Annotated in this window: 56 protein-coding genes and 1 other RNA gene (1 of these 57 running past the window's edge); 33 read left to right on the top strand and 24 right to left on the bottom strand. The window is 39.6% G+C overall.

The window, feature by feature from the left end; translation table 11 throughout:
• The 7 genes from rplM to CWC11_RS04580 form a co-directional block, all read left to right on the top strand.
• Positions 1–320, top strand: partial view of a 50S ribosomal protein L13 gene (gene rplM, locus CWC11_RS04610; RefSeq protein WP_002957960.1) — the 3' portion only. The gene continues 109 nt to the left of window position 1, outside the view; 320 of the gene's 429 nt are visible here — the last part of the coding sequence; its start codon lies beyond the left edge, outside the window; the stop codon is at positions 318–320.
• An 8-nt stretch (positions 321–328) separates the two neighbouring features.
• Positions 329–721 (top strand): 30S ribosomal protein S9, encoded by a 393-nt coding sequence (gene rpsI, locus CWC11_RS04605; RefSeq protein WP_024600778.1) that lies wholly within the window; start codon positions 329–331, stop codon positions 719–721.
• 586 nt (positions 722–1,307) lie between these two features.
• The gene (petA, locus tag CWC11_RS04600; protein ID WP_058546991.1) at positions 1,308–1,898 is read left to right on the top strand and encodes a ubiquinol-cytochrome c reductase iron-sulfur subunit; all 591 of its coding nucleotides are present in this window, start codon (positions 1,308–1,310) and stop codon (positions 1,896–1,898) included.
• A complete protein-coding gene (locus tag CWC11_RS04595) occupies positions 1,898–3,163 on the top strand; it encodes a cytochrome b (RefSeq protein WP_058546992.1) in 1,266 nt (421 codons plus the stop codon). The genes petA and CWC11_RS04595 overlap by 1 nt, the downstream gene beginning before the upstream one ends.
• Positions 3,160–3,909 (top strand): cytochrome c1, encoded by a 750-nt coding sequence (locus tag CWC11_RS04590; protein WP_058546993.1) that lies wholly within the window; start codon positions 3,160–3,162, stop codon positions 3,907–3,909. The genes CWC11_RS04595 and CWC11_RS04590 overlap by 4 nt, the downstream gene beginning before the upstream one ends.
• 80 nt (positions 3,910–3,989) lie before the next feature.
• On the top strand, positions 3,990–4,616 hold the full coding sequence (gene sspA / locus CWC11_RS04585; RefSeq protein WP_058546994.1) for a stringent starvation protein SspA: 627 nt from the start codon (positions 3,990–3,992) through the stop codon (positions 4,614–4,616).
• Complete coding sequence (locus CWC11_RS04580) at positions 4,616–5,053, top strand: ClpXP protease specificity-enhancing factor (RefSeq protein WP_138681729.1); 438 nt, start codon at positions 4,616–4,618, stop codon at positions 5,051–5,053. Before sspA ends, CWC11_RS04580 begins: the two co-directional genes overlap by 1 nt.
• A gap of 217 nt (positions 5,054–5,270) precedes the next feature.
• Here the strand turns inward: CWC11_RS04580 and dolP are convergent, their stop codons facing one another.
• Genes dolP through CWC11_RS04560 form a run of 4 tightly spaced genes read right to left on the bottom strand, consistent with a single transcriptional unit; the run spans position 5,271 to position 8,751 of the window.
• On the bottom strand, positions 5,271–5,837 hold the full coding sequence (dolP, locus tag CWC11_RS04575; protein ID WP_058547505.1) for a division/outer membrane stress-associated lipid-binding lipoprotein: 567 nt from the start codon (positions 5,835–5,837) through the stop codon (positions 5,271–5,273).
• Positions 5,830–6,423, bottom strand: coding sequence for an SIS domain-containing protein (locus CWC11_RS04570; RefSeq protein WP_058546996.1), 594 nt, complete (start codon positions 6,421–6,423; stop codon positions 5,830–5,832). Before CWC11_RS04570 ends, dolP begins: the two co-directional genes overlap by 8 nt.
• Before the next feature lie 60 nt (positions 6,424–6,483).
• Entirely contained in the window at positions 6,484–6,855 is a 372-nt protein-coding gene (locus CWC11_RS04565; protein WP_104641995.1) for a YraN family protein, read from the bottom strand.
• 18 nt (positions 6,856–6,873) lie between these two features.
• Positions 6,874–8,751, bottom strand: a complete 1,878-nt coding sequence (locus tag CWC11_RS04560) for a penicillin-binding protein activator (RefSeq protein ID WP_138681728.1) — start codon at positions 8,749–8,751, stop codon at positions 6,874–6,876.
• Positions 8,752–8,813: 62 nt separating this feature from the next.
• Here CWC11_RS04560 and rsmI point away from each other — a divergent pair, with 62 nt between their 5' ends.
• Positions 8,814–9,671, top strand: a complete 858-nt coding sequence (rsmI, locus tag CWC11_RS04555; RefSeq protein WP_058546999.1) for a 16S rRNA (cytidine(1402)-2'-O)-methyltransferase — start codon at positions 8,814–8,816, stop codon at positions 9,669–9,671.
• Between the two features lie 41 nt (positions 9,672–9,712).
• An RNA gene (gene rnpB / locus CWC11_RS04550) (RNase P RNA component class A) lies at positions 9,713–10,076 on the top strand.
• Positions 10,077–10,299: 223 nt separating this feature from the next.
• Here rnpB and CWC11_RS04545 read toward each other — a convergent pair.
• The 6 genes from CWC11_RS04545 to CWC11_RS04525 form a co-directional block, all read right to left on the bottom strand.
• Positions 10,300–11,703 (bottom strand): sigma-54-dependent transcriptional regulator, encoded by a 1,404-nt coding sequence (locus tag CWC11_RS04545; protein WP_138681727.1) that lies wholly within the window; start codon positions 11,701–11,703, stop codon positions 10,300–10,302.
• Positions 11,700–13,421, bottom strand: a complete 1,722-nt coding sequence (locus CWC11_RS04540; protein WP_138681726.1) for a transporter substrate-binding domain-containing protein — start codon at positions 13,419–13,421, stop codon at positions 11,700–11,702. Before CWC11_RS04540 ends, CWC11_RS04545 begins: the two co-directional genes overlap by 4 nt.
• A 283-nt stretch (positions 13,422–13,704) precedes the next feature.
• The gene (locus tag CWC11_RS04535; protein ID WP_138681725.1) at positions 13,705–14,766 is read right to left on the bottom strand and encodes a putative porin; all 1,062 of its coding nucleotides are present in this window, start codon (positions 14,764–14,766) and stop codon (positions 13,705–13,707) included.
• Between the two features lie 35 nt (positions 14,767–14,801).
• On the bottom strand, positions 14,802–16,073 hold the full coding sequence (locus tag CWC11_RS04530; RefSeq protein WP_138681724.1) for a dicarboxylate/amino acid:cation symporter: 1,272 nt from the start codon (positions 16,071–16,073) through the stop codon (positions 14,802–14,804).
• 107 nt (positions 16,074–16,180) lie between these two features.
• Positions 16,181–16,327 carry a hypothetical protein gene (locus tag CWC11_RS22785; RefSeq protein WP_171038390.1) on the bottom strand — a complete coding sequence of 49 codons (147 nt, stop codon included), beginning with the start codon at positions 16,325–16,327 and terminating at the stop codon, positions 16,181–16,183.
• A gap of 495 nt (positions 16,328–16,822) precedes the next feature.
• Positions 16,823–17,905, bottom strand: coding sequence for a mechanosensitive ion channel family protein (locus CWC11_RS04525; protein WP_138681723.1), 1,083 nt, complete (start codon positions 17,903–17,905; stop codon positions 16,823–16,825).
• Positions 17,906–18,048: 143 nt separating this feature from the next.
• Here CWC11_RS04525 and CWC11_RS04520 point away from each other — a divergent pair, with 143 nt between their 5' ends.
• Entirely contained in the window at positions 18,049–19,002 is a 954-nt protein-coding gene (locus tag CWC11_RS04520) for a YihY/virulence factor BrkB family protein (protein ID WP_138681722.1), read from the top strand.
• Between the two features lie 33 nt (positions 19,003–19,035).
• Here the strand turns inward: CWC11_RS04520 and CWC11_RS04515 are convergent, their stop codons facing one another.
• The gene (locus CWC11_RS04515; protein ID WP_138681721.1) at positions 19,036–19,914 is read right to left on the bottom strand and encodes a LysR family transcriptional regulator; all 879 of its coding nucleotides are present in this window, start codon (positions 19,912–19,914) and stop codon (positions 19,036–19,038) included.
• 73 nt (positions 19,915–19,987) lie between these two features.
• Positions 19,988–23,026 carry a bifunctional diguanylate cyclase/phosphodiesterase gene (locus CWC11_RS04510; protein ID WP_138681720.1) on the bottom strand — a complete coding sequence of 1,013 codons (3,039 nt, stop codon included), beginning with the start codon at positions 23,024–23,026 and terminating at the stop codon, positions 19,988–19,990.
• A gap of 340 nt (positions 23,027–23,366) precedes the next feature.
• Here CWC11_RS04510 and CWC11_RS04505 point away from each other — a divergent pair, with 340 nt between their 5' ends.
• Both CWC11_RS04505 and CWC11_RS04500 read left to right on the top strand, forming a co-directional pair.
• Positions 23,367–24,209 carry a pirin family protein gene (locus CWC11_RS04505; protein WP_138681719.1) on the top strand — a complete coding sequence of 281 codons (843 nt, stop codon included), beginning with the start codon at positions 23,367–23,369 and terminating at the stop codon, positions 24,207–24,209.
• Between the two features lie 10 nt (positions 24,210–24,219).
• Positions 24,220–25,200, top strand: coding sequence for a glutathione S-transferase family protein (locus tag CWC11_RS04500; RefSeq protein WP_138681718.1), 981 nt, complete (start codon positions 24,220–24,222; stop codon positions 25,198–25,200).
• A gap of 5 nt (positions 25,201–25,205) precedes the next feature.
• Here the strand turns inward: CWC11_RS04500 and CWC11_RS04495 are convergent, their stop codons facing one another.
• The 3 genes from CWC11_RS04495 to CWC11_RS04485 are packed head-to-tail and all read right to left on the bottom strand — an operon-like array spanning position 25,206 to position 26,253.
• The gene (locus tag CWC11_RS04495; RefSeq protein ID WP_138681717.1) at positions 25,206–25,448 is read right to left on the bottom strand and encodes a glycosyltransferase family 4 protein; all 243 of its coding nucleotides are present in this window, start codon (positions 25,446–25,448) and stop codon (positions 25,206–25,208) included.
• A 10-nt stretch (positions 25,449–25,458) separates the two neighbouring features.
• On the bottom strand, positions 25,459–25,908 hold the full coding sequence (locus CWC11_RS04490; RefSeq protein WP_138681716.1) for a hypothetical protein: 450 nt from the start codon (positions 25,906–25,908) through the stop codon (positions 25,459–25,461).
• A gap of 6 nt (positions 25,909–25,914) precedes the next feature.
• Complete coding sequence (locus CWC11_RS04485; RefSeq protein ID WP_082660542.1) at positions 25,915–26,253, bottom strand: DUF883 C-terminal domain-containing protein; 339 nt, start codon at positions 26,251–26,253, stop codon at positions 25,915–25,917.
• A gap of 503 nt (positions 26,254–26,756) precedes the next feature.
• Between CWC11_RS04485 and mraZ the strand changes: the two genes are divergently transcribed.
• The 16 genes from mraZ (at position 26,757) to lpxC (ending at position 44,497) form a co-directional block, all read left to right on the top strand.
• The gene (gene mraZ / locus CWC11_RS04480; protein ID WP_138681715.1) at positions 26,757–27,215 is read left to right on the top strand and encodes a division/cell wall cluster transcriptional repressor MraZ; all 459 of its coding nucleotides are present in this window, start codon (positions 26,757–26,759) and stop codon (positions 27,213–27,215) included.
• A gap of 28 nt (positions 27,216–27,243) precedes the next feature.
• Entirely contained in the window at positions 27,244–28,182 is a 939-nt protein-coding gene (gene rsmH / locus CWC11_RS04475) for a 16S rRNA (cytosine(1402)-N(4))-methyltransferase RsmH (RefSeq protein ID WP_138681714.1), read from the top strand.
• The gene (ftsL, locus tag CWC11_RS04470) at positions 28,179–28,505 is read left to right on the top strand and encodes a cell division protein FtsL (RefSeq protein WP_058547014.1); all 327 of its coding nucleotides are present in this window, start codon (positions 28,179–28,181) and stop codon (positions 28,503–28,505) included. The genes rsmH and ftsL overlap by 4 nt, the downstream gene beginning before the upstream one ends.
• Positions 28,502–30,322: a penicillin-binding transpeptidase domain-containing protein gene (locus CWC11_RS04465; protein WP_138681713.1), complete on the top strand. Its 1,821-nt coding sequence runs from the start codon at positions 28,502–28,504 to the stop codon at positions 30,320–30,322. The genes ftsL and CWC11_RS04465 overlap by 4 nt, the downstream gene beginning before the upstream one ends.
• Positions 30,315–31,793 carry a UDP-N-acetylmuramoyl-L-alanyl-D-glutamate--2,6-diaminopimelate ligase gene (murE, locus tag CWC11_RS04460; RefSeq protein ID WP_138681712.1) on the top strand — a complete coding sequence of 493 codons (1,479 nt, stop codon included), beginning with the start codon at positions 30,315–30,317 and terminating at the stop codon, positions 31,791–31,793. Before CWC11_RS04465 ends, murE begins: the two co-directional genes overlap by 8 nt.
• Positions 31,790–33,178, top strand: coding sequence for a UDP-N-acetylmuramoyl-tripeptide--D-alanyl-D-alanine ligase (locus tag CWC11_RS04455; protein WP_138681711.1), 1,389 nt, complete (start codon positions 31,790–31,792; stop codon positions 33,176–33,178). The genes murE and CWC11_RS04455 overlap by 4 nt, the downstream gene beginning before the upstream one ends.
• Positions 33,172–34,254, top strand: coding sequence for a phospho-N-acetylmuramoyl-pentapeptide-transferase (gene mraY / locus CWC11_RS04450; RefSeq protein ID WP_058547018.1), 1,083 nt, complete (start codon positions 33,172–33,174; stop codon positions 34,252–34,254). Before CWC11_RS04455 ends, mraY begins: the two co-directional genes overlap by 7 nt.
• Positions 34,255–35,589: a UDP-N-acetylmuramoyl-L-alanine--D-glutamate ligase gene (gene murD / locus CWC11_RS04445; protein WP_138681710.1), complete on the top strand. Its 1,335-nt coding sequence runs from the start codon at positions 34,255–34,257 to the stop codon at positions 35,587–35,589.
• Positions 35,586–36,761, top strand: a complete 1,176-nt coding sequence (ftsW, locus tag CWC11_RS04440) for a cell division protein FtsW (RefSeq protein ID WP_138681709.1) — start codon at positions 35,586–35,588, stop codon at positions 36,759–36,761. Before murD ends, ftsW begins: the two co-directional genes overlap by 4 nt.
• On the top strand, positions 36,758–37,834 hold the full coding sequence (murG, locus tag CWC11_RS04435) for an undecaprenyldiphospho-muramoylpentapeptide beta-N-acetylglucosaminyltransferase (protein ID WP_138681708.1): 1,077 nt from the start codon (positions 36,758–36,760) through the stop codon (positions 37,832–37,834). Before ftsW ends, murG begins: the two co-directional genes overlap by 4 nt.
• Positions 37,835–39,286 carry a UDP-N-acetylmuramate--L-alanine ligase gene (gene murC / locus CWC11_RS04430; RefSeq protein WP_138681707.1) on the top strand — a complete coding sequence of 484 codons (1,452 nt, stop codon included), beginning with the start codon at positions 37,835–37,837 and terminating at the stop codon, positions 39,284–39,286.
• Entirely contained in the window at positions 39,283–40,203 is a 921-nt protein-coding gene (locus CWC11_RS04425) for a D-alanine--D-alanine ligase (RefSeq protein WP_138681706.1), read from the top strand. Before murC ends, CWC11_RS04425 begins: the two co-directional genes overlap by 4 nt.
• A gap of 1 nt (position 40,204) precedes the next feature.
• Positions 40,205–40,981: a cell division protein FtsQ/DivIB gene (locus CWC11_RS04420; RefSeq protein WP_058547024.1), complete on the top strand. Its 777-nt coding sequence runs from the start codon at positions 40,205–40,207 to the stop codon at positions 40,979–40,981.
• Positions 40,978–42,210 (top strand): cell division protein FtsA, encoded by a 1,233-nt coding sequence (gene ftsA, locus CWC11_RS04415; RefSeq protein ID WP_058547025.1) that lies wholly within the window; start codon positions 40,978–40,980, stop codon positions 42,208–42,210. Before CWC11_RS04420 ends, ftsA begins: the two co-directional genes overlap by 4 nt.
• Before the next feature lie 21 nt (positions 42,211–42,231).
• On the top strand, positions 42,232–43,479 hold the full coding sequence (ftsZ, locus tag CWC11_RS04410) for a cell division protein FtsZ (protein ID WP_138681705.1): 1,248 nt from the start codon (positions 42,232–42,234) through the stop codon (positions 43,477–43,479).
• A 106-nt stretch (positions 43,480–43,585) separates the two neighbouring features.
• Complete coding sequence (gene lpxC / locus CWC11_RS04405; RefSeq protein WP_058547027.1) at positions 43,586–44,497, top strand: UDP-3-O-acyl-N-acetylglucosamine deacetylase; 912 nt, start codon at positions 43,586–43,588, stop codon at positions 44,495–44,497.
• A gap of 81 nt (positions 44,498–44,578) precedes the next feature.
• On the opposite strand, the gene yjjG is transcribed toward lpxC, so the two are convergent.
• The 3 genes from yjjG to CWC11_RS04390 all read right to left on the bottom strand — a co-directional run bounded on the left by yjjG (position 44,579) and on the right by CWC11_RS04390 (position 46,775).
• Positions 44,579–45,253, bottom strand: coding sequence for a pyrimidine 5'-nucleotidase (gene yjjG / locus CWC11_RS04400; RefSeq protein WP_138681704.1), 675 nt, complete (start codon positions 45,251–45,253; stop codon positions 44,579–44,581).
• An 18-nt stretch (positions 45,254–45,271) separates the two neighbouring features.
• Complete coding sequence (yjjX, locus tag CWC11_RS04395) at positions 45,272–45,811, bottom strand: inosine/xanthosine triphosphatase (RefSeq protein WP_138681703.1); 540 nt, start codon at positions 45,809–45,811, stop codon at positions 45,272–45,274.
• Between the two features lie 64 nt (positions 45,812–45,875).
• Positions 45,876–46,775, bottom strand: coding sequence for a phosphoribulokinase (locus tag CWC11_RS04390; protein WP_058547029.1), 900 nt, complete (start codon positions 46,773–46,775; stop codon positions 45,876–45,878).
• Between the two features lie 117 nt (positions 46,776–46,892).
• On the opposite strand from CWC11_RS04390, the gene CWC11_RS04385 reads away from it, so the two are divergent.
• Complete coding sequence (locus CWC11_RS04385; protein ID WP_138681702.1) at positions 46,893–47,765, top strand: TolB family protein; 873 nt, start codon at positions 46,893–46,895, stop codon at positions 47,763–47,765.
• 64 nt (positions 47,766–47,829) lie between these two features.
• Positions 47,830–48,195, top strand: a complete 366-nt coding sequence (locus CWC11_RS04380; RefSeq protein ID WP_138681701.1) for a hypothetical protein — start codon at positions 47,830–47,832, stop codon at positions 48,193–48,195.
• Positions 48,196–48,299: 104 nt separating this feature from the next.
• On the opposite strand, the gene CWC11_RS04375 is transcribed toward CWC11_RS04380, so the two are convergent.
• From CWC11_RS04375 to CWC11_RS04350, 6 genes are all read right to left on the bottom strand, one after another.
• On the bottom strand, positions 48,300–50,873 hold the full coding sequence (locus tag CWC11_RS04375; protein WP_138681700.1) for a M1 family metallopeptidase: 2,574 nt from the start codon (positions 50,871–50,873) through the stop codon (positions 48,300–48,302).
• Between the two features lie 159 nt (positions 50,874–51,032).
• Complete coding sequence (locus tag CWC11_RS04370; protein WP_138681699.1) at positions 51,033–51,713, bottom strand: site-specific integrase; 681 nt, start codon at positions 51,711–51,713, stop codon at positions 51,033–51,035.
• A gap of 158 nt (positions 51,714–51,871) precedes the next feature.
• A complete protein-coding gene (locus CWC11_RS04365) occupies positions 51,872–52,222 on the bottom strand; it encodes a DUF2750 domain-containing protein (protein WP_058547034.1) in 351 nt (116 codons plus the stop codon).
• Positions 52,223–52,239: 17 nt separating this feature from the next.
• Entirely contained in the window at positions 52,240–52,818 is a 579-nt protein-coding gene (locus CWC11_RS04360; protein ID WP_058547035.1) for a glutathione S-transferase family protein, read from the bottom strand.
• Between the two features lie 57 nt (positions 52,819–52,875).
• Entirely contained in the window at positions 52,876–53,157 is a 282-nt protein-coding gene (locus CWC11_RS04355) for a peptidylprolyl isomerase (RefSeq protein ID WP_058547036.1), read from the bottom strand.
• Positions 53,158–53,236: 79 nt separating this feature from the next.
• The gene (locus CWC11_RS04350; protein WP_104642020.1) at positions 53,237–53,803 is read right to left on the bottom strand and encodes a glutathione peroxidase; all 567 of its coding nucleotides are present in this window, start codon (positions 53,801–53,803) and stop codon (positions 53,237–53,239) included.
• An 81-nt stretch (positions 53,804–53,884) separates the two neighbouring features.
• Here CWC11_RS04350 and CWC11_RS04345 point away from each other — a divergent pair, with 81 nt between their 5' ends.
• The 3 genes from CWC11_RS04345 to CWC11_RS04335 form a co-directional block, all read left to right on the top strand.
• Positions 53,885–54,370 carry a GNAT family N-acetyltransferase gene (locus CWC11_RS04345; protein ID WP_138681698.1) on the top strand — a complete coding sequence of 162 codons (486 nt, stop codon included), beginning with the start codon at positions 53,885–53,887 and terminating at the stop codon, positions 54,368–54,370.
• 123 nt (positions 54,371–54,493) lie between these two features.
• Positions 54,494–56,488 carry an ATP-binding protein gene (locus tag CWC11_RS04340; protein ID WP_138681697.1) on the top strand — a complete coding sequence of 665 codons (1,995 nt, stop codon included), beginning with the start codon at positions 54,494–54,496 and terminating at the stop codon, positions 56,486–56,488.
• 53 nt (positions 56,489–56,541) lie between these two features.
• The coding region (locus tag CWC11_RS04335; RefSeq protein ID WP_138681696.1) for a response regulator at positions 56,542–57,671 on the top strand (1,130 nt) is incomplete at its 3' end.

The following is a 57,671-nucleotide window of genomic DNA, read 5'->3' as shown; positions in this document are numbered from 1 at the left end:
GCGGTAAGCATAAAGCTGAATACACTCCTCACGTAGATACTGGTGATTACATCATCGTTATCAACGCTGAAAAAGTTACTGTAACTGGTAACAAATTCAAAGATAAAGTGTACTACGCTCACTCTGGTTTCCCAGGTGGTCTTAAGTCTACTACTTTTGATAAACTTCAAGCTGCAAAGCCTGAAATGATCATCGAGAAAGCTGTAAAAGGCATGTTGCCACGTGGTCCTTTAGGCCGCGCTATGTACCGTAAACTTAAAGTTTACGCAGGTACTGAGCACAATCATGCTGCACAACAGCCTCAGGTTCTAGACATTTAAGGAGCACTATCATGGCAAATCAATACTACGGTACAGGTCGTCGTAAAAGTTCAAGTGCTCGCGTATTCTTACGCCCAGGCACTGGTAACATCGTAATCAACAAGCGCTCTTTAGAAGAGTACTTTGGTCGCGAAACAGCACGCATGGTTGTTCGTCAAGCTCTTGAGCTTGTAGACATGACTGAAAAATTTGACCTTCACATCACCGTTGCCGGTGGTGGTACAACTGGTCAAGCTGGTGCTATCCGTCACGGTATCACTCGTGCACTTATGGAGTTTGACGAGTCATTACGTCCACAACTTCGTAAAGCAGGTTTTGTTACACGTGATGCACGTAAAGTTGAACGTAAGAAAGTGGGTCTTAAGAAAGCGCGTAAGCGTCCACAGTTCTCAAAACGTTAATCTATACGTTATCAAGAATTCAAAAACCCAGCTTATGCTGGGTTTTTTGTTATCAAAAATTAGTGATTACTACTTACAAATTAACAACTAAATTTTAAATACTTACCTCTCAAACCCCGCTTCTTCGCGACCTAAGCACTGATCATATTTATATAAACACGCGTATTAAATGTACGAAAGTTAAAAAATACCCAGATAGCTGCAAAAAAGTTAAATAATTATCGTAATTAGTTTAAATCCATCAGTTAATTGGTGGAATTTTTTGCTACAATTGGCTGGCAAGTAAAATGAGTGAGTTTAACCACACTATGTGCAGTTTTTACTGTTTCCTCTTAGTGGTGTTGATCTTGGTCAGTATATTGTTTTTACAGAAGCGCTATTATAGTCGTTCGGCTTTATTCTCGAGCTAACTTAATCAAATGTTTGATCAAGTCAGGTTTATTCGAGCATGGGGCTGTGAATAACCTTGTTTTAATCAAGGGTTTTAATTATGATCGCTTCTATTTTAAAAATTTCGAATAATTAACCTGCTGTAACTGATGTTCTCAATATAGCAAGTGTTGAGAATCATAGTGGAGATAAGTGGATGAGCAATGCGCCTGTAGACAATGGCCGACGTCGCTTTTTAACCATAGCTACCTCTGTTGTAGGTGGTGTTGGTGCGGCTGGGGCTGCTGTTCCTTTTATTGCGTCTTGGAATCCAAGTGAGCGAGCTAAATCTGCGGGTGCGCCTGTAGAAGTAGATATCAGCAAACTTGAGCCTGGACAATTAATACGTGTCGAGTGGCGTGGTAAACCTGTATGGGTTGTATCACGGACCCCTAAAATGCTTGAGCAGATGAAAGAACATGAAGGTCAACTTCGTGATCCGCAATCGCAAGAGCCACAACAATTAGAATCATCAACAAATGATTACCGTTCATTACGCCCAGAGATTTTTGTCGCTGTTGGTATTTGTACGCATTTAGGTTGTTCTCCAGGCTTTTTCAAAGGTAACTTTGGTGAAAAAGTTGAAGGGACTGATGATGGTTTTTACTGTCCATGTCACGGTTCTAAATTTGATATGGCTGGCCGAGTATTTCAATCGGTTCCTGCACCATTGAACTTAGAAATACCACCTTATACTTTTCTTGATGAGACCACTATTTTAGTGGGCGAAGAAAAAGGGGTAGCCTAATGTTTGGTAAAATTGTTAGTTGGATCGACGATCGTATCCCAATGACACGTGTTTGGAACATGCATATTGCACAGTATCCAGCACCTAAAAACTTTAACTTCTGGTACTTTTTTGGCTCTTTAGCCATGTTAGTACTAGTAAACCAAATCCTAACGGGTATTTGGTTAACGATGAACTTTGTTCCGTCTTCTGAAGGCGCATTCGCTTCAGTAGAGTACATCATGCGTGATGTAGAATACGGCTGGTTATTACGTTACTTGCACTCAACAGGTGCCTCAGCGTTCTTCATCGTTGTATATATGCATATGTTCCGTGGCATGATCTACGGTTCTTATCAAAAACCACGTGAGTTATTGTGGTTGTTTGGTATGTTTATTTTCTTAGCGCTAATGGCTGAAGCATTCATGGGTTACTTATTACCATGGGGTCAAATGTCATTTTGGGGTGCACAGGTAATCATTTCATTATTCGGGGCTATTCCGGTTATTGGTGATGACTTAACACTTTGGATCCGTGGTGACTACGTAATATCGGGTGCAACGCTTAACCGCTTCTTTGCATTACACGTTATTGCACTACCATTGGTTATTGTAATCTTAGTATTTTTACACATTGTTGCTCTGCACGAAGTGGGTTCAAACAACCCTGAAGGCATTGAAATTAAACGTAAGAAAGGCTCTGTTGCAGAAGAAGATAAGCCTAAATTTAAATTCCATGAGTATTACACTGACAAAAAAGACATTGTTGATGCGATACCTTTCCACCCGTACTACACAGTAAAAGATATTGTGGGTGTGGTTGGTTTCTTAATCTTGTTCTGTTGGGTTGTATTCTTTATGCCTGCGATGAATGGTTTCTTCCTAGAAGCGCCAAACTTCGAAGCGGCGAATCCACTTAAAACACCAGAGCATATTTTCCCGGTTTGGTACTTTACGCCATTCTATGCAATCTTACGTGCAATCCCTGATAAGCTTATCGGTGTTGCAGCAATGGGTGCATCAATTGTGGTATTAGCATTATTACCATGGATTGACCGTGGTCGTGTTAAATCGGTTCGTTACCGTTGTGGTTTCCACAAATGGAACATTGCAGGTTTTGTTGTAACTTTCGTTCTTTTAGGCTGGGTGGGTGCAACTCCACAAACTGATATGAAAACGATAATTTCTCAAATCTGTACTGTGACTTACTTTATGTTCTTCGTACTGTTATTTGTATACAGTAAGAATGAAAAAACTAAGCCATTGCCTGAGAGGTTAACGAAATGATGAAAAAGCTAATTATCGGTTTATTTGCTTTATCAGTTAACTTGTTGCCTAACATGGTTATGGCGGCAAGTGGGTCGGTTCCTTTAATGGAAGCGAATAACGATATATCTGATCAGCCTTCTTTGCAGCGCGGCGCAAAGTTGTTCATGAACTACTGTCTTGGTTGTCACCAAATGCAGTACCAACGTTATGAACGTACTTTCCGTGATATTGGTATTCCAACTGAAGTTGGTCAAGAGCAATTGATTTTTGATGGTTCTAAAGTAGGTAGCCATATCAAAAACGCGATTGGCAAAGAAGATGCTGCGAAATGGTTTGGTGCGGCTCCGCCGGATCTAACAAATGTTGCGCGTGTGCGTGGCAGTGATTGGATTTACACCTATTTAAAATCATTTTACAAAGATGAATCCCGCCCATTTGGCGTAAATAATACGTTATTTCCATCAGTAGGTATGCCACATGTTCTACAAGAACTTCAAGGTTTACCTACAGCTATCACTGAAGAAGTAACTGTAGATGGTGTAACAACTGTTCACATCACAGGTACTGAAACAGACGGTACGGGTGAAATGAGTGAAGGCGAATATGATGATGCAGTTCGTGATTTAACGAACTTCCTTGAGTATGTAGGTGAGCCTACACGCCTTGAATCAGAAGCGTTAGGTATTAAGGTAATTGGATTTTTAATTATCCTATTTATCTTGGCATTTATGCTTAAGAAAGAATACTGGAGAGATGTTCATTAATTTGAGCATTTTACAAGGTAATTTTGCAATAGGGGCTTAAGCCCCTATTGCTGTTTTAGTTATTTAATGGAGGTATAGGCATGGCCGTAGCTGCCAATAAGCGCCCTGTAATGACCCTTTTTTCTGGTGCTAACTGTATGTATAGCCACCAAGTACGTATCGTACTTGCGGAAAAGGGTGTAAGTGTAGATATTCATTTGGCTGAAAAGGATAACCTGCCAGAGGCACTTCACGAAATTAACCCTTACGGTACAGTGCCAACACTGATTGACCGTGAGCTTGGTTTATACCAGGCAAACATCATCATGGAATACCTTGATGAACGTTTTCCTCATCCTCCACTAATGCCTGTTTACCCGGTAATGCGTGGTCGTAGCCGTTTAATGATGCACCGTATTGATACTGATTGGTACAGCCTAGCGGACAAAATCAGCAATAATGCATCAGATGCTGCGCAAGCTCGTAAAGAGTTAACAGAAGCATTGCTTGCAATAGCACCTATTTTTAGCGAAGCACCTTACTTTATGAGTGAAGAGTTTAGCTTAGTAGATTGTTACTTAGCACCACTATTATGGCGTTTACCTGAGTTTGGTATTGAACTTAATGGTGCTGGTTCTAAAGAGCTTAAAGAATATATGATCCGTTTATTTGAACGTGAGTCATTCCAAGCCTCTTTAACTGAAGCTGAGCGTGAGATCCGTTTATAATGACGCCTAATCGTCCTTATTTATTACGTGCTTTTTTTGATTGGATTGTCGATAACGACTGTACGCCACATTTAGTGGTAGACGCTGATTACCCTGCCGTACAAGTGCCAACGCAATTTGTACAAGATGGACAAATTGTTTTAAACATAAGTCCTTCTGCAGTTACTCAGTTTTCGTTAGACAAAAACCAACTTAGCTTCGATGCGCGCTTTGGTGGCCAACCAATGCAAGTTTACGTACCAATAGGTGCTGTGCTTGCAATATATGCGCGTGAAAATGGCGAAGGAACAGTCTTTACTACAGATGAGTTTTTAGAGGACGAAGACGAATTTGTACCAGAGCTTGAAAGTGTTGATTCATCAGATGAAGTAATCGATGAAACTCCGCCAGAAAAGCCTCAGAAGAAAAAAGGCTCACATTTACGTGTTATAAAATAATACGTAAATACAAAAAACCGCTTTTAAGCGGTTTTTTTATATATTCATTTTGTGTTTATACCAATCTGCTTATATATGGGGTCTATTTAACGTTAAGAAAATTACGCTAGAACTAGGCAAAAATTTTTATATTTAGTTGTTCTAAATAAAAAATTTTTAACGACGTTATAGTGCAATTTAATTCGTTAAATTGAGCAAAGATTTATGCAGGTTGGTATCATAGATATTCAAACACTTTAATTACACGCTCTACACCTGATACATTACGGGCAATATTTACAGCCTGGGTAGATTCAGAGTCAGACACTAAGCCCATTAAAAATACTTCAGCGTTTTCAGTTACTACTTTAATGTTATTGCTGCTGATGTCTTTTGCTGTTAGTAACTGGGCTTTTACTTTAGAAGTAAGCCAAGAGTCATGTGTTTGCGTAGTAATGCCAATATTTGAACCAATACGAATTTGATTGTGTATTTTACGAATGCCTGCAACGCTCTCTATGGTGCGCTGAGCTTCGTTTTTCATTTCTTCGTTTGCTACTTGGCCTACAAGTAAAACAATTCCATTGACGCTTACAGCGTCTACATTCGCAAATTTTTCGATTCTTTCTACTTCGCTAAGTGCAATGCTGGCTTTTATTTCAATATTATTGTCATCAATTTGAGAGCCTATAGTACGGCGATCATTCGCTGCAGTTACTGCACTGGCTGTACCTGCAACAACAGCGGCTGCGCAACCTTGCAGTAATACCACAGTACCTAAGACAATAAGAGAGCGTTTAAACATAATTTTCATCCTGAGGGAAAAGCGTTAAATCAACCAGTTCGCTTAAACAGTGTAAGTTAACTAGGTGAGATTCAATAATGCGACTTGGGCGCTTAGAAGGTGTTCTAATTTCTACGTCGTTAGGGCCAAGTAAACCCACGAGTTCGCCGCCATCATCGCCAACCATAACTATGACCTTCATATCTTTAGTTAGTGCGGCTTCAACAGCAGAAATAACATGTTTTTCGTTGCCGTTAATAGCCAAAGCGAGTAGTAAATCACCTTGCTGAGCAAAAGCGCGTACTTGACGTGCAAACGTATCATGGTCGTCTACTTGCGTACTTTGCCCTAAGTTAATGTTCTCTTGCGATAAGGCAATAGCGGGTAGGCAAGGGCGCTCTGTTTCATAATGATTTACTAATACGCCTGCCATGTGTTGGGCAAGCATGTGGCAATTTGCAGTGCCACAACAAATGAGTTTATTACCGTTGATCAGGCTTTGTGCAATTGTGAATGCAGCTGATTCGAGTGCGCTAGGTAAAACTTCACCTGCGGCTATTTGTACTTGGATACTTTCTGTAAAAATTTCTTTAATTGTATCTTGCATAGAATACCAACAATTTATACCTAATCTTTATATTCAATCTAAGCTTGCTTTGAGCCAGCTTTAAAATACGTTTTTAAGCCAATTTATATTCGGGGATGACTCACCGGTTATGGCTACATAATCAATTCTTAGCGCTTGATTAGTTAAATTTTTAGCGGCTAAGTAATGATAAATACTGCGTTTTAATCGTGCTTGTTTTTGAGGGCTTAGTGCGTAATTAGCACCACCGCGAGCATTATTTTTCCTAAATTTAACTTCAACAAATACAAGCGTATCACCTTCTTTCATAATGACATCTAGTTCACCAAAGGGGCAGTAATAATTACGCTCAATAGGGGTTAACCCCTGAGTAACTAAATATTTTTGCGCTTGCAGCTCGTAATACTGGCCTTTTTCGCGACTATTTTGCCACAGCTCTTTAAACCACGACATGCCGCCCCCTTAATAACGTTAATTGATAGTTTGTATTCCACTTGCCGATTGCATAAATAAGGGCACAGGACGCTGCGTTTTTAACTGCACAGTTTTGATACGTCGATTAATGTACTGCGCCCAGTCAAGAGTGCGTTCAATATGGCCGCTGGTATTTACCGATAACTTACCGCTTAAGCCGCTATATTGATTACCAGGCATAACACTTAGTTGTCTAATGTCGTGCAATATAGATACTGCATCGTAAGCCATTGCAAACAAGCGTTGGCTGATATCTACTTGCTCAGGCCAAAGAGCATTGTATTGCTCGCGAAGGTTATGCTGCTTAATTTGTGAGTCGAGCATCCACGGTAACTCCGTAAAGTATAGGCCATCTAAATCGCCTTTATCTGTACGGTCAATTTGTTTACTGTGGCTTTTTGAGCTGGCGTATAATGGAATACGCTCTGCAAAGGTGCTTACATTCACATCTAGATAAGGCTTAATTAGGCGTGTTTCTATTGCATCGCCTAAAATGTAAATAACGTCAATGTCACTACGAGAGCGCGTTTCGTTTTCTACTTCTTGCTTAAATAATGCTTTAACCGCTGTAATACGCTGTTTAGATTTATCTACTTCAAGCAAGCTGGTAATCGTATTTGGCATATCTTTTTTGTCGTTATAAAAGCCAATTTGCGGCTTTGTCTCACTATAGCGTTGCCACTGCAAGTTAAAGTAGTCGACTAAACGTTGGCCATTTGCATTATTTGGCGCAAGTAGCATTGGTTTTTGATAACCCTTAGTTAAAAAGTGCTCTAAAGCTTGCTGCACTTCATGCTCTGGATTTAAAGCAAAGTAATAATGTTGTAGCGAAATTCGCTCACCATCAAACGTATTTAAATGCAATGTTGGCGTATCAATCAGCGTTTTTGCATTGGCAAGCTTATCTATATTGGCTTTTAACAGCGGGCCAATTACAAAGTTTGGTTTTATTTGCTCAAGCTGTGCGGCAATTTCTTGTGTACTTAAGTTTTCATCAATAAAAATAGTTTCATTAATATTTTGTGTATCTAATGCCGCTAAGGCGCCTGCTTTTAATGCATCACCTAATCTTTCATTTGGGCCTGACTGCGGAAATAAAACGACTAAGCGCTCAATATTAATAGGCGCAAGCTGCGTAAGAGATTCATCTTGCTCTGGCAAAATGGTAAACGCCGGGTGTCCAACATAGCGTCTGCGCCAATTATTAATTGCCCGATCAAGCTCTACAGTGCTGTTTGCATAAACCTGATGATATAAAGCTAAGTTAATCCAGCCTTGTTGAATAACAGAGCCACGATTAAAGCGCTCAAGCGCATAAGAAGAAAGCTTTGTTAAGTTATCCCATAGGTCTTGATTGAGCTGAGGGATTTCGATGTTATTTTTTGTTGCCGTTTCAGAGGCTCTAAAAAAGTAAGGTGCAGCTCGTTTTGGAAAGTTTTGTGAAGTATAAATACTGGCAGTTAAAAACTGATGCCACGCAAAATGCTCAGGCTGCGTAAGTTGCCCATCTAACGATTGCAAAATAACGAGTGCTTTATCATTTTTATTTTGTTGTTTTTGTGCAAAAGCAATATAAAGGCGATTTTGAATTTGATCAACGCTTGCTGTTAATTCAAGGTCACTACCAATTTGCTCTAATAAAGGCCAATTTTGTTCACTAATAGCCGCATCACGGGCACTGTAAAGTAATTGTATTTTATCGGCACCTTGGCGGTTTTGTGCTAATTGATAGATAGATTGCGCACTGGTTGCTTGATTTTGCAGTGCATTAGCGCGGTTACTTACGTTATCGCTGTTTTTAGTTGGTTTTTCGGTTGTGCTACACGCCGATAACCCTGACAATATAATTAATAGACTAACTAGTTTAAGTCGCACAAATGATTTCCCAATACGTTAACGCGATTTGCTTATATTACTGACTGACGCAGGAGACCTCAATGTTAAATGAGGAGAATTCACAGAAAATTGGCACTCTTTACATTGTTGCCACCCCAATTGGCAATTATGACGACTTAAGTCACCGTGCCATCGCGACATTATCGCAGGTTGACTTAATAGCTGCTGAAGACACTCGCCACACAGGCAAGCTACTTAGCCACTTTGGTATTAAGGCTAAAACGTTCGCATTACACGACCACAACGAAAAGCAAAAAGCACAGCAAATTATTGATCAGCTTAATCAAGGTTTAAATATTGCGCTAGTATCCGACGCCGGTACACCGCTTATTAGTGACCCAGGTTATGCGGTTGTAAATTTATGTCGTGAACAAGGGGCTCATGTAACACCAGTACCTGGTGCATGTGCAGCAATTACTGCGGTATGTTGCTCTGGATTACCCACAGATCGCTTTCAATTTATTGGCTTTACACCTGCTAAAAGTAAAGCAAGGCAAGACTTTTTCATTGAAGCGGTCAATTCGGGCATAACCAGCATAATGTACGAAAGTACGCACCGTATTATGGCAAGCCTAGATGATTTGGCACAAGCACTAGGCGATGAGCAACAAGTGGTGTTTGCTAAAGAGCTTACTAAAACCTTTGAAACCTTTTTTAATGGTAGCGTAAGCGAATTAAAGCAGTTTTTAACAGATGATCCCACTAAACAACGCGGCGAAATTGTATTAATGTTGCCGGGCAAACCAAAGTTAGTAGACGATATACCGCCTGAAGCGCGCAAAATGCTGGCACTTCTTGAGAGCGAAATGCCAATGAAAAAAGCCTGTGGTGTAGTGGCTGAGTTCTTTGGGATGAAAAAAAATGCACTATACAAAACAATTATTGAAGAAAAAGAGTAAATATTACTGCGCTTGGCTTTAGCGTCATGTATACTGCGCGCCGAGTCAGCCAAGATGATCGCTGCCTGTGACGAAAATGATCAGGGGGAGGAAAGTCCGGGCTCCACAGGGCAGAGTGCCAGCTAACGGCTGGGGGGCGTGAGCCCACGACAAGTGCAGCAGAGAGAAGACCGCCAACCTCGGTTGGTAAGGGTGAAAGGGTGCGGTAAGAGCGCACCGGGCCGCTAGTAATAGTCGGTTGCAAGGTAAACTCCACTCGGAGCAAGACCAAATAGGGTTCCTTATGGCGTGGCCCACGTTGGAACCGGGTAGGTTGCTTGAGCCATAGAGCGATTTATGGCCTAGACGAATGATTATCACTTTCTTCGGAAAGGACAAAACCCGGCTTATAGGCTGACTCACTCATTCAATAAAAAGCCCGCAGTTAACGCTGCGGGCTTTTTTGTGTTTAAATTTCACATTGAAGTTATACCAACCTGCATAAATCTTTGATCAATTTAACGAATTAAATTGCACTATAACGTCGTTAAAAATTTTTTATTTAGAACAACTAGATACAAAAATTTCTGCCTAGTTCTAGCGTAATTTTCTTAACGTTAAATAGACCTCATATATAAGCAGATTGGTATTACTGCATGTTTTTCAAACGTTTACTTAATGCAGGTTGAGATATCCCTAGTAATTGCGCTGCTAACGACTGGTTTGAGTTTGCTCGCTTCATGGCTTCTTTAACGAGTAGATCTGCCGCTTTTTTTAGAGTGGGCAAGGTGCTCGAGGCTTCAAATAAAGGCTTTTCTGGTTGAGCATATATGTTTACATCAGGCATTGAGTCAATAATGCCTTTAAATGCCTTCATTGAAAGCTCCCCTGATTGATGCGTGCTCATTGCATCAAACGCCATTGCGCGCAGTTCTCTAATATTTCCGGGGAAGCTGTAGTTTTCTAGCAAAACAAGTAACCCTGCAGGAATTGATGCTAGCTCTTTATCAAACTCATCAGCGGCGAGTGTTAAAAAGTGCTCAAGTAACAGTGCGATGTCTTCTTTTCGTTCTCTAAGCGGTGGAATATTTACATGATGAATTTTTAAACGATAGTATAAGTCGTTTCTAAATTGGCCATCTTCTTTTTTGCTGTGCAAGTCTTGATGAGTTGCAGCAATAATACGGGCATTTATTCTTTTTGGGGTATCGCTGCCAACCGGGTAGTACTCACCTTCTTGTAATAAGCGTAAAAGTTTTACTTGCGAAGCAAGGCTCAAATCGCCAATTTCATCTAAAAATAATATACCGCTAGAGGCTTTCTCAATCATGCCTTTGCGGGCTTGATCGGCTCCAGTAAAAGCGCCTTTTTTATGTCCAAATAATGTATCTGAAAATAAGTTGTCATCAAGGCCTGCTACATTTACACACACGAGTTCGCCACTACAACTGCTCGTTTCATGTATGGCTCTGGCTATGAGTTCTTTGCCGACTCCGCTTTCGCCTGTAATTAAAATAGGCTGTTGGCTATTTGAAATAGATTCTATGTAATTAAATGCCGAATGCATCTGATGATTAACACTAATAATTTTAGCAAAAGCAGGGTGCAAGGCGCTTTGATTCTCAAGCATATAACCGCGCATAGCTTGGTTTTCTAAATTTAGCTCTTGGTAGCGAATAACCTGCATTATGCTGTTGCTAAGTCTTTCTGGCTCTTCAGTTTTCACGTGGTAGTCGTATGCGCCAAGCTTAATGCATTGCACCGCCGACTCAACCTGGTTAATACCGCTAATAATTACTACAGAAATATACGGGTATAGCTCTATTATTTTTGGAAGTAGTTCATCGCCGCTTATATGTGGCATGTTTAAATCAAGCAATACAACACGTATATTGCCCGATGCTAAATGGCTCAGTACATCTGTGCTATCGCTACATTGAACAACATTATTAATGCCACAATAACGCTCAATAGCAAAAGAAATGCTGCGCAAAAAGCTTGTGTCATCGTCACAAATTAAAACTTGAAACCCGGGATATAAGTTTGTGTTCATAACTCATTCTCTTTTTGTATTAGTGGTAGTGAGAGTTTTGCTTTTGTGCCTTCGCCAAGAGTTGATTTAAAGGTTATTTGCCCCTGATGATCACGTACGATCCCAGCAGATACAGAGAGCCCTAAGCCTGTTCCACCAGATTGGCGTTTAGTTGTATAAAATGGGTCGGTTAACTTTCTTAAGTCTTTGGCGTTAATCCCAATACCCTGATCTTCTACTGTAAGCACTACACTGTCGTATTTGGAATGAAAATAAGTGGTAATGGTGATTTTTTGGCTTTTATTTTCAAGTGCTTGGCAGGCATTTAAAATTAGGTTAACAATCACTTGCTCTATTCTACTTCCCGAGCCATAAAATGTAGGTAGCTTATTAGCAAGGTTAACTTCTACATTGCTGGTTGAGTTTTTAAGTTGATTATTAACAAGACGCAAAGATCGCTTTGTTAATTCGTTTAAATCAAGGCGTTCATTTTTTTGATGGGCGGTTTCGCCTTTTACAGCAAAACTCTTTAAATCCTCAACAATGCCTTTAACTTTATTGCTTGCAACATGCATGTCGTCGAGTGTTTCTGGGAGCATATTTTTAAGGCGGTTATAGCTAACACCTGCGATTAAAAAGTCGCCATGTTCTACTTGATGCTCATCGAGGATTTCTATGGCTTGTTCAAAAGCTTCTTTAACAAACGGAAAGTTAAGCGTTAATATACTGCAGGGGTTATTTATTTCATGCGCAACGCCAGAAACAAGTACACCTAAAGATGCCATTTTATCTGCATGAAGCAGTTGTAGTTGTTGTGCTTGAAGCTCTTTGGTACGGCTTTCTACTTTTTTACGCAGTGCTTTATTCCAAATAAGTACAACGGTACTTATAAATAACAGCACGACTACAAATAAACCCGCCGCTATGCCAGCTTTTGACCAAATAGAGACCTCTAACGGGCCAAACCATTTATCGTATATTTCTTGCTGTCGGCCGGTATTTTTTAAAATAGCTAAGCCTTGGGTAAATTGCGAGAGCAGGGCTTTATCGGCTGTTTTGGTTGCATAGCCATATAAGCGGTTTCGTTCTAGGCTAGAGATCGCTTTAATGTTTGAAAGCCCTAACTTTTGGCTTAAATATAAACCCGGTAAGTTAGATACCACTGCAAAGTCGTATCTACCTGAAGCGAGCAAACGCAGTGCATCGGCATGGGTTTCAACCGGAATTAATAGAATATTTAATTTAGCTTCGTTTAGCATATCAAACGCTGAGCCGTTGGCTTGTACAATAACGCGATAGCCTTCAAGCTCTGTGTAGTTAGTTATTTTAGGGCTATCGTCTCGTGCAAATATAGAGTGATTTACATAGGTGTGAGGGCTAAAGTTATAAAGATCGGTGCGCTCTGGTGTGGCAGCCATCCCTTGTAAAATATCTATTTCACCTTGATCAAATAAAGCGCGGGTATTTTCCCAAGTATCCAATTTTATTTTGATATTTAAGCCCATTACGGCAGCAATTTCACGGCTCAACTCAACATTGTAACCGGTATACTTCCCTTTGCTATCAATAAACTCATAGGGCGGGTAGTTGTAGTCGCCACCAATAACTATTTGCTTAGTTTGCGGCTCTGCAGCGGGTTGTAGGTAATCTTCAGCGTGGCATATCGATACACTACAACCTAAAAAAGTAATAAGTAGTATGGTAAATGCAAAGTAATGTGTTTTAAAAAGTGAAACCAATTAGTTAAACCTCTTCCCTAGTTTTAATAGACTAAATATTTATGCAGGTGGACTATAATCCCTATTTTCATTTTATAGAAATTAGGTACTTATAGATATTTTTTTGCTGTTATTAAATAAATTTATGAAGTGGATATTTATTAGTAGATAAAATAGCTAGCTGAGTGATTAATTGGACATGTTTATAGTGATTTTTTAATGGTTTTAAAAAATTAATAGATTAATTTTTATTGAAATAAAAGCGATTTAAATTAAAAAATTAAATCGCTTTGTTAAAAATATATTAAAATTTCATATTCAAATTTACTTGTAGCCTGTCGCGGCCTTCGTTGTTGGTCGCAATGTCTTTATTAAGGTTATCTACGCTGTACCATCTTAAATCGGCATTTAAGTTATCAGCTATTTTATAATCAAGCTGAACACGCGTGCCTTTAATATTAGTATACGAACCCGGTGTATTAGTTTGTGTAAACGCGCCATTCATAGGTAATGCATAAGCTTCTGTGTGTAATATATAAAAGCGCACACCAAACTCTTTATTGATTTGATAGCGGGCGTGTACAGTGTAAGCGGTATTGTCACTTTGTGCTTCACTTGTATAGTAGTCGGCAGCTAAACGAAATGGCCCCATTCTTAAATCGGCATTGTAAGTCATCACATTACCAGCTTGGTCGTCATCAAGCCCTGACTCAGCACTTGCGTAAGCGGTGTCTGAGGCACTTACAAAAATACCACCAATACCCGCTTTAAATTTTATATCATTAAAGTGCGCTGCATAAACACCTTGCAGTTGCTGCCAGCTTGCATCGCGTTTACCTTCGCCATTATCTACGTTTTCTTCAAGAATTATATGCCCTGCGTTTACGCTAAATGTGTTGTTTGTCCAATTAGCTTGCACACCTTCAAGGGCAATATCATCACGAAATAGTAATTCAGATGAATGCATATAAACTGCGGCAGCTTTACCAATATATACACGAGTATTATTAATGCCCGTGTACTTCATAAAGGCTCTGTCTAAGCCAAAGTCGTCGTTGTCGGTTGTATTTGTTATGCCAAAGGTTTGATGCGTTGAATCGTGTTGGCTAGAGGTGGTTCTAAATCGCATTTGCGCAGACCAGTTTTCTGTTGCCGCATATTTAATACCAAAACGAGCACGTAATCTGGCGCGGCTAGTTGTATCGATTGTATCGCCATCAGTGCGCTCAAAGCGCATACGCATATCACCAAATAATTTAACTGCTTCTAAGCCATTTAAACCTTCAATAGTTACATCTGCATGAGCTGGTTTAACTAGCGCCATTACGCTTAATGCAATTGGTAAATATATAAATTTAGTCGTCATTTTTATTCTCTATAAAATTGGTAATTAAACAGGGTTTATTGTTTAGCTGTTTGTGGAGCATTGCTTTCTTTGTTGTAAACAGCGATATCAAGCTCACCTTCGCTTTTACCAATTAATAAAGTCACCATTAAATCACCCGTTACATTAATTGTGGTGCGTGCCATATCTAAAATACGGTCAATACCTGCAACAATTGCAATACCTTCAAGGGGTAAACCAACAGTGGTTAATACCAATGACAACATAATTAAGCCTGCGCCAGGTACACCGGCTGTACCTACAGAAGCAAGTGTGGCTGTAGCAATAATTGTGAGGTAATCGGTAGTAGAAAGATCAACACCAAAGGCTTGAGCAATAAATAATGCTAATACACCTTGATATAGCGCGGTGCCATCCATGTTGATTGTTGCGCCTACGGGTAAAACAAAGCTTGAAACAGTGCGAGATACACCTAGGTTTTGGGTGGCGCATTTTATACTTGCAGGTAAGGTTCCTGAGCTACTTGTGGTTGTAAAAGCAATAACTTGCGCTTCAATAATCCCTTTATAAAAACGCTGTGGGTTAAGCTTGCCTAGCAAGCCAACAAAGCCACCACCCAAGACTAAAATGTGAATTATGCAGCCTAGGTAAACTAAACCAATCACTTTAATAAGTGGTAATAGTACGTCTAATCCATACTTACCTGATACCCATGCCATTAATGCAAATACACCATATGGCGCAAGTCGCATTACCAGCTCTGTTAGTTTGTACATAGCGTCTGCTAGGCTTTCAAATACTTTGGCTGCTGGTTCGCCTTTTTCACCAATGAGGTTTAAAGCAATACCTAAGCTCAGTGCAAATACAATAATTTGTAAAATATTACCTGATGCTAACGATCCCACTGGATTTTTTGGTACCAGGCCTACAATAGTATTCATTAAGCTAGTACTTGGTTTAGCATCGGCAACTGTTGTGGCAACCATATTTAAGCCTGCACCTGGCTCAAAAAAGATACCGAGGCCTAGGCCAATTGAAATAGCAACAGCGGTTGTTGCTAAATAAAATACGATTGATTTAATACCAATACGGCCCATTTTTGTGGTGTCTTTCATTGAGGTAACGCCCACAATTAGTGAGCAAAATATAAGCGGTACAATTAACATTTTAATCGCACTAATAAATAACTGGCCAATGGGTTTTATATATTCAGCATTACTGCCTAAAAGCATGCCAGCAAAAATACCCGCTATCATACCTATAAGTATTTTTAGCCAGAGCGACATTTTTTTAGGCTCATTATTTTTCATACTTGTTGTATTAGTCATTTTTATTTCCAATTATTAATGGGAGTTATTTAATTTTTGGGTTGTTTAAGTTTTTAATATTGTTGATTTTTAATAGGTGATTTCGCTCAATAGCTCTTCTTTATGAGCTATTTTGGGCACGGTTCGAGGGCAGCAAATTGCATTTCGGGTTTATTGATAGCATGTTGTATTTGCATCCCATCTAAAGCATCAGCAGGGGTGTCGGTATTAGCGAGTAAATCTTTTTCTTGGCGAGTTTTATTATGTAAGTGCATAGTTAAGCTCTAATGTTGTTAGATTATTGTTATTGCATTAATAATGCCAAGCAATATAGTGTTAATAAGTTATTGATGCTGTTGGTTTTATTAGGGTTTTAGATGTTTTTTATTAATATAACTTTTTGCATAATTATCTATGGGTTATGTTTGTACTAAGCACGTTTTTGAAGTGTGTGGGAGAGTTTTATTAATTATTATCAAGGGGTTAGGTGTTGTTATAACTTTTACTATGGATATAACAAAAGTTATTAGGTGTTTGGCTATATTATTTAAATTGGAAGTGTAAATTAAAATAAATGCATTAAAAATCTAACGTGTGGTGTTTTTATGCTTTTATTTACTATTTATATACAAATGACATTCGTTGTAAGAGGGAGCGTTTGGGGTTGAACATTCGCCGCTACCAGTACCGTTAGGCAGTAATGGCAGCGCCGCGATTAAATAGCCTTGAGGGTCGAGGTTTTTAAACCTTAAAAGTATACATAGTCTGGCTTAAATAATGTTTTTACCTTGCTCTGGATCTCTGGAGTGTTCTGCTTGCTCACGTATTTCATCTGTATCGCTACTTACATCGTCAAGTGTTTCACTTTGTTCTAAGGTTTCACTGTTATTTCTTTGCGCGGGTAGCGGCTGGGTAAGGTTTTTATCAACGTCGTTACTTGGTGAAGCGCCATTTAATAAAATTCTCTCTCGTGCATCATCAGGCATGCTGATATTTTGTTTTGTGAACTCATTTACTAGCTCACGCATTAGCTGAGAGGCCACTTTTAATGGACTATGTTGCTCACTATTAACCCAAAAAAATAGGTTGAAATTAATAGTAGAAGCCCCTAAGTTTTTAATAAGTACTTGAGCTGGTGGGTCGCTAAGTACAGCACCTTGCTGAGTGATAATTTTAAGTGCGAGAGTTTGGGCGCTGCGAATATCGTTATCATAACCAATACCTATTTCGACCTTACCACGCATTTTTGGGTTAGCCGTCAGGTTTTTAATAATATTTTTGTAAACTGTCGCATTAGGGATTTGTATATGGTTTCCATCGTAATCAACAAGCGTTGTAGCTCTTGCCGTTACTTTTTTAACAACCCCTAAACGTCCATCAACTTCAATTACGTCATCTATTTTAAAAGGGCGTTGTACGCTTAATAATAAACTCGCTATAAAATTTTCAGCTATATCTCTAAAAGCAAAACCCAATATTAAACCAATAAGTCCGGTGCCACTCATTATGGCAACCGCAAACTCAGTTAGCCCTGCAAGTCGTAAAAATAAATACACGCCTAATAATAAGATTAAAATACTTATTCCGCGCCTAACAACTAAGTGAACTAATTTGCTATCGGTCATGTAATCAATGGGTTTTATGAGAATTTTAGAAAGTGGTGAGGCAATAAAATAACTTACTGCGAGCAATATGAAACCTAATAAAAGAGTGGGCAATATTTGCGCTGTAGTATGTAGTAATTGCACGCTCTGATCGTAAAAATACTGCCAGCTAAATATATTTGTTTTAGTGGCTAATGTATTTGCAGCTTCGTTATTTAGGCTTGTTAGCAGGTTAAACTGACTGAGCATGCGTACCTTCCTCGAATATTGATTACTATTAACTAACAGAGCAAGTTTAGTACCAAATTAATTATCAGACCATGTATCTGCTGATGTTTAAGTATTGGCAAACATATTGCTGTGTATAAGTTATAAAAATTAAGGATTTTAGTATGAATAAATCAAAACGTGGGCAGCAGGCAGAGCAACCAGTTCATATTCCAATGCGAGGATGGTGGGATATAGCGAAGCGTATTTTTAAGCAAATGAGTGAAGATAACTTATCAATAGTGGCCGCTGGTGTGGCGTTTTATGCCTTACTTGCTATTTTTCCGGCTATTGCGGCAACAGTGTCGGTGTATGCTTATTTTTCATCGCCCACAGATATTAGTGAGCATTTAAGTAAAATTGTTACCTTACTTCCACAAAGTACTAGTGACCTTATTTTATCGCAGGTATCAAGCCTTGCCCAAACATCTAATGCAAGCCTCAGCTTAAGTGCAATAGGTACTTTAATTCTCACTATTTGGAGTAGCTCAAAGGGCAGTCAGGCGCTTATTACAGCGTGTAATATTAGTTATAGAGAATACGAGAAGCGATCATTTTTTCAGGCGCAAATAGTGCGTTTTTTATTTTCTGTAGGCGCTATTGTGGTCGCCATTTTTGCGCTACTTATTATTGGTATTTTACCTATAGTACTTAATTTAGTGGGATTAAAAGAAAGTATAGATTTACTTATTAAGCTTATATCGTGGCCACTACTTGCGTTTACTTTTAACTTTGCATTAGTTCTTTTGTATCGTTATGCGCCGCACCGTAAACCCGCTAAATGGCGATGGATCACGCTAGGATCGTCTATTGCTACTATATTATGGATATTAGCCTCTATTGGTTTTTCGTTTTATGTATCACGTTTTTCTAGTTATAACGAAACGTATGGATCGCTTGGTGGTGTCGTGATCATGCTAATGTGGTTGTATATCAGTGCGTACATAATCACTTTAGGCGCTGTAATTAATGCTGCAACAGAGCAACAAACAGGTAAAGACAGTACAATAGGTCCGCCTAAAAAACGTGGTAAAAGAGGTGCCTACGTAGCAGATCACCTCGATGTAGAAAACGAGTAATGTCTTTAATTAAACTGGTTAATTAACCAAAGTTTAGGTGGTAAGTGCAATGATCTGTTCTTTAAATTCTTGCGCTGCTGGCCCGAGTCTATCTGTATCGTTGCACATTAAATATAGGTTTAAAGCGCGAGTAGTACCTTGCTCTAAGTTAAGTGCTATTAAGGTCTGGTTTTCGATTAAAGAGCTTATTTGAGATTTTGGCAGCCACGCATAGCCTAAGTTTTTGCTTACCATATCAATAGAGTTTTGTAAGTGACTCACAGTCCATCGCATATCTGCACCTAGCCAGCCTTCGTTATGGCTGGTTTGTGTTGCAGAGTCGCGCACTACTATCTGCCGGTGGAGTTTTAAATCGCGAAAATTAAGCTGCTCTGTTTGCTGATGCAATGGATGATCTTTATGGGCAACGGCAATAAACTCTACATCGCACAGCATACTACAGCTAATGCCATATATAGGAATCGACGAAATAGCTAAATCAACAACACCGTTGCTTAAAAGCTCATTAGCCCCCGTTAATACACTTTGTACTAACTCTATTTTTAAAAGAGGATATAGCTCGCTGGTTTTAGCCAATGCCTGGTATAAAGTGGAATTAGGGAATACTTCGTCAACCGCTATTTTTAATGTGCTTTCTACGCCTTCGCTTAACGTGCTGGCAACCGACTCTATTTTATTGGCTTCTTCTATTAAAAACTCTGCACGGCGTAAAATAAGTTTACCGCTGTCGGTTAAAAATGCTTTTCGGCCTTTAACTTCAAGTAGCTTTATTTGCAGTGCAGCCTCTAGCTTTTGTACTGCATGATGCACCGTTGATTGGCTTTTATGCACGGCTGCACTTGCTCCTGCAAATCCACCGTGTTCAACAACGGCTTTAAACATTCTCCATTGCTCTAGTGTTGCTTTTGCCATATTCAAATCCTGTTACTACTTTTATCGATTGAATAACTTGACCGCACACCGCACATTTTTATTGCGTAATAGCTCATTTATTATTAGAAATAACAACTTTATTGCTGCTCAGCAGTGTCATAAACTCTTTTTTAGGCATAGGTTTAGCAAATAAATAACCTTGTCCGTAGTCACAACCCGCTTTTAATAAAAGCTCCATTTGTAGAGGTGTTTCAATTCCTTCTGCAATTACTTTAAGGCCAAGCTGATGCGCCATTACGATAATTGCTTCGCATAAAGCCAGCTCTTGGCTGTCTGCTTTAATGTTATCTACAAAGCGTTTATCTATTTTTAAGTAATCTGTGTCCATTTCTTGAAGATATGCAAGCGATGAATAGCCTGTGCCAAAGTCATCAAGAGCGAGTTCCATACCCGATTGAACCAACCTTTTTAAACGGCTCTGTGTAAGCGCTTCAGGGTTGACCATTAAGCCTTCGGTAATTTCTGCAACAATAGACGATGCAGGTAGTTTTGCTGCAGCTAACATATCGCACCAATCATCTATTCCACTGTCGGCAGTAGATAGTTGTACTGGAGATACGTTAACGCTAATTTGAAATTGTTGACCGCTTGCTGCTTTTATCTCTGTTAGTGTTTGTATAGCCTGAGCAAATACAAACTGGCCTAATACATTTATTTGCCTTGTTTCTTCAGCTAATGGAATAAAAGAATCAGGAGATACCAAACCATTTACAGGATGATGCCAGCGTATTAACCCTTCGGCTTTGTGTATATGTAAATCATTTAGGGCAACGATAGGTTGATAAAATAACTCAAACTGATGAAGCTCTATTGCGCTTCGTAAATCTTTTAATAATTGCATACGGGCTTGTGCACGAATACGCATATCGGCAGAGAAAAACTCAAACCCATTACGACCATTGCTTTTAGCTTTATACATAGCTTGGTCAGCGGCTTTTAAAAGCTGCTCGGTGCTTTGCCCGTCGCTAGGGGCACACGCTATTCCCATACTTGCACTAATAAATATTTCTTCGTTTTCAAGCATAAGGCCTGATGAAAGGCTTTGTAATATATTGCTGGCTATTTGGTTTATATGGCGAATGCTTTTTATGTGATTAAAAACAATTACAAATTCATCTCCACCTATACGAGCTACAAACTCGGCATTTTTGGCTGAGTGCACAATACGTTGAGAAACCAATTTAAGCAGGTTATCACCATAGTGATGGCCCAGCGTGTCGTTAATATCTTTAAAGCGATCTATATCTAGCAGCATAACAACGAGGTTATTATCTTCATTTTGAATAGCGTTAAAGCGCTGGTTTAAACGCTCTTTTAGCTCTAATCTATTAGGCAAGTCAGTTAGGTGATCAAAATGAGTTTGTCGCCAAATAGTTTCATCTGCTTGTTTTTTATCTGTAATGTCAGTAAAAATAGCGACCCGACGAGTGGGGATTTTTTTATCGTCGTAAACAGTATCTATTTTTAGCCACTCAGTATAAATATCACCGTTCTTTTTACGGTTTATTATTTCGCCTTGCCAACGACCCGTACTTCTAAGTTCTGCCCACATTTGTTGATAAAACTCTTTTGGGTGCTTACCCGATGATAAAATATGGCTAGTTTTGCCTATTACTTCTTCTTTGCTGTATTGAGTGGTTTTACAAAATGCAGGGTTAACATCATAAATAACGCCGTTAGGGTCGGTTATAGCCATGCCTTCACTACTATTGCTATACACTAGAGAGGCTAAATGAAGCGCTTTTTCGTTAATTCTTTTTTGGCTAATATCTCTTAAAACCACTATAAATTCATTATTACTTTCAAGAGTATTTATACGAGCTTCAAAAAAGTGCTCGGTGGTACTCACCCTTAATTTAAATTCAATTGCTTGTGAGCTATCTACATTATTTAAGTGTGATAGCAATAATTGCGCATTTTCTTTTGGTAATACATTAACCAAATTTAACGACGTTTTAGTATTTACCGTAAGCAGTGAGCTAATGTGCCCACCAATATAAAGAACATCTCCCAGTGCATTTATACGCATATAGGTGTCGGGTAGAGCGTTTAATAAACTCATTAATTCGTTATGTTTATTTTTTAATTTAGCTTCTGCTGAGAGGCGCGTTTGGGCCATTACTTCAAAACGGTTATAAAGAGCGCGTAGTTCAGGGCTATTTGGCTTTTTAATGTATTTTGGCATTGTGCCATGAGCTAGTTCATCGGTTGCATTTGATAAATTGGCAATGGGGTTAAATATACTGGCTTTAATAAGACGCCTTGCAAGTAGTACAAGTAAGGCAATCGCTGTTAAAAAAGCAAATATGGTTTTTAAAAAGCTAGCATTAACCTCATTTATAAAATCTTCTACAGATACCGCTATATATATATCTAAATTATTATGATGCGCGTCGTTATAAATAACAGAGCGATGAAAAATCTGGTTTTCTCCATCAGTATTTTTAAACACAGTTAAAGAGCTCTTATCGTGGAGTAGGTCTGTGTCTGTTATTTTTTTACCTAACTTATCAGGGCGGCTTGGATAATTAGCAAGGATTAATCCATTAGGGTCGGCAATAACGGCTTTAGCGTTATCAGGTAACTCAGCTTCATTTAATGCAATATTCCACCAGTTCAAAGCAATTACAGTAACTAAAGTTCCTTTTAAGTTATTATCAGTATCAATTATCGGGTATGCAAAGTTAACACTTTGAGCTTGAATACTTCTATCGTATTGAAAATACCCAACAGAAAAGTCTCTATTACTAATCGCATTTTGAAAATACGCTCTATCACTAATATTAATGTTATTACTGCGGCCATTTGTTACACATTGCAGCTCACCTTCGGCGTTAACAATGCCTATATTTGCAATATTGCTATAAAGGGCTTTAATTTCAAAAAAGTAATCGGGGCAAGTTGTTGGTAACTTTTCGTTAGTTGCGGCTTTGTCTGCTAAAAATACGGTTAGACGTTTAACATCGTCTACCATATTTTTTTGATGCAGGGTTAATTGCTTAGCTATGCTAACTATTCTTTCTTCACTTTTTTCAATGGCAGCATCACGCTCAAACCAAAGCGTAAACACAGTGACAGCTGCCCCGGGGATACTAAGTAAGATTAGTAACCTGTAAAGCTGGCTTTTAAGCGATGAAGTAAAAATAGGTTTTCCTTAAACTCAATTTCCTAAAAAATGATTGTAGACACAAAAGCTAAAAATAACCATACAAAATATAGGGTTGTATTAAATAATCGTTAAAATATAGGTGCTTAATAACTAAGTAGGTGTTTTTAAAGCGGGTAATTATTTGTACCTAATATATATATCAGCAAGTTATTTGGTTTTAATTCTAAAAAATAGAATGTTCTACTCTATTTAAAGACATAGTTGTTTTGTTTATTGAATGCTTTAATAAACCCATCCTAATAGTGTTTATCGTGGACTTAAAATGAAAATATCTAAAGTATTGACCGCTTACGCAACTCAAGATGGAGACGGTGTAAATATTCGTCGAATACCAGGATTTGATGGCAAATATTTAGATCCTTTTTTAATGATTGATGAACTTAAATCTGATGATAAAAGCGATTACATGGGCGGATTTCCTGCGCACCCGCATAGAGGTATTGAAACATTCACCTATATTTTAAAAGGTGGGTTTGAACACCAAGATCAAATGGGTAATAAAGAAGCCATAAGAGCCGGTGATGTTCAATGGATGAGTACAGGTAAAGGTGTAATGCACAGTGAAATGCCTTTAGCCGATGAGATTGATGGTTTGCATGGGTTTCAAATATGGATCAACATGCCAAGCGATGAAAAAATGCGTGAACCCCGCTATCAAGACACCACTAAAAACCCTGTGCCAAGCTTTACAAATGATCAAGGTGTTACTCTAAAAGCGCTTGCAGGAAATTGGCAATTTGCAGATCAATTATTAAAGGCCGGTTTACAAAGCTTATCGGCCAGTGCTGCGTTAGCTGATGTACATATACCCACTGAAAAAAGTATTCAGTTAGCACCATTAGCACAACAAAAAGTGATGATTTATGTGCACAGTGGTTCAATAAGCACGAGTGATGGGCAAAGTTTTACTACAGGAAAGCTGATTATTTTAGAGCCCAATAGCGATATAAGCCTAAAATCAGAAGAGGGCGCTGGTGTATTAATACTTGCTGGGCAGCCATTAAATCAGCCGATAGCGCATATGGGGCCCTTTGTAATGACCACGCAAGATGAAATTAAACAAGCTGTTCGTGATTTTCAAAATGGCGAATTTGGCAAAATTTAGGGAGCAACCTATGGGTTTATTAGTCGATGGCCAGTGGCAAGATAAGTGGTACGACACCGATTCAAATAACGGAAAGTTTAAACGTGAAGATGCGCAACTTCGTAACTGGGTAACTAGTGATGGTAATGCAGGCGCAACAGGTGAAGGCGGCTTTAAAGCACAGTCAAATCGTTACCATTTATATGTATCACTCGCATGTCCATGGGCTCACAGAGCGCTAATTTTTAGAGTACTAAAACAGCTTGAGGATATTATTTCTGTATCGGTTGTTAGCCCCGATATGCTAAACAATGGTTGGAGCTTTGATAAAAACAATCACAGCACAGGTGATGATTTATTTGACAGTGAATACTTACATCAAATTTATACAAAAAATAATTCCAGCTATACAGGGCGGGTAACAGTTCCGGTTCTTTGGGATAAACAGCAAAATAAAATAGTTAGTAACGAGTCGGCTGATATTATCCGTATGTTCAATAGCGCCTTTAATGAGATTACAGGTAATTTTGATGATTATTATCCAAAAGAGCTACGTAATTCAATAGATGAAATAAACGCACTCGTATATCCAAATATAAACAATGGCGTGTATAAAACGGGGTTTGCAACAACTCAAGCAGCCTATGAAGAGTCATTCGATGCGCTATTTGCTGCGCTGGATAAAGTTGAGGAGATTTTAAGTACTAATCGTTATTTAACGGGTAGTAAATTGACCGAAGCTGATTGGCGTTTATTTACCACTTTAATACGTTTTGACAGTGTTTATGTAGGGCACTTTAAATGTAATTTGCGCACAATTGAAAGCTATTTTGCTTTGCAAGAATATTTACGTGAGCTATATCAAATTAAAGGCATTGATAAAACCACTGATTTTTATCACATAAAGCGACATTACTATTTCAGCCACGAGATGATTAATCCGACGCAAATAGTGCCAAAAGGTCCACAAATTGACTTTTTAAAAGCGCATAACAGAGCCAGTATTAAATAAGTAATTTATGAAAGAAGCTTTACAAGCCAACCGTATTTTCTTATCACGCTCGTATCGCTTCTGCCCGCTTGTACGGTAACACCGGCCATAAATGCTGAGGTTAACCCGACCTTAGTTGCTGCAAAGCGCTTTATACGATACTTAAACGCTGCATGGTGCTGGCGTTTAAGTTCATCTCGCATATCCATTTGCTTAGAAAGGGCGTCTACATTTTCGTTTGGTGCTTTAATTAAGTAGTTAACTAACATTATAATTTCCTTATAAGTTAAACAGTTGCTTCAAGCTTTTAATGGTTTTACTAAAGCCAATTTTATTACTTAAATATACTGTGTTTTTCCAAAGCCAGACCAGGCAAATGACCTGCGCCAAGGCAGCTGTTGCAATACTTAACCACACTGAGCCAAACAAGTCGTACATGCCATAGCCAAGTGCGCCTAATAAACCTGCCCACAACAAAACCAAACCACTGGCAAAACATCCTAAAAATATAGTGATCAAAGCCATCGATCTAAGCGACAATCGCCACTCTGCTTTTGCAAGCTGGTGGGTGATCTTTCCTTGAGTGTGATAGTCCTCCTTGAGTTGCTCAGAATATTCAATGATCTTAGCTATATGATCCTGCCAATCGTCCTTTTGGCTTTGCTCGTCAGTAGTTTGGTTTTGAACAGCCTCTTCCTTGTGGGCTGCTGCTGTTTGTGAGCTGTTCATTGTCAATTACTTACGGCGTAGTAATGAAGTAAGTAACATACCCGCTGCAAATGCGATCCCGGCAGTTGCTAGTGGGTTTTCTGAAGCAAATGCACGTGTTTTGGTAGTACATTCAGAAAGTTTTTCTCGAGCAATAAGTTGTTTTTCGCTTAGTGCTTCCGCTGAGCTTGAAGCGCCTTTGCGTACGCTTGATTCAGCTACTGATGCTTTGCTAGAAAGTGCATCTACTGCATCATGTGCTACAGAGGTTGCTTTATCTGTAAATGGTGCTTCGCTCTCAGTTTGCTTAATTTCAGGTTTAATATTTGTTTCAGTATTCGCTTTAGTATTTGTTGCAGTAGCCATAATCAATCCTTAATAAATAAAATAAAAAAATTTAACTGGTAGCTTTACTAATGCAACGATTAAACCAATCTTTTAAAAAATTTTAACTAACTGAATTATATTGTTTTATTTTTATTTTCATCAATTGCTTAAATCAGCTTTGTAATAGAATGAAGTAACAATTTCTGCTCCTTTAAGTAAATTTTACATACTCATAATTAAGGCTTAATTTTTTGTAATTATTCATTGGTTATTCAGTAAGCAAAGCGTGTAAACAAAAAGTTATAAAATACCTATAAAATAATTTTCACCTTTTGAATCCACTTTTTCCCACTTAATTCAACCGCTTTGCTTGAGCCCTTATTTTTATTAGCCTTGAGAGTTGTTAAAGCTGGTCAGCTTACTTGACAAAATAGCTTGTCAAGCCCTAAACTGGAGCACTGTGGTAAAAAGTGGTTTTTAGTGGATCTAACTGGATCAAGTTAATCGAAAGTCGATTAAAACAATTTAAAAGTAGGCTTTTCATGTTTCGTGGCGCGAGTTCACTGAGTTTGGACGATAAAGGACGTTTTGCGGTACCTACCAAGTACCGAGACACTCTGCTATCTGAAGATCAGGGAACGGTTATATGTACCGTCGCATTAAATGAGCCGTGCTTATGGTTGTATCCGCTTGCTGAGTGGCTTGAAATAGAAAGCCGTTTAGCCAAAATCTCTAATATGAATCCTCGCGCTCGTCGCATGCAGCGTATGTTGCTTGGTAACGCCACAGAGTATCAACTTGATAAAAATGGTCGAATTTTGCTAGCGCCGTCACTACGGTCGCATGCATCACTTGGCAAAAAAGTAATGCTAGTTGGTTTGATGAATAAATTTGAAATTTGGGATGAGGCGCGTTGGCACGAGCAAATGCAGCAAGACACTGAGCTTGAAAGGCTTGGTGATTTTGAACCTAACCAAGATTTAGATAATTTCACACTCTAACGGCACAAAAAAAGGCAAACAACAGCTAATGACAGCGCAATTTGAACACGTATCCGTACTTATGGACGAAACCATCGATGCCCTTGCAATTAAGCCAGACGGTATATACATGGATGGTACTTTTGGACGTGGCGGCCACTCTGGACAAATTTTAGCACGCCTTGGCGATGAAGGCCGCCTACAAGCAATAGATCAAGATCCACAAGCTATCAAATCAGCTGAAAAATTTGCAGACGACTCTCGTTTTGCAATTGCACACACCCGTTTTTCAAATCTATACGACGTAGCAGAGCAAAACGATCTGTTAGGTAAAGTAGATGGCATTTTGCTTGATATTGGTGTGTCGTCACCTCAGCTGGATGACGCGGAGCGTGGTTTTAGCTTTATGAAAGACGGCCCGCTGGATATGCGTATGGACCCAACAAGTGGTCGAAGTGCAGCGCAGTGGCTGGCTGAAGCTGAGCTTGAAGACATTACTCATGTAATTAAAACATACGGCGAAGAAAAGTTTGGTAAACGTATTGCCCACAAAGTACTTGAGGTTCGAGAACATACGCCAATTACTACAACGAAGCAGCTTGCTGATTTAGTTGATGAAGCCGTACCGGTAAAAGATAAGTTTAAGCACCCAGCGACACGTACCTTCCAAGCAATCAGAATTTATATAAACAGTGAACTTGAAGAGATTCAAACTGCACTACAGTCTGCCGTTAAAGTGCTTAAACCAGGTGGGCGTTTAGTGGTGATTTCGTTTCATTCTCTTGAAGACAGAATTGTTAAGCAATTTATTAGAAAACAGAGTAAGGGAGAAGCATTACCCAGAGGTCTGCCTTTAACCGATGCACAAATAAATAAAAACCTGACGTTAAAAGCAGTGGGTAAAGCTATTAAGCCTAGTGCTGCAGAAATAGAGCGTAATCCTCGTTCACGTAGTTCAGTACTTAGGATTGCACAGAGGTTAGGATGAGCAAAAAAGCGAACTATCGCCAACCTAATTTATTTTTAGAAATATTAAAAGGCCTAGGAGCTAACAAGCTAACCTCGGCCTTGTTGGTTGTGATATTCGCATCAAGTTTAGCCGTTGTACAGGTAACTCACTTAGCCCGTGGACAGCTCATTAAGCAAGATACGCTACTACAAGAGCGTGATGAACTTGATTTAGAGTGGCGCTATTTACTTGTAGAAGAAGAGTTTTATTCGCAGCATGCGCGCATTGAAGAAGTGGCTACATCGCAATTAAAAATGAAACGACCTACCAGTCAAGATGAGCAGGTAATAATAGTACAATGAGAACAAGTAGAGGCAAAAAACCAGCAGCAAACTTAATCACATGGCGCTTTATGCTGGTGTGTGGTGTGGTGTTTATGGTGTTTGTTACACTGGTGTCTCGTGCTGCTTATTTACAAGTAATCGAGCCTGATAAAGCGCGTTCAGAAAGCGATAAACGTACTGTACGAGTAGAAAAACTGCATGTACAACGTGGGATGATATTTGACCGACACGGTAAAGAGCTTGCTGTAAGTGTACCTGTGGTGAGTGTGTATGCAGATCCAAAAGCGCTACATAAATCACTTGTTGCTAAAGTAGTTAAACAAGCACGTAAAGACGGTGAAGATCACTTAGCGCTCACTGAAAACGCAGCTGAACTAGATAAACGTACCAGCTTATATTATAAAAATGATTTACGCTGGCGTGAGCTTGCTGATGTACTGCGTATTGACCCTAAAAAGATTAATTCAAGACTTTTGAACGATCCTAGCCGCCGCTTTGTGTATTTAAAGCGTCAAGTTACGCCAGCTGTTGCAAATTATATTGGCGATCTACGCTTGCCAGGCATTCATTTACTTGATGAATCTAAACGTTATTACCCTGCAGGTGAAGTAACAGCCCATATTATTGGCTTTACAAACATTGATGGTAAAGGCATTGAGGGCATAGAAAAGCTCTACGAAAATGCACTTACAGGCGAAGAAGGGCGCCGTACTATTCGTAAAGATGCTCAAGGTCGTGAAGTTGAAGTACTAGATGAACGTGAACGCGTAGAGCCTGAAAGCATTCAACTAAGTATTGACCAACGTATTCAAGCTATAGCTTATAAAGCAGTAAAATCTGCAGTACTCACCTATAAAGCAACATCGGGGTCGGCCATGGTGGTTGATGTTAAAACCGGTGAAGTTCTTGCTATGGTGAACAGCCCTTCATTCAATCCAAATAACTTAAACGACGCAGCGCCGCATAAGCGTCGTAACCGTGCAATTACTGATTTGTTTGAACCTGGCTCAACCGTTAAGCCACTAGCCATTTTGGCTGGGCTAGACTACGGCGCAATTAAAGCTGACGACACGATTGATACCTACCCAGGTTGGATGCGTTTAGGTGGTAGCTTAGTTAGAGACACCCGAAACCATGGTGAAATGACTCTTCGCGAAATCCTAAAATACTCATCAAACATGGGCGTTGCTAAAGTAACGCAACAAGTGCCAAAAGATTACCTTGTAGGGCTATACCAAAAAGTAGGCTTTGGCAGCGATACTGGCACTGGCATGGTGGGTGAAAGCAGTGGTTTGTTTTATCCAAACCGTCGTTGGTCGGACTTTGAAATTGCAACGCTGTCGTTTGGTTATGCTATTTCGGTAAGTACCGCACAAATGGCGCGTTTTTATACCATGTTAGGGGCCGGTGGTGTAAATCGCCCACTTACTATTTTAAAGCAAGATGGCGTACCTGAAGGCGAGCGTATCTTTAAGCAAAAAGACGTAGAAGCCGTAGTACACATGATGGAAAGCGTGTTTGAAAAAGATGGCACTGCGCGTAATGTAAAAGTTGATGGATACCGCGCTGCTGGTAAAACAGGGACTTCTAAAAAGGCTGTTGCTGGTGGTTATGGTGATGAATACGTAGGTTATTTTGCAGGTGTTGCACCAGCAAGTAATCCACGCTTGGCTGTGGTAGTTATGATTAACGAGCCTGGTGGTGATGTGTACTATGGAGGTGCCACTGCTGGCCCTGCATTTGCAGAAATCATCTCTAACGCATTAAGAATATTAAACGTTGCACCAGACAAGGAAGAGGTTGCGTACGTAAAAGGTAAAGATAACGATGCGTGATTTAAAGGCGATTTTAAAATACATCGAGATAGATGCACCTTCGCAGGTAGTTAAACATCTACGACTCGATAGCCGTGATGTTACACCCGGAGATGTGTTCGTTGCTATAAAAGGTCATCAATTAGATGGCGGACAGTTTATTGAAAAAGCAATTGAGAATGGCGCTACAGCTATTATTGCAGATAGATTATGTGAATTTGATGTAAGCTTTGAACCTCTTTATTTAGTAACAGAGCTTGATAAGAAATTGCCTGAGCTGGCAAGTCGTTTTTATGCCCAACCGAGTCATAATTTAGATTTGATTGGTGTAACGGGCACTAACGGCAAATCAACCACAACAGCAATGATTGCTCATTTAGCGCAATTTTGTAGTACAGATTCGGCCATTATTGGCACGCTAGGGTATGGTCACCCAGACACACTTACGCCACTTATTAATACCACGCCTTCGACTGTTGATTTACAACATATATTAAGCGATTTAAACCAACAGCATAAAAAACTGATTGCTATGGAAGTCTCATCGCACGGTTTAGTGCAGCATCGTGTAGCACAGTGCCAATTTAAAGCGGCGGTGTTTACTAATTTATCGCGTGATCACTTAGATTATCATGGTGATATGGCAAGTTATGGCGATGCAAAGCTAATGCTGTTCCGCGATTTTGAACCACAACATGTAGTGCTCAATCAAGATGATGGGCAAGCAGAGCAGTGGCTAGAAAAATACAGCTTTAATAACTTAGTGTGTTATGGGCGTAAAAATTTAGCCCCTGATAATGCAAAATTTGTGTATTTTTCTGACGTTGAATATTCTAACAATGGTATTTCGGCGCAATTAATCACAAGTTGGGGTGATGTTAAGATAAAATCACCGCTGTTTGGCGAATTTAATTTATATAATTTAACTGCTGCACTCGCTACATTACTTAGTTTAGGTTATCCGCTGGAGCAACTTGTTGCAGGTTGTGCGCATTTACAGCCTGTTGCTGGGCGTATGCAAGCATTTAGCGAAACAGACAAGCCAACATGTGTTGTTGATTATGCACATACACCTGAGGCGTTAGCACTTGCATTACAAGCGCTGCAAAAACATGTGCCAGGCGGTGTAAGCTGTGTGTTTGGCTGTGGTGGCGACAGAGATAAAGGCAAGCGCGCTCTAATGGCGCAAGCTGCTGAGCAAAATGCTAATAAGGTTATTATTACTAGCGATAACCCACGCTCAGAAAACCCAGACGCGATTATTGCAGATGTAGCAGCAGGTTTAACGCATCCTGAAAAGGCCCATTTAGAGGCCGACCGAGCAACCGCAATTAGTTACGCAATAAATAATGCTGCAGCCGGCGACGTTATTTTAATTGCTGGTAAAGGGCATGAAGATTATCAAATAATTGGCGATACGCGCATAGACTTTTGTGATCGCCGTTATGTACAAGAACAACTAAAAAAAGCAGTAAGAGGGATAACTCAATGATCCCAATGGATTTTGATTGGCTGGCTAATGTGCTAGCAACCGATTATCAAGGTGATAATCAAAAAGTGATTAATATAAATACTGATACCCGCAGCATTTGCGAAGGTGAAGTGTTTTTAGCACTTAAAGGCCCTAATTTTGATGGCCATAAATTTATAGAACAAGCAAAACAAAAAGGCGCTATTGGTGTCATTGTTCAACATAAAGTAGCTGTTGATATTGCACAATTTGTTGTTGGCGATACGCGTATTGCGTTAGGTGATATTGGTGCAGCGGTAATGGCGCAAGTTGCTCCTAAAACAATTGCTATTACCGGCAGTGTGGGTAAAACCACTGTAAAAGAAATGTGCGCTGCTATTTTATCTGTGCATGGTGATGTACTAGCCACTAAAGGCAATTTTAATAACGACATTGGTGTACCACTTACTTTATTGCGTTTAGAGCCACAGCATCGCTTTGCTGTAATAGAGCTTGGAGCAAACCATTTAGGTGAAATTGCTTATACGACAGCAATGGCTAAACCCGATGTAGCTGTTGTATGTAATGTGGCGGCTGCTCATTTAGAAGGTTTTGGCAGCTTAATGGGTGTTGCTAAAGCAAAGGGTGAGATTTTTGATGGCCTAAAAGATGATGGCGTTGCCATTGTTAATTGCGATAGTGAATTTAGCCAATATTGGCTTGATAAACTAACAGGTAAAAATGTTAAGCGCTTATCAAGTACAGAAAAACTCGATATTTGGGCTGAAAATATTAGCCTAGACGAAAACGCCAGAGCAAGCTTTACCCTGTGTACCAACAACAAACAAGTACCTGTAACTTTGGCGCTTCCGGGTAAACATAATATTAGTAACGCACTAATTGCCGCAGCACTTACCAGCGAATTTGACGTATCTCTTGAAGAAATTGCTAATGCGCTTGCCACAATGGGTGATGTAAAAGGCCGCGTAAATCTAATTAATGTCAGTGACACATTAACGGTAATAGATGATACCTATAACGCAAACGTTAAGTCGGTAAAAGCCGCTATTGATTTGCTTAGTGATATTAAAGGGCACCGTATTTTAGCGCTTGGTGATATGGGAGAGCTTGGTGAAGATGCTCGTATGTATCATCAAGAGGTTGGCGAGTATGCATTAGAGCAAGGGATTGATGAGCTATTTACCCTCGGTGTGCTTAGCAAGTCAGCCAGTGATGTGTTTGAAAAGCCTAATCGTCATTTTTCAAATCGTGACGAGATGCTCAAACAAATTCAATTAAGTCTTAGTAAAGTAGATAGTAAAACCACAATAGTAGTGAAAGGATCTCGCAGTTCTCGTATGGAATTATTAGTAACCGATTTAGTAAATGGCCAGCAACATGCCATCAATGGAGTATCATCATGTTAGTTTGGCTGGCAGAGTATTTAACTCAGTATTTTAGTGGTTTTCATGTTTTTTCGTATTTAACGCTGCGTGCCATTTTAGGTATTTTGACTGCGTTAATGATGTCGTTATATTTTGGCCCAAAGCTGATTCGTGCATTACAACGTATGCAAATAGGCCAAGTTGTTCGCCACGATGGTCCTGAGTCGCATTTGTCTAAAAGAGGCACACCTACTATGGGGGGCATATTAATTTTAGGCGCTATTTTTACAAGTACCTTGCTGTGGGCTGATTTATCAAACAAATATGTGTGGGCTACTTTATTTGTAATTGGCTCGCTAGGTGTGGTGGGCTTTATAGATGATTACCGTAAGGTTATTCGTAAAGATCCAAAAGGGTTAATTGCTAAATGGAAGTATTTTTGGCAATCGGTAATTGCTCTAGTGGTTGCCACAGCGCTTTACGCAACCAGCACACAAGCGGCTGAAACCTCTCTCGTTGTGCCATTTTTTAAAGATGTATTACCGCAGTTAGGCTTGTTTTACATTGTAATTACCTACTTTGCATTAGTCGGTACCTCAAACGCTGTAAACTTAACCGATGGCCTAGATGGCTTAGCTATAGTACCTACTATTTTAGTCGCGGCAGCACTTGCCATAATTGCTTACTTAACGGGTAACATTAACTTTTCGGCTTACTTACATATTCCGCATTTACCACTTGCTAGTGAGCTTGTAGTGGTGTGTACCGCTATTGTTGGCGCTGGACTAGGCTTCTTATGGTTTAACACTTATCCGGCACAAGTATTTATGGGCGATGTAGGTTCGCTTGCACTTGGTGGTGCGCTGGGGATTATTGCTATTTTAGTTCGCCAAGAGTTACTACTTATTATTATGGGTGGCGTGTTTGTAATGGAAGCCTTATCGGTAATTTTACAAGTAGGCTCATACAAATTACGCGGACAACGCATTTTTAGAATGGCGCCTATCCATCATCATTACGAACTAAAGGGTTGGCCTGAGCCACGCGTTATTGTGCGCTTTTGGATTATTTCTATTGTGCTTGTGCTTGCAGGCCTTGCGACATTAAAGATTCGATAAATGCAGTATTTAAACGAGATAAAAAACAAACAAATAACAGTGCTCGGACTCGGTGTAACCGGTCTGGGCATTGTGCGTTTTTTATTATCTCATGGCTTTTCGCCAAAGGTTATAGATAGCCGCAAAAATCCCCCCGGGATTGATTGGCTAAAAGAGCATGCGCCACAGCTAAGTACTCACTTTGGTAACTTGGACGGTGCAGCACTTTGTAAAAGTGACATGATCATTATTAGCCCAGGGCTAAGCTTAAAAATACCCGCTATCGCAAAAGCTATTGAGTCAGGCGTTGAAGTTATTGGTGACGTTGAGCTATTTGCTCGCATAAATACTAAACCGGTTGTAGCGGTAACGGGCTCTAATGGTAAATCAACCGTTGTAACCCTTGCCTATGAAGTACTAAAAGCGGCAGGTTATAAAGTCGCGCTTGGCGGTAATATTGGTACAGCGGTATTAGATTTACTAAGCGATGATTTTGACGTGTATGTGCTGGAGCTTTCAAGTTTTCAGCTTGATACCAGCTCGAGCTTAAAACCTATTAGCGCGACGGTATTAAATGTATCTGAAGATCACCTAGATCGTTACGACAGCTACCAAGCTTATATCGATTCTAAATTAAGCATTTATAACAATGCTGAGCTTATAGTAATAAACGCTGATGATATTCAAACTAAGCCTATTAGCCGCTCTTTAGCGCCGCAAATGAGTTTTGGCACTGACCAAGGTGATTATCACTTAGCTGAGCATAATAGTGAACTGCACTTTATAGCAAAGAGTGAGGCATTTTTACCTGTTAGTACACTGGCGGTAGTAGGTAAGCACAATTACTTAAATACCCTGTCCGTTATGGCGTTATTGAGCCCGTTTAATATTACCAAAGCTCAGTACACAACAGCACTTAGCCAATTTCATGGTTTAGTGCACCGCTGCCAATTTGTATGTGATAAAAATGACGTTAAATACTTTAATGATTCTAAAGCCACTAATGTTGGCGCAACCATTGCGGCAATAGATAGTTTAGCCTCAGAGTACGAAAACCTGATTGTAATAGCTGGAGGCGATGCTAAAGGTGCTGATTTAAGTGCGCTAAAACCATATATAAAAAATCATGTAAAAGCGCTCGTTTGCTTTGGTAAAGATGCAAATAAACTTGCGGCACTTACTAGTAAATCTCATTTAGTAAATAATATGCAAGAAGCTGTGGCACTTGCACAAGTACTTAGCAAACGTGGTGATATTGTTTTGCTCGCTCCTGCGTGTGCCAGCATTGATATGTATAACAATTATATGCAACGTGGCGATGACTTTGTGCAGTGTGTAATGGAAGGGCAATTATGATTACTTTTGCTGATTTAAAAGAAGCCCTAACGCCTAAACCATCAGCACAGCTTTATGATGTGCCTTTACTTTATTGCATGTTAATGCTTATTGGGGTGGGTTTTGTAATGGTGACCAGCGCCTCAATGCCCACTGCAGATAGGCTGTTTGGTGATATTTACCATTTTACAATTCGACACGGTATTTTTTTAGCGTTGTCGTTTTGTTTATTTTGGATAACCACGTTAGTGCCTATGAGTTGGTGGAAAAAAGCCAACCCTTATTTATTGCTAATAGGTTTAGTGCTGCTACTTGTAGTGCTAATAGTTGGCCGTGAGGTAAATGGTTCAACGCGTTGGATACCTGTAGGGCCTTTTAATATACAAGCATCTGAGCTAGCTAAGTTATTCTTTTTTAGTTATATAGCCGGTTATTTGGTACGAAAGCGAGAAGAAGTACAAGAAAATATTAAAGGTTTTGCAAAGCCAATAGCAGTGTTTGCTGTATACGCATTACTTATTTTATTACAGCCCGATTTAGGCACTGTGGTTGTTATGTTTGTTACAACGGTAGGCCTTTTATTTTTAGCTGGCGCAAAGCTTTGGCAGTTTTTTGCATTAATTTTAACAGGCGTTGCGCTGGTTGTTGGCTTAATTGTTTTAGAGCCATATCGAATGGCACGTGTTGTTGGTTTTTTAGAGCCTTGGGATGATCCATTTGGTAAAGGCTATCAGTTAGTGCAGTCATTGATGGCATACAGTCAAGGTGATTGGTTTGGTCAAGGACTTGGAAATAGCGTACAAAAATTACAGTACTTACCAGAGGCTCATACCGACTTTATTTTTGCTGTTATCGCTGAAGAACTTGGTTTTGTAGGCGTACTAAGCATTTTAATGGTGTTAGGTACTTTGGTGTTTAGGGCTTTATTAATTGGCCAAACAGCACTTAAAAACGGTAAAGAATATGAGGGCTATTTAGCCTTAGCAATTGGCATATGGTTTGCGTTTCAAACCATGGTTAATGTAGGTGCAAGTGCAGGAATATTACCCACAAAAGGGTTAACATTGCCGTTTATTTCGTATGGTGGCTCAAGCTTATTAATGATGACGATTGCCACTGGTATTTTATTGCGTGTTGATTTTGAAACTAAAATGGCCACCAAGCAAGCCACCTCACGTGGAGGTAAGCGATGAGTAAAAAATTAGTAGTAGTAGCTGGCGGTACTGGCGGGCATATATTTCCGGGTATTGCTGTAGCTGATTATTTAAAAAACCAAGGCTGGGAAGTCAGCTGGATAGGCACACCAGACAGAATGGAAGCCGAGGTTGTGCCAAAGCACAACATTGAGATTGATTTTATTAATGTAAAGGGCGTACGCGGTAATGGCTTAAAGCGTCTTATTAAAGCCCCATTCATGGTACTTAATGCAATATTGCAGGCGCGTAAGGTATTGAAATCTCAACAACCTGACGTAGTACTTGCAATGGGCGGCTATGTAACCGGTCCAACCGGTATTGCGGCTAAAAGTTTAGGTATTCCACTGGTTATTCATGAGCAAAATGCGGTTGCTGGAATGAGTAATCGATGGTTGGCAAAATGTGCTAATAAAGTACTTGCTGCTTTTCCAAGTGCTTTTGATAAAGGCCAAGCTGAGCTTGTAGGTAATCCTGTTCGCCAAAGTGTGGCTGATGTGCCTAAGCGTGAAGTTTCAAACCCTATAAATGTACTCGTTGTAGGTGGATCGTTAGGTGCTCAAGTACTTAACCAGACCTTACCTGAAGCATTTAAAGTTATGGCAAACACATGTGATTTAAATGTGTGGCATCAAACGGGTAAAGGGCACTTAGAGAGCGTTCAAGGCGCTTACAAACTACATCAATTTACTGAGCAGCAAGTAAAAGTAGCACAATTTATTGATGATATGGATGCAGCCTATAGCTGGGCCGACATTGTTATTTGCCGAGCGGGTGCATTAACGGTAAGCGAAATTGCCGCAGCGGGTAAAATGGCCGTATTTGTACCATTTCCGCATGCCGTTGACGATCATCAAACTGCTAACGCACAGTATTTAGTAATGGCTAATGGCGCTTTATTGATGCCACAAGGGCAATTTAATAAACAGTCTATTGTTGCGCTGTTGAGTCCTTATTTAGCGCAACCAAAATTAATTGATGAAATGGCTAATAATGCTAAAAAGCAAGCCATTTTAGATGCCACAGCAAGCGTAGCTGCGCACTGTGAGCAAGTAACAAATAAGAGAAAATAAGTGAAAGAAACGTCATTACAAGAAAAATATTCACGACCAGCAATGCGTCGAATAGACACTATACACTTTATAGGTATTGGTGGTGCTGGTATGGGCGGTATTGCAGAAGTACTTGCTTTTGAAGGTTACCGTATTACAGGGTCTGATATTGCACACAGCGCAATGACAGAGCGTCTGATAAAAGCCGGTGCAGAAGTATTTATTGGCCATCATGAAAATAACGTAAAAGATGCCAACGTAGTGGTTGTTTCAAGCGCAATAGATGAAACAAACCCGGAAATTATAGCTGCAAAAGCGGCGCGTATACCAGTAGTTCGCCGTGCAGAAATGCTTGCCGAGTTAATGCGTTTTCGCCATGGTATTGCTATTGCGGGTACTCATGGCAAAACAACAACAACGAGTTTAATTGCCAGTATTTATGCCCAAGCAGGGCTTGATCCTACCTTTATTATTGGTGGTTTATTAAATAGTGCAGGTAGTAATGCAAAGGTTGGTAAAAGCGACTTTTTAATTGCAGAAGCAGATGAAAGTGATGCGTCGTTTTTACATCTACAGCCAATGGTGTCGGTGATCACTAATATTGAAGAGGATCACATGGATACCTACGGTGGTAGTCTTGAAAAAATGAAAGACACCTATGTAGATTTTATTCATAACCTACCGTTTTATGGCTTAGCTGTAGTGTGTATTGATTCAGAAGTTGCCAGCGAGCTAATCCCACGTTTTGCTCGCCCTGTCATTACTTATGGCGAAGCACGCGATGCCGATTATCGCATGAGCGACTTTAGTCAATCGGCCAATACGTGTACGTTTACCGTAACAAGTAAAAATGGCGATAGCTTAACTGCCACGCTTAATATGCCCGGCAAGCACAATGCATTAAATGCAACTGCTGCAATTGCTGTAGCTAAAGATCAAAATATTGCTAATTATGCGATTTTAGAAGCACTGCAAAAATTTGAAGGAATTGGCCGTCGTTTTCAGCATTACGGTGAGTTTGAGAACGAGCGCGGTAATGTAATGCTTGTTGATGATTATGGTCATCACCCGTCGGAGGTAGCGGCTACTATAGCGGCTGTTCGTGAAGGGTGGCCAGATAAGCGCTTGGTAATGGTTTATCAACCACATAGATTTAGCCGTACTCGTGACTTATACGAAGACTTTGTAAAAGTATTAGCCGATGTTGATCAATTACTTTTACTTGATGTGTATAGCGCCGGAGAAGACCCCATTGTAGGAGTAGATAGTAAAAGTCTGTGTCGTAGTTTACGTCAACGCGGCAAAGAGCCTCTGCACGTAGCTACCAATGCTGAACTTGCAGGTGTGCTAGCAGCAAACTTACAAAACAATGATTTAGTATTAACCCAAGGCGCTGGTAACATAGGTCAACTAGTTAAAACATTAGCTGCTACGGGTATGTCGATAGAAAAACTTAAACAGGGTGAAGTATGACTCAGGTAAATACACAATTTGGTAAAGTAGCGGTACTGCTAGGTGGAAACTCAGCAGAACGTGAAGTGTCTTTACGATCAGGTCAGGCTGTTTTAAACGCGCTACAAAATAGTGGCGTAGATGCAATTGCATTCGACCCTCAAAATCGTTCGCTGTGGGATTTAAAAGAATTAAATGTAGATCGTGTTTTTATCGCTCTTCATGGCCGTGGTGGTGAAGATGGCACTGTGCAAGGTGCGCTTGAGTTTATGAATCTACCTTACACAGGTAGCAATGTGCTTGGCTCTGCACTGGCTATGGATAAAGTTCGTTGTAAGCACCTATTTAAATCTGCTGGTTTAAGTACAGCACCTTATGCAGTAGTGGATGCTAAAAAAGGTTTTGATGCTAAAGCCATTATGGATGAGTTTAAAAAAGTAATGGTTAAGCCATCACATGAAGGCTCAAGCATTGGCATGGCACAAGCAAGTAGCGCACAAGAGCTAGAAGAAGCATTGGCCAATGCATTTAAGTTTGATAATCAGGTATTAGTAGAGCAGTGGATAACAGGACGAGAATTTACCGTTACAGTGCTTGGAGATGAAGTACAACCCGTTATTGAAATGACTACACCTAACGGTTTTTACGATTACCAAGCTAAGTATCAATCAAATACAACGCAGTACCATTGCCCAGCAGATTTATCTGCGCAAGACACTCAATATTTGCAAACAATATCGCTTGATGCATTTGATTTAGTCGGTGCAAGTGGCTGGGGCCGAGTAGACGCTATGCAAGATGAGCAAGGTAATTTTTACTTACTAGAAGTAAATACAGTACCCGGGATGACTGAAAAATCGCTCGTGCCGATGGCAGCAAAAGCAAATGGGGCAACTTTTGAGCAATTAGTTGTTCGCATTTTAGAGCAAACGCTTTAATATGCATCCCCTTTTAGAAAAAGCTCAACAAATCAAGCTGAAACTAAATTGGTCGCTGATTTTTGGGGTGAGTTTTTTTCTGGTAGTAGTCATTGGCCTGGTGCAAATTACTACGGGTGTATCAGATTGGCTAGTAGAGAACAAAGATGCGCAAATAAAGCACTTAATTGTGCAAGGGCATCCAAAGTACACTGATGAAACAGCAATTATAAAAGCAATAAAAAAAGCAGACTTAAGTAGTTTTTTTGAACTAGATGTAAAGCATGTGCAGCAGCTTGTTCAAGATTTACCTTGGGTTGCTACTGTTTCAGTACGAAAACAATGGCCAGACACCATACAAGTATATGTTGTTGAACATGAAGCCGTAGCCCATTGGAATAGTGACTTATTGCTAAACCAAAGTGGCCAAGCGTTTCAAGCAAGTAGTGATAAGTTACACGACTTACCACAATTATATGGCCCTGAAGGCAGCGAAGAAGAGGCATGGGTTGCGTTTAAGCAATTTGATGAAATGCTAAAGGTAAATAACCTGACGCTTTCAAGTCTTGCCCTCTCTGAGCGGTTTTCGTGGCAGTTATGGTTAGATAACGGAATACGCTTAGATTTAGGGCGTAAAGATAAAGCCAAACGCGTACAACGTTTTATAGATGTTTACCCGCGAATGGAACAACGTGCAGATGCACAAGTAGATACAATCGATTTACGGTATGATACCGGCCTTGCTGTGAGCTTTAAGCCACTGCAAGAAGAACAATTACAAAATAAGAGTAAGGCATGACTAAGTCAGCAGAAAGAAACCTCGTGATTGGATTAGACGTTGGTACCTCGAAAGTGGTTGCCACGGTAGGTGAAATCACCGCAGATAACAAGCTCAGCATTGTTGGTGTGGGCAGCCAAGTATCTCATGGTATGGATAAAGGCGGCGTTAACGATTTAAACTTAGTGTCTGAGTCGATTCGCCGAGCTATTGATGAAGCCGAGTTAATGGCTGATTGTCGAATTAGCTCAGTGTACTTGGGGATTTCTGGCAAACATATTCAGTGTCAAAATGAAAGCGGTGTAGTTGCAATCAATAACACCGAAGTGACAGATGAAGACATTGAAAACGTCATTCATATTGCGCGTTCAGTGCCTATTTCTGCAGAGCGAAAAATGCTACATGCATTACCGCAAGAGTACAGCATAGACATGCAAGAAGGGATTAAAAACCCATTAGGCATGAGCGGCGTGCGTATGGAAGCACGAGCACACATAATTACGTGTTCGAACGATATGGCTAAAAACATTGAAAAATGTGTTCAGCGCTGCGGATTAGAAGTAGATCAACTTATATTTACGGCACTGGCGTCGTGTTACTCAGTTTTAACTGATGACGAAAAAGAGCTAGGTGTAGCCGTACTTGATATTGGTGGTGGTACAATGGATATCACCATTTATATTAATGGTGCTCAGCGTCACTCAGCTGTTATTCCAGTGGCTGGTAACCAAGTGACGGGTGATATTGCAAAAATATTTCGTACACCTATATCACATGCAGAGTCACTCAAAGTACAATACGCATGTGCAAATAGTCAAATGGCCAGTAGTGAAGACACTATTGAAGTACCAAGCGTAGGTGGGCGACCTGCAAGATTAATGTCGCGTCATACGTTATCTGAGGTTGTTGAGCCTCGTTTTAGAGAATTATTTGAGTTAGCGATGGAAGAAATTCGTCGTTCAGGCTTAGAAGACCAAATTGCGGCAGGCCTCGTTATCACGGGCGGGACTGCTAAAATGACTGGCGCTATGGAAGTGGCAGAAGACATCTTTCAAATGCCAGTAAGAATAGGCAAACCAATCGGGATGGTTGGTTTGACAGACTATGTAGATGATCCTTCGTACGCAACCGCTGTTGGTTTGTTACAATACGGGCGCACTATGCAATCGATGAATGCACAAAAGTCGAAAGCAGAGGATAACAATAATTGGTGGAACCGCATTACTAAATGGTTCCAAGGCGAGTTTTAATACTCAAGTCGGAGAGTAAACATGTTTGATATGATGGAACAGCACGGCGAAGAAGCCGTAATAAAGGTAATTGGCGTGGGCGGTGGCGGCGGTAACGCTGTTGAGCACATGGTAAAACAACAAATTGAAGGCGTACGTTTTATTGCCGCTAATACGGATGCACAAGCATTACGTAATTCAGCAGCAGATATAACGGTACAGCTTGGCACGCAAATAACCTCTGGGTTAGGTGCGGGCGCAAACCCAGAAGTAGGCCGTCAATCGGCTGAAGAAGATGCAGAAACCATTCGTGCGAGCCTTGAAGGTGCCGATATGGTATTTATTGCAGCGGGTATGGGCGGTGGTACAGGTACTGGTGCAGCACCAGTGGTTGCTAAAATCGCTAAAGAATTAGGTATTTTAACGGTTGCAGTAGTAACACGTCCTTTTGATTTTGAAGGTAAAAAACGTGCCGCTGCCGCTGAACAAGGCATTAATGAATTGTCAGAAATTGTAGACTCACTTATTACAATTCCGAACAATAAATTGCTTAAAGTTTTAGGAAAAGGGACTACACTTCTAGATGCCTTCGCTAAAGCTAATGACGTATTATTTGGCGCAGTACAAGGTATTGCCGAGCTGATTACACGTTCTGGTTTAATTAACGTGGATTTCGCCGACGTACGTACAGTAATGTCAGCGATGGGTACTGCTATGATGGGTACTGCTTCTGCGTCTGGCCCTGATCGTGCACAAGAAGCTGCTGAAGCCGCAATCTCAAGCCCATTACTAGAAGACGTTGATTTAACTGGTGCTAAAGGTATCTTAGTTAATATTACCGCAGGTATGGACATTGCGATTGAAGAATTTGAAATTGTTGGTAACCACGTTAAGGCGCTAGCGTCTGAAAATGCAACGGTTGTTGTTGGTGCGGTTATTGACCCAGAAATGAGCGACGAGTTACGTGTAACGGTTGTTGCAACTGGTTTAGGCGGCGATCGTCGTCCACAATTTGGTATTGTTGATAACGGTATTAAAAAGGCATCAGGTTCTGATGTTACTGGTTCATCAAACCAAACAAGTAGTATGTACGTACCAAGCTTTGCAAGCCAAGGTACAAGCTCTGAAGAAAGCACTGCTAGCACGCAAGTAGAAACTAAAGAACAAACAGAATCTACCAGCTCAAGCAGTTCAACTAGCTCTTCAGCGCAAAATAATAAAAAAGCGGATAAATCAGAAGGTGGTGATTATTTTGATATTCCTGCTTTTTTACGTAAACAGGCTGATTAACATTTAATAATACTTTTGTTTGAAATATGTACAAATATTGAAAGGCAAAAGGATTTATGTTACACTCCGACGCCTAACTGTAACTGATTTTAAAGTGAGCGAACCTATGATTAAACAGCGTACGATTGCACAAGTAGTCAAAGCCATAGGAATTGGACTTCATAAAGGTGAGAAGGTCACAATAACTCTCCGACCTGCGAGCGCAAATACTGGGATTGTATTTCGTCGTGTGGACCTTGATCCGGTTGTTGAATTTGAAACAACACCTGAAGCCGTTGGTGATACACAGCTATGTACCTGTTTAATTAACAAAGATGGCGTTCGCTTATCAACTACTGAGCACTTAATTGCAGCGGTTGCCGCAATGGGTATTGATAATCTAATTGTAGAATTAGATAGCTCAGAAGTGCCAATTATGGATGGTAGTGCATTACCATTTATATACTTGTTACAAAAAGGCGGCATAGAAGAGCAAAATGTCGCGAAACGCTTTATTCGTATTAAAGAAAAAGTACGTATTGAAGAAGGTGATAAATGGGCCGAAGTAGAACCATATGATGGTTTTCATATCGACTTTGAAATTGCTTTTGACCACCCGGCAATTAATGAAAGCCGCCAACGTGTTGGTTTAGACATTACGGCACAAAGCTTTACTGAAGAAATTAGCCGCGCACGTACTTTTGGTTTTATGAAAGATATAGAATACATGCATGCTAACAACCTAGCACTAGGTGGTAGTATGGATAGCGCAGTAGTACTTGATGAGTTTAAAGTTTTAAACCCTAATGGTTTACGCTACAGCGATGAGTTTGTTAAGCATAAAATACTAGACTGTGTTGGTGACATGTTTATGACAGGTCACAACCTTTTAGGTAAAGTAACGGCATTTAAATCGGGTCACGATTTAAACAACAAGTTACTTCGCAAAGTTATGGCTACAGAGTCAGCATGGGAGTGGGCAACATTTGAAACGCCTGTTACGATGCCTGCACCCGGCCTTGAGTTAGCGACTGCCTAACTTAGTATTTTAAAAATACACGCTCACAAACAGTTATAAAAAATGACGCTTAATAGCGTCATTTTTTTGCTTTTAATTTAGCTAAATTTTAAGAATGGACTGCAATTGATCTAAGGTAGTTATTGTGTAAGTGGGAGTTATCCCTTCAGGTAACTGCTCACCAGGGTGTTGCAACCAACAGGTATCAATACCAACATTATTACCGCCAAGTATGTCGCTTGAGGCAGTATCACCCACCATTAAGATCTGGCTTTTATCAGGGTTACCCATAAGCTCAAATGTGTGCTCAAAAATAGCTTTATTAGGTTTTGCTATGCCTACCAGCTCTGATATAACCAACCACTCAAACATATCTTTTAAACCAGTGTGTTCTAAGCGCACGGTCTGCAAGCGGGCAAATCCGTTAGTTATGATACCTAATTTAGCATGTGGTTTTAGTTTATTTAAAAGCTCTACTGCACCAGGCAAAGGCTCGCAAATTTGCGCCATAGAATCTAAAAAAGCATCATTTAATTCTTTTGCTGGCACATTTAGTTTTTCAGACCACTCGTTAAAGCGGGTTACTTGTAAATAATCGGCACTAATAGTGCCATTTTGGTAATCAACCCATAGTTGCTTATTGGTTTTTTGATAGTGTACGTAGTCGTCTTTAGTAAATTGTATATCGTATGCTTTAAACATACGGGTCATACCCGCGAGAATATCAAATCTAAATAATGTTTCGTCGGCATCAAACAGTACATAACTGTATTTCATTAAACTTCCTAAATTAATTCATTTGTTATACAAAGCAGGGTGTAAAAAAGGCGCCATTGCTAAAGTAAGTGCTTGAGTATAAGTACTTTCACGGGTTGCATGGTTATTAGTAAGAAGCCCAATAGCGCCGCCTTTTTGCTTAATATTTTGAGTATTAAAGGCTTTATCCATCACATCGCCAAGTTCTTCACCGTTTAATAGCGCGTTATACAAAACTTGAGGTAAAGGTAAATTGCTACTGCGTCCTACAGATTGCTCTGAGCCGTTATTAATTACCACATAGGCAAAGGTTGCTGCACCGTAACTAAATTGCTCTGCACCGCCTTCCATGGCGCAGTAGTAGTGTGCTTTGTAGGTGTCTTTGCAAAAGGCTACCCTGTTTTGTGCACCAATGCGTGTTTGCTCTTCACCAATAGGCTGATCTGGCACATTAGATGGGGCATCAACACCTTGGCAATCAATTTCATGATCAGGGAAATACATTGCAAAAATATGTTTAGCCGCGTTAATTTTTACGGGGTTTTTAGAACCCACTACAATTTTTAATGAGTACAACACAATGTCCCTTATTGTTACTAAAAATCAGCAGTGTACGTGAGAGAGCTCAATCTTAGAAGAGGCGTTAAATAGGTATATCAAGAGGTGCTAAGTTTTCTAAGGCACGCTTTTTAATAATAATATCTTTAATAAGAGGAGTAAGAACCAGCTCCATTGCTAAACCCATTTTACCACCGGGCACCACAAGTGTATTAATTCGCGACATGAAACTACCTTCAATCATTTGTAAATAATACGGAAAATCAACATCATCAATTCCCCTAAAACGAATAACGACAAAGCTTTCATCGAGTGATGGAATATCTTTTGCGCTAAAAGGGTTTGATGTATCAACGGTTGGTACGCGCTGAAAGTTAATATGGGTACGTGAAAATTGCGGCGTAATATGGTTAATGTAGTCGTCCATACTGCGAACAATTGAATCCATTACTTTTTCACGAGAGTGGCCACGGTCTTGAGTATCGCGGATCAGCTTTTGGATCCATTCAAGGTTAATTATAGGTACCATGCCTATAAGTAAATCAACGTGCTTAGCTACATCATGATCTTGATCAACTACACCACCATGCAGACCTTCGTAAAACATTAAATCGGTACTCGATTCAAGATCTTGCCACGGTGTAAACGTACCCGGCAATTGGTTATAAGGTACTGCTTCGTCAAAAGTATGTAAGTAACGACGCAGCTTACCTTGGCCTGTTTCGCCGTATTGGTTGAATAATGTTTCTAGTGCGCCAAAGTCGTTAGCTTCTCGGCCAAAGTAGCTAATATGCTTACTTTCTTGTTGGGCTTCGCGTATTTTCTTATCCATTTCAGGGCGAGTGTAACGGTGAAAGCTATCCCCTTCGACAAAAGCTGCATCTATATTTAGGCTACGAAAAATGTGTTTAATTGCATTGGTTGTAGTAGTAGTACCCGCACCAGAAGAACCTGTAATAGCAATGATAGGATGTTTAGCTGACATGTTTTTTTCTCTTTTTTAGGACCACGTTAGTTATAAAGAGTTTACTGGCTCTGCTCAAGTGACGCCACCAGCAAATAACGTTATCATGAGGTGCTTAAAATTAAAACGAGAGAAAGCATGAAACTTATTAAACCATTGCTTGGACTATTTTCAATAACGGCGCTTAGCCTAAGTATGGCGCAGGCTAGCATGCCAAAGAGCCAAATATTACTAGCAGATTTAAATACACCTTATGGAATACAGGTTAAGCTAATAAGCGATAAAAATAGCTATAACAACCAACCTTATTTAACTAATTCGGGCATTTACTTTACTCATGAAGTTATCTCTGAACAGCAAAGCCAAACAGATATTGCATACTACGACTTAGCGACAAAACAAGTTAGCAATCTTACAAACTCACCTGTAAGTGAATATTCCCCAACAGTTATGCCAAACGAAAAGAGTTTATCTGCCATTGTAGTTGAGTCTGACTCTAAGCAAAAATTATGGCAATACCCACTTAATAACGAGCAAAGCCCAAGTCGGATTTTTGATTGGATAGAGCCTGTAGGCTACCACGCTTGGGGTATTCAAAATGATTTAGTCATGTTTATATTAGGTGATCCGCATACATTGCAATACACCTCTGTAGAGGCAGCAAAAGGGCATATTGCGGCAAGTAATATTGGTCGGACGTTAATTTATAATCATTCAATGGCTAAATTTTTATTTAGTTACACTAAAAATGATCAGCATATTTTAGCGAGCTTTAATGCACAAACTAAACAGGTTGAAGATTTACTAAGGTTACCAGCTAATGTACAAGATTTTATTTTAAAAGATGATGCAACGATTGCTTATGCAATTAAAAACCGTGTGTATCAACGTCAACTTACAGGTAAGAATGAGGTTTCTCAGTGGTTAGATTTAAGTACTTACTGCGATACCACTATTACTCGTATGAGCTATAACAGTGATAAGCTCGCTTTCGTGTGTGATGTAAAATAAATTCGGACTTTGCAGTGCGTATACGTTACTGTATTGCGCAACTTACTATTATAGGATTTACAACGTGGCCTACAGCGCAGACGAGCTTACAGAGCAACTCATTAAATTACAGTGCAGAAGTAATTTTAAAATTAAGAACATTGCAGAGTACATGTTAGTAAACTCTAAAGAAGCGTTTTACACTCACAGCGAAAGTGGTAAAGGTAAAATTGTAATTCGCCCAGCATTCGAAGTGTTTAGTGATGACTTTAGTGATATAGATGGGGTTGTACGCGCACCCGGTTATTTTCACAGTAGTGAAATGACCCGTTTCCCTACGCGTATATTTAAAAGTGCTCAGCCAATTCATTACGGCGTGGCGTTTAAAATAAACTCAGAGCAAGCTGCAAAAGACTTTATAGCTAAATTAACTATGATCATTGGTGGTTAATAAAAGGCTTAGTTAAGCAAAAACTTGGTTAAGACACTTACTAAAAAGCCGCTGAGTTTATATTCAGCGGCTTTTGTATTTTTATAGTTTAATGAATCTAAGAGTTACTTACTTTTTAAGAAGCTATTAACCGATTCAAGTTCACGTGTTTTAAGCGCAATACAGTCATTAGTACTTTCTTCAAGTTTACTTAATGTACGCGCATAACCAGCTACATCAGCTACTTTTTTGTTAAAAAAGGCCTGAGTTTTAGCTAAGCTCTGTGCATCACATCTTGCTGTTGTAAAGTACGGTAAGTTAGGAATAAAGAACGGTGGCAAGCTTGCAGTTACTTTATCGTAATTGCTGTATACCCAATCTATAAATAGCGCTTGGCGCTCATCGGTATAACTTTGACCTGACAAAATAGTACGCATATCAGAAGCCGTTACTTCGTCCGTTAGACTATAAGCCAATACTGCTTTTTGAAGTTTTGGCTCGCCAAAAAAGCTCATTGCAGCAAGCATATTAGTACGTACTTGCGGATCTTTTGTCGTTTTAAACGTCGTCATGAATTGATCAAGTAATGCTTCATCACCATGAAAAGCGGCAAGTGTTAAGTAGGTGCCAGCTAAATAAGGGTCTACTTTTTGCGGATCTTTTAAGTAAGCTTGTGTTTGCTCTTTTGCTTTATTTATTACATTTTGATCTTCGCCATCAAAACCTAAACGAGACACAACAGCTGCTCTTAACTGTGAAATAGCACCGTCTTCACCGGCTTTCGCTTCTAGGCCATATTTTTTAGCCGCAGGCGTTACAGCACCACGAATAAATTCAGGCCATAGATCTTTATTGCTTTCATCTTTAAAGGTGCGCTGCTGCGATACTAAGTAACCCAGTGCAGTATTAGCTACGCGAGGGTGGCTATCACTTACAAATACTTCAAGCGTTTGCATTAATTTTGCTGCAGATATAACACCCGCATCAAGTAATGCATCAGTAGCTGAAAGCAGTGCTAGGCGCTCGCGATCACTTAATACGCTAGGGGCTTTTTTAATAAGTGCGCTAAATTGTGCATCATCCATTACCCAGCGGTAGTAGCCTAAAGCACCTTGGTCAGGGTAAATCCACTCAGGTTCAAAATCTAGATCAAGCGTTTGGCTTTGTTTATTTAGTAAAATATTAGCTGTTTTTACTTTATCGCCGGCGCCATATTTTATAGCTACAGGTACATTCCAAAGCTGTGCAGGGGCATCAACTCCGGCGTTTGCAAAACGGCTTTGCGAAACAGTAAGCTTTTTACCTTGCTGTTTAACATTTACTAGTGGGAAAGACGATTGCTCAATAAACGATTTTAAAACACTTGCTACATCTTTATTTGACGCCTTACCTAACGCTTCCCATAAATCTGCAGCTTCGGCATTTTTAAAAGAAAACTCTTTTAAATAGCTCTGAATACCTTTTTGGAATGCATCTTCGCCAATCCAGTTTTCAACCATTGCAAGCACTGAGCTACCTTTAGAATATGCTAAGCCTAAGCCATCCATAATATCGGCATCCGTTTTAATAGGCTTACGAATAGGTTTAGTACTTAGGCGAGCATCAAGTGCCATTACGTTGTTTTGTGGTAAATCAAGGTGTGATTCAAACTCAGGGTTAAGCTGCTTAGTAATTTTAGCCGCCATCCAGCTTGCAAACGCTTCATTTAGCCATAAATCGTTCCACCATTTCATGGTTACCAAGTTACCGTACCATTGGTGAGCAAGTTCGTGAGCAATAATAGACACGTTGCGCTGCTTTTTACTGCGAGTCGCAGCTGCTAAATCAACTAATAAAATATCTTCACGATAAGTTACCAGGCCTGAGTTTTCCATTGCGCCAAACGGGAATTCAGGAACAGCAACAGAGTCTAGCTTTTTGTAAACATAAGGAATACCAAAGTAGGCTTCAAGTGCGCCCAGTACTTTTGGCATATTTTCTTTAGCGTATTGGGCTAAGTGAATTTTACCTTGTGGCGTAATAACTCGACCAGGAATAGGCATACCTTCAATGTTTAACTCTTCAAACGGGCCAACAGCCATCGCTACTAGGTATGAAGGAATTGGCGGCGTTTTATCAAAATAGTGGGTGGTCATATCGCCGTTAACCGTTGTTTTAAGCTCTGGCGTATTGGCATATACTTTTTGAGATGTAGGCGCGGTAATTGTCAGTTGAAATGGAATTTTGTAATTTGGCTCATCAAAAACAGGAAACGCACGACGCGCATCATTCATTTCAAATTGGGTAAATAAATAAGGTGTGCCTTGGTCTAACGTTTTATATAAACCGACACTTTGGCGGTTGTAAGGCGCAGAAAAATCAACTTTAAGTGTGTATTTACCCGGCTGAATTTGCTCATTACAGCTAAATTTAACTTTACCGGTTTTAAGCATTTCATTACTTAAATCACAGTTTTCTTCGCCAAGTAGTTGCGCCATTTTAACAGCGTAAGCGACGCCATTTAGCTCAATGTATTTTGTTGGTTTTAGTACTTCTAGGGCTATTTCAGTCATCCCTGTGAATGTATCTTGGCTTGGGTCGAGTGTTAACGACACGTGCTGTGAGCTTGGTTTCGCGAGTTTTTCAATAACGAATTCGTTAGCGTTTGCAGCATTCATTGCTAAAGCAACGCTCACCGTTAAGAAGCTTTTAAAAAACATAATAATCCCTAGATTGTTGTTGTTAGAAACTACTCTAAATAGGCTTTTTTATGCGTTAATTATTTAGAGTGTGGATATCCTAACAGCTTTTTAGAATGGAGTAATTGATTATAGCTTGGATAGAATAGTCAAAAAGAGGCTAAAGAGTAACAAAGTTTGTCAGTGGCTTTCTCGAAGGGTAAAACGTGTCCAATGCACGTGAGGGTTAATAATACGAATTTGCTGAATCACATTATTTAATAATGAAATGTCGTCAAATTTATCGTGCTGATATTCGTTAAAGCCCATTAAGTAATTAAAGGCATCCTTTGAACCTGCTTGCAGCGCATAGATACGAATTTGTTGTTCAAAGTTAAGGCGAAGGCTACTAACAGCCGTTTTCATTCCTAATTGATCTACATTAGGAATAGCGCATTTTTGCAAATACCCAGCGCGCTCTCCTTCACCTGAAAACCATATACGTACTTTTTCGCTATAGCGGCCTGTTTTGGCAGGTAAGTCGAACATTAAGCGAGTATGGTGATGGGCTTTTATAAATTCAATATAGTCATTAAAGCCTGCATCAACTAAGGCATGATGCACAGGTACTAAGCGTGGTTTTATTTTTCCGTGGGTATGAAAACTAAAGCATAAAATACCTTGCTCAAAAACAAGATCATCAAGTGTTAAACAGCCTATTTCGTCACTATACGCACCGCTATAATAAGCGATTAAAGGCAGCCAAAAGTGCCAGTGTTTGGCTTGCTCACGTGCAACTTTAACATCACCATATATATATCCATTATAAAGTGTATGCAGTTCCATAGCTGAAAAAGGGCGACGACCAAGATGGGTTTTCAACGTAATACCTTGAAAGTAATGACGTGTTCTATTTTATACTTAAACTATACAAAGATGCGAGTATCGATTCTAGAATTTATGTATTTAGCTACAAACAAAAACACCCAGCATAAAAATAGGCAGGGTGTTTTTGTTCGCTATCAGTTTTATAGCGTAATTTATTCGCTTAAAGCGCGTGCTAAACCTACAGGTTCTATTTCTACACATACTTGGTCGTCATTCCAATTTAGACCAACTAAAGCGCTATCTTCGTTTAAATCTTCAACCCAATCATCTAAAAACTCATCAAGATTGATTTCGGCCGGGCTATATTCTGCCCATTCGTCTTTACACTGGGCTTTAGCTGCTTCTTCGCTTTCCCACAAAAGTAATACGTCAGTTTCTGCAAACTGATTTGACTCACATACAACAAAGCCGCCATCATCGCTGCTTAGTGCCCATACTTGCTCGCTTACACGTACTTTTTCTACAAAGCTAACTAGTTGTGATTCTATTTCGATATCGCTCATGTGTTTACCTTTTTAAATTAGAGACTAGGACTGGTATTTATTGCTGCTTGGCGCTTGCTATATTGCTCATAAAAAGCAACAAGCTCACTGTGTTGACTAAAGTCAGTCAGTTCGCGAAAGCAAATCCAATCAAGCAGGCAGTATAAACTGATGTTGAGGTATTCACAGCTTTTAAATTCATCATCAGCTAAATGCGTATTTAAATAGCTTAATGTTTCAGCAATGCGTTCGTTTTGCAGATTAAAAAATAATTTATCGCTTTGAGTATCAAATCCCGAGCGTTTACAAATTGCCATTTCAACGAGTGAGTCGTTACAGGCATTGATGATTGTAAGCAATTGCTCTTGCGGCCATGAAAGATCGGGCTGGGCTGTTTTTTTAAGAAGGTAGCGTAAAATTGTATTTGAATCGCCTAACGTGAGATCGCCATCAACCAAAATAGGTACTTTACGTGCAGGGTTATTACTAGCAAGCGTAGGTCGGCCTTCTTCAGAAAATATATTTAAAGTAACAAATTCTAAATTACAGTTGTTTTCAAGTGCCCATATTCTTATGCGGCGAGCATAAGGTGAGGCATCAGTACCAATAAGCTTCATAATTACTCCTAAAAAAAGCCGCATAAGCGGCTTTTTGTTTATTGCAATAACACAACGTTATTCTGAACGGCTTGTAACTTCAAGCAAATGATAGCCAAACTGTGTTTGTACAGGGCCTTGCACTTGATTGATAGGTGCAGAGAATACTACTTTATCAAACTCAGGTACCATCATGCCTGGGCCAAACTCACCAAGAGCACCACCATCTTGACCCGAAGGACAGTTAGAATGTGCTTTTGCTAATTCAGCAAAATCTTCGCCTTGCTCAATTTGTGTTTTTAGATCTAAGCATTGTGCTTCGCTGTCTACAAGTATGTGTCGTGCGCTTGCTACTGTCATTAAAATCTCCTGGATTTAAAGTGATGTTTTTTTAATCGAATGAAAACTAGTCTAGTCAGATTACACTAATTGTACCAGTTTAGTTATTAGATAGTGCTTTTTCAATTGCGTTAACTAAGCGTGCTGACGATGGTTCAGCTTTAGAGTTAAAGCGAGTAATTGTTTTACGATCAGCAGACACCAAATATTTATAAAAATTCCAATTAGGTGAGCTTGTTTGCTTATTTAAATGTTTAAATATTGCATTAGCATTACTACCACGTACTTCGCTGGTGGCAAACATAGGAAACGTTACGCCATAATTTATAAAGCATACTTTTGCTGTTAATTTTTCGTCATTTTCTTCTTGAAAAAAGTCATCAGACGGAAAACCGAGCACTACCAATCCCTTATCTTTATATTCTTTGTAAAGTGCCTCAAGCCCTCTAAATTGCGAGGTGAACCCACAATTACTGGCTGTGTTTACAATAAGCAAAGGCTTATTTTTAAACTGGCATAAGTTAATCGTTTCCTCAGAGCGCAGCTTTCGTATATTTACATTGGTAAAGTCTTGGCATGTTTGCTCGTTTTCAGCAGACGATGCGTATGCGTGCAATGGTATATTTATACATAACGCAGCTAACCCTAAAATAATTTTTTTTAGCATAACTTGCACCTACATTTACGATTGTTTGATAGGGGGAACATACGCTAATATGAACAAAATTGATCAACCCTTCAAGTAACTATGACAACTCGCCTTGCAAATATTAATGATTTAAGTGAAATAGTCGCCATTTATAACGAAACAATTGCGTCTCGAATGGTCACCGCAGATACCGAAGAAGTAAGCGTTGAACAAAAACGTGAGTGGTTTAATAGCCATACTGCAAATCGACCTATATATGTTTACTGCGAAGATGGAAAAGTACTTGCTTGGCTAAGTTATAAGTCGTTTTATGGGCGTCCCGCATACGACGGTACAGTAGAAGTAAGTATTTACATTACCAGCAAAGCACAAGGTAAAGGTTTAGGTAAAAAGCTAATGGAGTTTGCTCAAACTACAGCTAAGCAGTTGGATATTAAAGTATTACTTGGGTTTATATTTAGCCATAATGTGCCAAGCATAAAGTTATTTAAGCATTTTGAGTTTGAAGTATGGGGCGAATTACCCAATGTTGCCATTATGGATGGCACACCATATAGCCTTACTATTTTTGGAAAACACCTTTAATTAAAGGTGTTTCATATTCAGGTAATATTTTTTTACAAAATAAGTACAAGGACTTATGCCAATTAAATAAAAATAGACTACGCTATTAACATATTAAGTTTATTAATTTTTAAGTGTAGCTTGATGATTCGAAAAATATTAATTGTTGATAGTAGCAGCGTCATCGCCATGAGGGTGAAGGTGCTTTTAGAATTAATAGGATGTGAAGTCGAATTAATTCATTTTAGCATGCTAGAAATGTACACCCGCATAGCTGACTATGACCTTGTTATAGTGGCTCATGGTGTACCTGTTGATGCTATTAAACCGCTTGCAAGCGAAGTTGCGCAAGAGCGCTTTATGCTGCTTGCACCAAAAGCAGAAAACGGTGAGCAGTTATCTGCCTTTAGTCAATTAAACCATGTTGCTCCCAATGCAACGGTGGTTTACCCGTTTTTTTCTAACAAAGAAATCACCTCGCTACTAGAGAGTCTATTAGAGCTGGGCTCAAACCATATCTTAAAATTACCAACCATTTTATTAGTCGATCATATTCCTGAGCGCCTCGAGAAAATGAAAAGCAGTTTGGTGGGTGCGCATATAGAAACACATACCGCCATTAACAGCGCCCAAGCACTGGAAATATGTAAAGATAAGCATATAGATATATTAATTAGCGACTTTATTTTAGATGATGGCACTGGGTTAGATATTTTTTCGAAATTAAAAGTAACTCAGCCGCACTGCCGTTGTTTATTATTTACCTCTCGGCCCGATCAAGTCTCGATGATAGAAGCTATTCGCCAAGGCGTAGAAGATGTACTAATAAAGCCTTTAAACGACAGCGTTTTATTACAGTCGGTCCATAAATTATGGCAAACAGAGTTACTAAAACGCCATAATGCAGAGCTTGTCGAAAGGCTGCAAGATACCGTAGATGCACTAATCGAAAAAGACAGCTTACTCCAAGTTATTTATAAACACACACCAGACGCCATCATGTTATTTGAACGCAGTGGTAAAGTAATAGAAGCTAACGATGCGTGTTTAAAACTCTTTAATTTACCGTTTAATGAACTAGAGGGTAAATCTGTATTTACCTTTTTAGATGACGACTCTATTTGTGGTATCAAAGACAAAATTTCAACGCTAAATAGTAATCGCCAATTTAGCTGTGATTTACGGTTATCTAAAACGACCGGTGGTTATATTCCGCTAGTAGGTTCTTTTAACGAAATAGATCACCACGGTGAAATTGCACTGGCTGTAATTTTTAAAAATGTAACTCATCTAAAACAAAAAGAAGACTTATTGCTAGAAGCCAAAGACGTACTTGAAGAGCAAGTAAGAGCGCGTACCTCACAGCTAGAACATGCTAAAAACGTAGCTGAAGCTGCCAATCTCAGTAAGTCAGAGTTTTTAGCTAATATGTCGCATGAGCTACGCACACCAATGCATTCAATATTAAGCTTTTCGCGCTTTGGTTTGAGCAAGCTAGCTGCAGGCGATTTTGCCAAAGAAAAACTCGTTAAGTATTTATCTCGCATTGAAAGTAGTGGCGAGCGTCTACTTTCGTTGCTAAATAACTTACTCGATTTATCAAAACTCGATGTGGGTAAATTTCCTTTTAACCCTCGACCATATAATTTGGCAAATATCATTAAAACAAGCATTGATGATGTATCGGGTACTGCTATGGAAAAAGAAATTGAAATAGCTTTTACAACCCAACCACTCCCTGTTATTGCACAGTGCGATGAAGAACAAATAAATCAGTTATTACGAAATGTACTCGGTAACGCCTTAAAATTTAGTGAGCCAAAAAGCAAAATTAAAGTAACTCTTGAGTCAAGCAATGAGCTTGCCATAATAGAAGTGATTGATAACGGCATTGGCATACCTGCAGATGAGCTTGAACATATTTTTACTAAGTTTGCACAAAGTAGTAAAACAAATAGTGGTGCAGGCGGTACCGGTTTAGGCCTTGCCTTGTGTAGAGAGTTTGTGTCTTTACATCAAGGTGAAATAACCGCGCAAAATAACGAAAACGGTGGTGCAACAGTATGTATACAAGTACCCCTGGAAATAAACCTAGATGAACATTTGGCCGAAGAGCAATTAGAGCAGCAAAACCACTAATTATTTTTGGCAAGCCAAGTAACTTTTTTAAGAATTTGAATGGATGATAAATTATGGCCTTAACTAAAATTCTTGCCGTCGATGACGAGCCGTTTAACCTTGAAATAATTGAAGAAATTTTAGAAGAACTTGATTTTGAGTTGCAAGTAGCAACCAGCGGCCCTGAGTGTTTAGCTATGGTTGAAGGGTATATGCCGCAAGTAATATTACTTGATGTAAGTATGCCGCAAATGAACGGCTACGAAGTATGTAAAGCACTTAAAGCGAACCCAAATACAGCGCACATTATTGTCATGTTTGTATCGGCACGTGGCACGGTTGAAGAGCGAATGGAAGGCTACTCTGTTGGGGCTGAAGATTATATTGTAAAGCCGTTTGGCCACGATGAGCTCAAATCTAAACTTAAAAATTTAAACCAAGTACTTATTGAAAAACAAAGTCTTGAAAAGCAAGTTGAAGACGCGACCTCTACAGCATTTAATGCGATGGCCAACAGTAGTGAAATGGGCGAAATAGTTAATTATGTTGAAAACATCGGGTTTATTAACGAACCAGAAGAGCTTGGTAAAGCACTAATTGATTGCCTCAAGTCATTTGATTTACAAAGTAATGTTGAATTTAGACAGGGTGATGAAATCAACCACTTTGCGCTAAGTGGCGTATGTTCGCCTATTGTTGTTGAGCTATTTGAAATGCTTAAAAATAAAGGGCGCTTACATGAGTTTTCGCACCGAATTTTAGTTAATTATGAACTGATCAGCCTGCTTATTTTAAACATGCCAGATCATGATCCAGACAAGCACGGACGTATACGCGATCATGTATGTTTTATTGTAAGTGTTACCGAGCAGCAATTACGTGCAATTATGACCAAAAAAATGCTCGAGTCGCAGCAGGCAAAACTCAATGCTGTTGCAAGCACAGTACACAGTAAATTTCATGGGCTAATTAGCTTATTAAATGAGAACCGCCAAAGTAACGAAAAAGTATTTAAACAATTACAAGAAGAGCTTGAAGAGCGTATCCCCACAATGGGGCTAGATGAAGATCAGGAGGTGTTTATTTATAAAAAAGTAGATGAAACTATCCAAAATTCAATTGCTAGAGAGGAGTCTGTAAAACAAGTAAAAGCAGCCTTTGCTGAAATTGAGCAACATCTATCTGTATTAGTTCAGACAAGATC

Origin of the sequence: Pseudoalteromonas sp. S3178, assembly GCF_005886985.1 — a bacterium.
In the GTDB taxonomy this organism is placed as follows: Bacteria; Pseudomonadota; Gammaproteobacteria; order Enterobacterales; family Alteromonadaceae; genus Pseudoalteromonas; species Pseudoalteromonas carrageenovora.
This window is presented reverse-complemented; position numbering and strand designations above follow the sequence as displayed.

Bases quoted from the DNA above. Each gene is read 5' to 3' on its own strand.
- CWC11_RS04485 (WP_082660542.1), bottom strand. From the start codon at position 26,253: ATGGCTACTGCAACAAATACTAAAGCGAATACTGAAACAAATATTAAA.
- CWC11_RS04495 (WP_138681717.1), bottom strand. From the start codon at position 25,448: ATGTTAGTTAACTACTTAATTAAAGCACCAAACGAAAATGTAGACGCC.
- CWC11_RS04515 (WP_138681721.1), bottom strand. From the start codon at position 19,914: ATGGCAAAAGCAACACTAGAGCAATGGAGAATGTTTAAAGCCGTTGTT.
- rsmI (WP_058546999.1), top strand. From the start codon at position 8,814: ATGTTAAATGAGGAGAATTCACAGAAAATTGGCACTCTTTACATTGTT.
- CWC11_RS04420 (WP_058547024.1), top strand. From the start codon at position 40,205: ATGCATCCCCTTTTAGAAAAAGCTCAACAAATCAAGCTGAAACTAAAT.
- dolP (WP_058547505.1), bottom strand. From the start codon at position 5,837: ATGTTTAAACGCTCTCTTATTGTCTTAGGTACTGTGGTATTACTGCAA.
- sspA (WP_058546994.1), top strand. From the start codon at position 3,990: ATGGCCGTAGCTGCCAATAAGCGCCCTGTAATGACCCTTTTTTCTGGT.
- CWC11_RS04345 (WP_138681698.1), top strand. From the start codon at position 53,885: ATGACAACTCGCCTTGCAAATATTAATGATTTAAGTGAAATAGTCGCC.
- CWC11_RS22785 (WP_171038390.1), bottom strand. From the start codon at position 16,327: ATGCACTTACATAATAAAACTCGCCAAGAAAAAGATTTACTCGCTAAT.
- murG (WP_138681708.1), top strand. From the start codon at position 36,758: ATGAGTAAAAAATTAGTAGTAGTAGCTGGCGGTACTGGCGGGCATATA.
- CWC11_RS04520 (WP_138681722.1), top strand. From the start codon at position 18,049: ATGAATAAATCAAAACGTGGGCAGCAGGCAGAGCAACCAGTTCATATT.
- murD (WP_138681710.1), top strand. From the start codon at position 34,255: ATGCAGTATTTAAACGAGATAAAAAACAAACAAATAACAGTGCTCGGA.
- CWC11_RS04570 (WP_058546996.1), bottom strand. From the start codon at position 6,423: ATGCAAGATACAATTAAAGAAATTTTTACAGAAAGTATCCAAGTACAA.
- CWC11_RS04355 (WP_058547036.1), bottom strand. From the start codon at position 53,157: ATGACAGTAGCAAGCGCACGACACATACTTGTAGACAGCGAAGCACAA.
- CWC11_RS04545 (WP_138681727.1), bottom strand. From the start codon at position 11,703: ATGAACACAAACTTATATCCCGGGTTTCAAGTTTTAATTTGTGACGAT.
- CWC11_RS04530 (WP_138681724.1), bottom strand. From the start codon at position 16,073: ATGACTAATACAACAAGTATGAAAAATAATGAGCCTAAAAAAATGTCG.
- CWC11_RS04340 (WP_138681697.1), top strand. From the start codon at position 54,494: ATGATTCGAAAAATATTAATTGTTGATAGTAGCAGCGTCATCGCCATG.
- CWC11_RS04565 (WP_104641995.1), bottom strand. From the start codon at position 6,855: ATGTCGTGGTTTAAAGAGCTGTGGCAAAATAGTCGCGAAAAAGGCCAG.
- CWC11_RS04595 (WP_058546992.1), top strand. From the start codon at position 1,898: ATGTTTGGTAAAATTGTTAGTTGGATCGACGATCGTATCCCAATGACA.
- CWC11_RS04390 (WP_058547029.1), bottom strand. From the start codon at position 46,775: ATGTCAGCTAAACATCCTATCATTGCTATTACAGGTTCTTCTGGTGCG.
- CWC11_RS04365 (WP_058547034.1), bottom strand. From the start codon at position 52,222: ATGAGCGATATCGAAATAGAATCACAACTAGTTAGCTTTGTAGAAAAA.
- CWC11_RS04505 (WP_138681719.1), top strand. From the start codon at position 23,367: ATGAAAATATCTAAAGTATTGACCGCTTACGCAACTCAAGATGGAGAC.
- CWC11_RS04350 (WP_104642020.1), bottom strand. From the start codon at position 53,803: ATGCTAAAAAAAATTATTTTAGGGTTAGCTGCGTTATGTATAAATATA.
- murE (WP_138681712.1), top strand. From the start codon at position 30,315: ATGCGTGATTTAAAGGCGATTTTAAAATACATCGAGATAGATGCACCT.
- petA (WP_058546991.1), top strand. From the start codon at position 1,308: ATGAGCAATGCGCCTGTAGACAATGGCCGACGTCGCTTTTTAACCATA.
- CWC11_RS04465 (WP_138681713.1), top strand. From the start codon at position 28,502: ATGAGAACAAGTAGAGGCAAAAAACCAGCAGCAAACTTAATCACATGG.
- mraZ (WP_138681715.1), top strand. From the start codon at position 26,757: ATGTTTCGTGGCGCGAGTTCACTGAGTTTGGACGATAAAGGACGTTTT.
- mraY (WP_058547018.1), top strand. From the start codon at position 33,172: ATGTTAGTTTGGCTGGCAGAGTATTTAACTCAGTATTTTAGTGGTTTT.
- ftsW (WP_138681709.1), top strand. From the start codon at position 35,586: ATGATTACTTTTGCTGATTTAAAAGAAGCCCTAACGCCTAAACCATCA.
- CWC11_RS04360 (WP_058547035.1), bottom strand. From the start codon at position 52,818: ATGAAGCTTATTGGTACTGATGCCTCACCTTATGCTCGCCGCATAAGA.
- lpxC (WP_058547027.1), top strand. From the start codon at position 43,586: ATGATTAAACAGCGTACGATTGCACAAGTAGTCAAAGCCATAGGAATT.
- CWC11_RS04590 (WP_058546993.1), top strand. From the start codon at position 3,160: ATGATGAAAAAGCTAATTATCGGTTTATTTGCTTTATCAGTTAACTTG.
- CWC11_RS04525 (WP_138681723.1), bottom strand. From the start codon at position 17,905: ATGCTCAGTCAGTTTAACCTGCTAACAAGCCTAAATAACGAAGCTGCA.
- CWC11_RS04375 (WP_138681700.1), bottom strand. From the start codon at position 50,873: ATGTTTTTTAAAAGCTTCTTAACGGTGAGCGTTGCTTTAGCAATGAAT.
- CWC11_RS04535 (WP_138681725.1), bottom strand. From the start codon at position 14,766: ATGACGACTAAATTTATATATTTACCAATTGCATTAAGCGTAATGGCG.
- ftsA (WP_058547025.1), top strand. From the start codon at position 40,978: ATGACTAAGTCAGCAGAAAGAAACCTCGTGATTGGATTAGACGTTGGT.
- yjjG (WP_138681704.1), bottom strand. From the start codon at position 45,253: ATGAAATACAGTTATGTACTGTTTGATGCCGACGAAACATTATTTAGA.
- CWC11_RS04500 (WP_138681718.1), top strand. From the start codon at position 24,220: ATGGGTTTATTAGTCGATGGCCAGTGGCAAGATAAGTGGTACGACACC.
- CWC11_RS04490 (WP_138681716.1), bottom strand. From the start codon at position 25,908: ATGAACAGCTCACAAACAGCAGCAGCCCACAAGGAAGAGGCTGTTCAA.
- CWC11_RS04455 (WP_138681711.1), top strand. From the start codon at position 31,790: ATGATCCCAATGGATTTTGATTGGCTGGCTAATGTGCTAGCAACCGAT.
- CWC11_RS04425 (WP_138681706.1), top strand. From the start codon at position 39,283: ATGACTCAGGTAAATACACAATTTGGTAAAGTAGCGGTACTGCTAGGT.
- CWC11_RS04580 (WP_138681729.1), top strand. From the start codon at position 4,616: ATGACGCCTAATCGTCCTTATTTATTACGTGCTTTTTTTGATTGGATT.
- CWC11_RS04385 (WP_138681702.1), top strand. From the start codon at position 46,893: ATGAAACTTATTAAACCATTGCTTGGACTATTTTCAATAACGGCGCTT.
- rsmH (WP_138681714.1), top strand. From the start codon at position 27,244: ATGACAGCGCAATTTGAACACGTATCCGTACTTATGGACGAAACCATC.
- ftsL (WP_058547014.1), top strand. From the start codon at position 28,179: ATGAGCAAAAAAGCGAACTATCGCCAACCTAATTTATTTTTAGAAATA.
- ftsZ (WP_138681705.1), top strand. From the start codon at position 42,232: ATGTTTGATATGATGGAACAGCACGGCGAAGAAGCCGTAATAAAGGTA.